At 56.2% G+C, this 55,957-nt stretch carries 57 protein-coding genes (2 of these 57 only partly in view); 16 read left to right on the top strand and 41 right to left on the bottom strand.

Annotated features, from left to right (window positions below):
• The 10 genes from alaS to hisS all read right to left on the bottom strand — a co-directional run.
• Positions 1-1,367: the 5' portion of an alanine--tRNA ligase gene (alaS, locus tag ACFP6B_RS08850; protein ID WP_377129325.1), read on the bottom strand. The gene continues 1,321 nt to the left of window position 1, outside the view; only the first 1,367 of its 2,688 coding nucleotides appear in the window; it begins with the start codon at positions 1,365-1,367; the stop codon falls past the left edge of the window.
• A gap of 46 nt (positions 1,368-1,413) precedes the next feature.
• On the bottom strand, positions 1,414-1,884 hold the full coding sequence (locus ACFP6B_RS08845) for a peptide chain release factor 4 (RefSeq protein WP_377129323.1): 471 nt from the start codon (positions 1,882-1,884) through the stop codon (positions 1,414-1,416).
• Positions 1,885-2,310, bottom strand: coding sequence for a DUF948 domain-containing protein (locus tag ACFP6B_RS08840; RefSeq protein WP_377129321.1), 426 nt, complete (start codon positions 2,308-2,310; stop codon positions 1,885-1,887). It abuts the gene before it with no gap.
• Between the two features lie 142 nt (positions 2,311-2,452).
• Positions 2,453-3,085 (bottom strand): 30S ribosomal protein S4, encoded by a 633-nt coding sequence (gene rpsD, locus ACFP6B_RS08835; RefSeq protein ID WP_377129319.1) that lies wholly within the window; start codon positions 3,083-3,085, stop codon positions 2,453-2,455.
• Between the two features lie 674 nt (positions 3,086-3,759).
• Positions 3,760-4,275, bottom strand: coding sequence for a hypothetical protein (locus ACFP6B_RS08830; RefSeq protein WP_377129317.1), 516 nt, complete (start codon positions 4,273-4,275; stop codon positions 3,760-3,762).
• 280 nt (positions 4,276-4,555) lie between these two features.
• Entirely contained in the window at positions 4,556-5,692 is a 1,137-nt protein-coding gene (locus tag ACFP6B_RS08825; RefSeq protein WP_377129315.1) for a hypothetical protein, read from the bottom strand.
• A 377-nt stretch (positions 5,693-6,069) separates the two neighbouring features.
• A complete protein-coding gene (locus ACFP6B_RS08820) occupies positions 6,070-7,488 on the bottom strand; it encodes a replication-associated recombination protein A (protein ID WP_377129313.1) in 1,419 nt (472 codons plus the stop codon).
• 430 nt (positions 7,489-7,918) lie between these two features.
• Entirely contained in the window at positions 7,919-8,380 is a 462-nt protein-coding gene (locus ACFP6B_RS08815) for a hypothetical protein (protein ID WP_237193854.1), read from the bottom strand.
• Between the two features lie 124 nt (positions 8,381-8,504).
• Positions 8,505-10,277 carry an aspartate--tRNA ligase gene (gene aspS, locus ACFP6B_RS08810; RefSeq protein ID WP_377129310.1) on the bottom strand — a complete coding sequence of 591 codons (1,773 nt, stop codon included), beginning with the start codon at positions 10,275-10,277 and terminating at the stop codon, positions 8,505-8,507.
• A gap of 108 nt (positions 10,278-10,385) precedes the next feature.
• Positions 10,386-11,738: a histidine--tRNA ligase gene (gene hisS, locus ACFP6B_RS08805; protein WP_377129308.1), complete on the bottom strand. Its 1,353-nt coding sequence runs from the start codon at positions 11,736-11,738 to the stop codon at positions 10,386-10,388.
• A gap of 302 nt (positions 11,739-12,040) precedes the next feature.
• On the opposite strand from hisS, the gene ACFP6B_RS08800 reads away from it, so the two are divergent.
• A complete protein-coding gene (locus ACFP6B_RS08800) occupies positions 12,041-13,330 on the top strand; it encodes a DUF349 domain-containing protein (RefSeq protein WP_377129306.1) in 1,290 nt (429 codons plus the stop codon).
• A gap of 160 nt (positions 13,331-13,490) precedes the next feature.
• Complete coding sequence (locus tag ACFP6B_RS08795) at positions 13,491-14,246, top strand: hypothetical protein (protein WP_377129304.1); 756 nt, start codon at positions 13,491-13,493, stop codon at positions 14,244-14,246.
• Here ACFP6B_RS08795 and ACFP6B_RS08790 read toward each other — a convergent pair.
• The 10 genes from ACFP6B_RS08790 to ACFP6B_RS08745 all read right to left on the bottom strand — a co-directional run bounded on the left by ACFP6B_RS08790 (position 14,243) and on the right by ACFP6B_RS08745 (position 25,562).
• Positions 14,243-16,621, bottom strand: coding sequence for a RelA/SpoT family protein (locus ACFP6B_RS08790; protein ID WP_377129302.1), 2,379 nt, complete (start codon positions 16,619-16,621; stop codon positions 14,243-14,245). The genes ACFP6B_RS08795 and ACFP6B_RS08790 overlap by 4 nt on opposite strands.
• 129 nt (positions 16,622-16,750) lie before the next feature.
• Positions 16,751-17,827 (bottom strand): protein translocase subunit SecF, encoded by a 1,077-nt coding sequence (gene secF, locus ACFP6B_RS08785; protein ID WP_377129300.1) that lies wholly within the window; start codon positions 17,825-17,827, stop codon positions 16,751-16,753.
• Positions 17,820-19,565, bottom strand: coding sequence for a protein translocase subunit SecD (gene secD, locus ACFP6B_RS08780; protein WP_377129298.1), 1,746 nt, complete (start codon positions 19,563-19,565; stop codon positions 17,820-17,822). Before secD ends, secF begins: the two co-directional genes overlap by 8 nt.
• An 86-nt stretch (positions 19,566-19,651) precedes the next feature.
• Positions 19,652-19,999: a preprotein translocase subunit YajC gene (locus ACFP6B_RS08775; protein ID WP_237206584.1), complete on the bottom strand. Its 348-nt coding sequence runs from the start codon at positions 19,997-19,999 to the stop codon at positions 19,652-19,654.
• Between the two features lie 108 nt (positions 20,000-20,107).
• Entirely contained in the window at positions 20,108-21,145 is a 1,038-nt protein-coding gene (gene ruvB, locus ACFP6B_RS08770; RefSeq protein ID WP_185174666.1) for a Holliday junction branch migration DNA helicase RuvB, read from the bottom strand.
• A 7-nt stretch (positions 21,146-21,152) separates the two neighbouring features.
• A complete protein-coding gene (gene ruvA, locus ACFP6B_RS08765) occupies positions 21,153-21,770 on the bottom strand; it encodes a Holliday junction branch migration protein RuvA (RefSeq protein WP_237193875.1) in 618 nt (205 codons plus the stop codon).
• A 191-nt stretch (positions 21,771-21,961) separates the two neighbouring features.
• Positions 21,962-22,633, bottom strand: a complete 672-nt coding sequence (ruvC, locus tag ACFP6B_RS08760) for a crossover junction endodeoxyribonuclease RuvC (protein WP_237242213.1) — start codon at positions 22,631-22,633, stop codon at positions 21,962-21,964.
• A 22-nt stretch (positions 22,634-22,655) separates the two neighbouring features.
• The gene (locus tag ACFP6B_RS08755) at positions 22,656-23,414 is read right to left on the bottom strand and encodes a YebC/PmpR family DNA-binding transcriptional regulator (RefSeq protein ID WP_237199417.1); all 759 of its coding nucleotides are present in this window, start codon (positions 23,412-23,414) and stop codon (positions 22,656-22,658) included.
• A gap of 61 nt (positions 23,415-23,475) precedes the next feature.
• Positions 23,476-24,255, bottom strand: coding sequence for a type 1 glutamine amidotransferase (locus ACFP6B_RS08750; RefSeq protein ID WP_272878463.1), 780 nt, complete (start codon positions 24,253-24,255; stop codon positions 23,476-23,478).
• A complete protein-coding gene (locus ACFP6B_RS08745; protein ID WP_377129487.1) occupies positions 24,255-25,562 on the bottom strand; it encodes a MurT ligase domain-containing protein in 1,308 nt (435 codons plus the stop codon). Before ACFP6B_RS08745 ends, ACFP6B_RS08750 begins: the two co-directional genes overlap by 1 nt.
• 44 nt (positions 25,563-25,606) lie before the next feature.
• Between ACFP6B_RS08745 and ACFP6B_RS08740 the strand changes: the two genes are divergently transcribed.
• Positions 25,607-26,584, top strand: coding sequence for a hypothetical protein (locus ACFP6B_RS08740; RefSeq protein ID WP_377129294.1), 978 nt, complete (start codon positions 25,607-25,609; stop codon positions 26,582-26,584).
• A 113-nt stretch (positions 26,585-26,697) separates the two neighbouring features.
• Here ACFP6B_RS08740 and ACFP6B_RS08735 read toward each other — a convergent pair whose 3' ends face one another.
• Both ACFP6B_RS08735 and ACFP6B_RS08730 read right to left on the bottom strand, forming a co-directional pair.
• Positions 26,698-27,246 (bottom strand): HIT family protein, encoded by a 549-nt coding sequence (locus ACFP6B_RS08735; RefSeq protein ID WP_377129293.1) that lies wholly within the window; start codon positions 27,244-27,246, stop codon positions 26,698-26,700.
• A gap of 38 nt (positions 27,247-27,284) precedes the next feature.
• The gene (locus ACFP6B_RS08730; RefSeq protein WP_377129291.1) at positions 27,285-28,370 is read right to left on the bottom strand and encodes an NADH:flavin oxidoreductase/NADH oxidase; all 1,086 of its coding nucleotides are present in this window, start codon (positions 28,368-28,370) and stop codon (positions 27,285-27,287) included.
• Between the two features lie 90 nt (positions 28,371-28,460).
• Here ACFP6B_RS08730 and ACFP6B_RS08725 point away from each other — a divergent pair, with 90 nt between their 5' ends.
• Both ACFP6B_RS08725 and ACFP6B_RS08720 read left to right on the top strand, forming a co-directional pair.
• Complete coding sequence (locus ACFP6B_RS08725; protein ID WP_377129289.1) at positions 28,461-28,955, top strand: FBP domain-containing protein; 495 nt, start codon at positions 28,461-28,463, stop codon at positions 28,953-28,955.
• Positions 28,952-29,449: a GNAT family N-acetyltransferase gene (locus ACFP6B_RS08720; RefSeq protein ID WP_377129287.1), complete on the top strand. Its 498-nt coding sequence runs from the start codon at positions 28,952-28,954 to the stop codon at positions 29,447-29,449. The genes ACFP6B_RS08725 and ACFP6B_RS08720 overlap by 4 nt, the downstream gene beginning before the upstream one ends.
• Positions 29,450-29,638: 189 nt before the next feature.
• On the opposite strand, the gene ACFP6B_RS08715 is transcribed toward ACFP6B_RS08720, so the two are convergent.
• Both ACFP6B_RS08715 and ACFP6B_RS08710 read right to left on the bottom strand, forming a co-directional pair.
• Positions 29,639-30,217, bottom strand: a complete 579-nt coding sequence (locus tag ACFP6B_RS08715; RefSeq protein ID WP_377129285.1) for a hypothetical protein — start codon at positions 30,215-30,217, stop codon at positions 29,639-29,641.
• A gap of 27 nt (positions 30,218-30,244) precedes the next feature.
• Complete coding sequence (locus ACFP6B_RS08710) at positions 30,245-30,739, bottom strand: hypothetical protein (RefSeq protein ID WP_377129283.1); 495 nt, start codon at positions 30,737-30,739, stop codon at positions 30,245-30,247.
• A gap of 269 nt (positions 30,740-31,008) precedes the next feature.
• Here ACFP6B_RS08710 and ACFP6B_RS08705 point away from each other — a divergent pair, with 269 nt between their 5' ends.
• Complete coding sequence (locus ACFP6B_RS08705; RefSeq protein WP_377129281.1) at positions 31,009-34,488, top strand: AAA domain-containing protein; 3,480 nt, start codon at positions 31,009-31,011, stop codon at positions 34,486-34,488.
• A gap of 832 nt (positions 34,489-35,320) precedes the next feature.
• Here the strand turns inward: ACFP6B_RS08705 and ACFP6B_RS08700 are convergent.
• The 5 genes from ACFP6B_RS08700 to ACFP6B_RS08680 all read right to left on the bottom strand — a co-directional run bounded on the left by ACFP6B_RS08700 (position 35,321) and on the right by ACFP6B_RS08680 (position 41,565).
• Entirely contained in the window at positions 35,321-36,703 is a 1,383-nt protein-coding gene (locus tag ACFP6B_RS08700) for a DUF4365 domain-containing protein (RefSeq protein ID WP_377129279.1), read from the bottom strand.
• Positions 36,704-36,807: 104 nt separating this feature from the next.
• Positions 36,808-38,808, bottom strand: a complete 2,001-nt coding sequence (gene thrS, locus ACFP6B_RS08695) for a threonine--tRNA ligase (protein WP_377129277.1) — start codon at positions 38,806-38,808, stop codon at positions 36,808-36,810.
• A 105-nt stretch (positions 38,809-38,913) separates the two neighbouring features.
• Positions 38,914-39,519 (bottom strand): DUF1648 domain-containing protein, encoded by a 606-nt coding sequence (locus tag ACFP6B_RS08690; protein ID WP_377129275.1) that lies wholly within the window; start codon positions 39,517-39,519, stop codon positions 38,914-38,916.
• A 43-nt stretch (positions 39,520-39,562) separates the two neighbouring features.
• Entirely contained in the window at positions 39,563-40,462 is a 900-nt protein-coding gene (locus tag ACFP6B_RS08685) for a DNA-methyltransferase (protein WP_377129485.1), read from the bottom strand.
• 278 nt (positions 40,463-40,740) lie between these two features.
• On the bottom strand, positions 40,741-41,565 hold the full coding sequence (locus ACFP6B_RS08680; protein ID WP_377129273.1) for a fumarylacetoacetate hydrolase family protein: 825 nt from the start codon (positions 41,563-41,565) through the stop codon (positions 40,741-40,743).
• Positions 41,566-41,748: 183 nt separating this feature from the next.
• On the opposite strand from ACFP6B_RS08680, the gene ACFP6B_RS08675 reads away from it, so the two are divergent.
• Entirely contained in the window at positions 41,749-42,255 is a 507-nt protein-coding gene (locus ACFP6B_RS08675) for a GNAT family N-acetyltransferase (protein WP_377129271.1), read from the top strand.
• A gap of 193 nt (positions 42,256-42,448) precedes the next feature.
• Here the strand turns inward: ACFP6B_RS08675 and ACFP6B_RS08670 are convergent, their stop codons facing one another.
• The 3 genes from ACFP6B_RS08670 to ACFP6B_RS08660 are packed head-to-tail and all read right to left on the bottom strand — an operon-like array spanning position 42,449 to position 44,951.
• Positions 42,449-43,432, bottom strand: a complete 984-nt coding sequence (locus ACFP6B_RS08670) for an SOS response-associated peptidase (protein ID WP_377129269.1) — start codon at positions 43,430-43,432, stop codon at positions 42,449-42,451.
• Positions 43,432-44,121, bottom strand: coding sequence for a lipoate--protein ligase family protein (locus ACFP6B_RS08665; RefSeq protein WP_377129267.1), 690 nt, complete (start codon positions 44,119-44,121; stop codon positions 43,432-43,434). The genes ACFP6B_RS08670 and ACFP6B_RS08665 overlap by 1 nt, the downstream gene beginning before the upstream one ends.
• On the bottom strand, positions 44,121-44,951 hold the full coding sequence (locus ACFP6B_RS08660; RefSeq protein ID WP_377129265.1) for a GNAT family N-acetyltransferase: 831 nt from the start codon (positions 44,949-44,951) through the stop codon (positions 44,121-44,123). The genes ACFP6B_RS08665 and ACFP6B_RS08660 overlap by 1 nt, the downstream gene beginning before the upstream one ends.
• Before the next feature lie 195 nt (positions 44,952-45,146).
• On the opposite strand from ACFP6B_RS08660, the gene ACFP6B_RS08655 reads away from it, so the two are divergent.
• Complete coding sequence (locus ACFP6B_RS08655) at positions 45,147-45,725, top strand: P-loop NTPase family protein (protein WP_377129263.1); 579 nt, start codon at positions 45,147-45,149, stop codon at positions 45,723-45,725.
• On the opposite strand, the gene ACFP6B_RS08650 is transcribed toward ACFP6B_RS08655, so the two are convergent.
• Positions 45,670-46,506, bottom strand: coding sequence for a hypothetical protein (locus ACFP6B_RS08650; protein ID WP_377129261.1), 837 nt, complete (start codon positions 46,504-46,506; stop codon positions 45,670-45,672). The two genes, ACFP6B_RS08655 and ACFP6B_RS08650, sit on opposite strands and share 56 nt — an antisense overlap.
• A gap of 163 nt (positions 46,507-46,669) precedes the next feature.
• Positions 46,670-47,917: a tyrosine-type recombinase/integrase gene (locus ACFP6B_RS08645; RefSeq protein ID WP_377129259.1), complete on the bottom strand. Its 1,248-nt coding sequence runs from the start codon at positions 47,915-47,917 to the stop codon at positions 46,670-46,672.
• A 541-nt stretch (positions 47,918-48,458) separates the two neighbouring features.
• Here ACFP6B_RS08645 and ACFP6B_RS08640 point away from each other — a divergent pair.
• Together ACFP6B_RS08640 and ACFP6B_RS08635 are read left to right on the top strand one after the other, a co-directional pair.
• Positions 48,459-48,788: a helix-turn-helix domain-containing protein gene (locus ACFP6B_RS08640; protein ID WP_377129257.1), complete on the top strand. Its 330-nt coding sequence runs from the start codon at positions 48,459-48,461 to the stop codon at positions 48,786-48,788.
• Entirely contained in the window at positions 48,788-49,285 is a 498-nt protein-coding gene (locus ACFP6B_RS08635) for a hypothetical protein (protein WP_377129255.1), read from the top strand. The genes ACFP6B_RS08640 and ACFP6B_RS08635 overlap by 1 nt, the downstream gene beginning before the upstream one ends.
• Before the next feature lie 392 nt (positions 49,286-49,677).
• Here ACFP6B_RS08635 and ACFP6B_RS08630 read toward each other — a convergent pair whose 3' ends face one another.
• The 4 genes from ACFP6B_RS08630 to ACFP6B_RS08615 all read right to left on the bottom strand — a co-directional run bounded on the left by ACFP6B_RS08630 (position 49,678) and on the right by ACFP6B_RS08615 (position 52,226).
• Positions 49,678-50,997 carry a DUF4041 domain-containing protein gene (locus ACFP6B_RS08630; RefSeq protein WP_377129254.1) on the bottom strand — a complete coding sequence of 440 codons (1,320 nt, stop codon included), beginning with the start codon at positions 50,995-50,997 and terminating at the stop codon, positions 49,678-49,680.
• Positions 50,994-51,290, bottom strand: a complete 297-nt coding sequence (locus ACFP6B_RS08625; protein WP_377129252.1) for a hypothetical protein — start codon at positions 51,288-51,290, stop codon at positions 50,994-50,996. Before ACFP6B_RS08625 ends, ACFP6B_RS08630 begins: the two co-directional genes overlap by 4 nt.
• Before the next feature lie 155 nt (positions 51,291-51,445).
• A complete protein-coding gene (locus ACFP6B_RS08620) occupies positions 51,446-51,859 on the bottom strand; it encodes an ImmA/IrrE family metallo-endopeptidase (protein WP_377129250.1) in 414 nt (137 codons plus the stop codon).
• Entirely contained in the window at positions 51,840-52,226 is a 387-nt protein-coding gene (locus ACFP6B_RS08615; RefSeq protein WP_377129248.1) for a helix-turn-helix domain-containing protein, read from the bottom strand. Before ACFP6B_RS08615 ends, ACFP6B_RS08620 begins: the two co-directional genes overlap by 20 nt.
• A 95-nt stretch (positions 52,227-52,321) precedes the next feature.
• Here ACFP6B_RS08615 and ACFP6B_RS08610 point away from each other — a divergent pair, with 95 nt between their 5' ends.
• On the top strand, positions 52,322-52,552 hold the full coding sequence (locus ACFP6B_RS08610) for a helix-turn-helix transcriptional regulator (RefSeq protein WP_377129246.1): 231 nt from the start codon (positions 52,322-52,324) through the stop codon (positions 52,550-52,552).
• Between the two features lie 150 nt (positions 52,553-52,702).
• On the opposite strand, the gene ACFP6B_RS08605 is transcribed toward ACFP6B_RS08610, so the two are convergent.
• Complete coding sequence (locus tag ACFP6B_RS08605; RefSeq protein WP_377129244.1) at positions 52,703-53,050, bottom strand: hypothetical protein; 348 nt, start codon at positions 53,048-53,050, stop codon at positions 52,703-52,705.
• Between the two features lie 118 nt (positions 53,051-53,168).
• Between ACFP6B_RS08605 and ACFP6B_RS08600 the strand changes: the two genes are divergently transcribed.
• Positions 53,169-53,333, top strand: coding sequence for a DUF4083 family protein (locus ACFP6B_RS08600; protein WP_377129242.1), 165 nt, complete (start codon positions 53,169-53,171; stop codon positions 53,331-53,333).
• On the opposite strand, the gene ACFP6B_RS08595 is transcribed toward ACFP6B_RS08600, so the two are convergent.
• The gene (locus tag ACFP6B_RS08595; RefSeq protein WP_377129240.1) at positions 53,330-53,716 is read right to left on the bottom strand and encodes a hypothetical protein; all 387 of its coding nucleotides are present in this window, start codon (positions 53,714-53,716) and stop codon (positions 53,330-53,332) included. The two genes, ACFP6B_RS08600 and ACFP6B_RS08595, sit on opposite strands and share 4 nt — an antisense overlap.
• Positions 53,717-54,301: 585 nt before the next feature.
• Here ACFP6B_RS08595 and ACFP6B_RS08590 point away from each other — a divergent pair.
• Positions 54,302-54,559, top strand: a complete 258-nt coding sequence (locus tag ACFP6B_RS08590) for a hypothetical protein (RefSeq protein WP_377129238.1) — start codon at positions 54,302-54,304, stop codon at positions 54,557-54,559.
• Positions 54,556-54,801 carry a hypothetical protein gene (locus tag ACFP6B_RS08585; protein WP_377129236.1) on the top strand — a complete coding sequence of 82 codons (246 nt, stop codon included), beginning with the start codon at positions 54,556-54,558 and terminating at the stop codon, positions 54,799-54,801. Before ACFP6B_RS08590 ends, ACFP6B_RS08585 begins: the two co-directional genes overlap by 4 nt.
• On the opposite strand, the gene ACFP6B_RS08580 is transcribed toward ACFP6B_RS08585, so the two are convergent.
• Positions 54,788-55,492: a hypothetical protein gene (locus ACFP6B_RS08580; RefSeq protein ID WP_377129234.1), complete on the bottom strand. Its 705-nt coding sequence runs from the start codon at positions 55,490-55,492 to the stop codon at positions 54,788-54,790. The two genes, ACFP6B_RS08585 and ACFP6B_RS08580, sit on opposite strands and share 14 nt — an antisense overlap.
• Positions 55,493-55,573: 81 nt before the next feature.
• Here ACFP6B_RS08580 and ACFP6B_RS08575 point away from each other — a divergent pair, with 81 nt between their 5' ends.
• On the top strand, positions 55,574-55,837 hold the full coding sequence (locus tag ACFP6B_RS08575) for a hypothetical protein (RefSeq protein ID WP_377129232.1): 264 nt from the start codon (positions 55,574-55,576) through the stop codon (positions 55,835-55,837).
• Positions 55,834-55,957, top strand: partial view of a hypothetical protein gene (locus tag ACFP6B_RS08570; protein ID WP_237242527.1) — the 5' portion only. The gene runs 53 nt beyond the window's last position; the window shows 124 of its 177 coding nt (coding positions 1-124); its start codon is at positions 55,834-55,836; its stop codon lies off the right edge, out of view. Before ACFP6B_RS08575 ends, ACFP6B_RS08570 begins: the two co-directional genes overlap by 4 nt.

Genomic DNA, 55,957 nt, shown 5'->3' with positions numbered 1-55,957 from the left:
TCAGCCATGCCGCCCTTCTTGGCCTTCGCATCGGCCTGGGCACGGTGGCGCTGTTCTTCCATAAGGGCACGGAACTGGTTCTCATCGACCTTGACGCCAGCTTCTTCGGCCATTTCCAGGGTCAGGTCGATGGGGAAACCGTAGGTGTCGTGCAGGGCGAAGGCGTCTGCACCTGAGACTTCTCCCTTACCGGCGGCCTTGGCGGAGGCAACGGCCTCTTCCAGGCGGGCGGTACCTGATTCGATGGTCTTGAGGAAGGCCTTTTCTTCGGCGTAGGCGATGCGGGAGATGCGCTCAAAGTCTTCAGCAACGTAGGGGTAGGCACCGGCCATAGCGTCCTTGGAGGCGGGGAAAAGGACGGGCAGGCAGGGCTCGGTCACGCCCAGCAGGCGCATAGCGCGGATGGCGCGGCGCATGAGACGGCGCAGGATGTAGCCGCGGCCCTCGTTGGAGGGGGTGACACCGTCTGCAATGAGCATGAGGGAGGAGCGGATGTGGTCGGCAACCACGCGCATGCGGACGTCGTCCTCGTAGCCCTCATCGTTAGCGTTTTCAGAGCCGTGGTACTTCTTGCCGGAGAGCTTGGCTGCGGCGTCGAGGACGGGGCGTACCTGGTCGGTCTCGTAGAAGTTCTCTACGCCCTGTAGCAGCATGGCCAGGCGCTCTACGCCCAGGCCGGTATCGATGTTCTTCTTGGGCAGGTCGCCTAGAATCTCGAAGCTGTCCTTGCCGGTACCTTCACCACGCTGGTACTGCATGAAGACCAGGTTCCAGATTTCGATGTAGCGGTCGTCGTCGGCTGCGGGGCCGCCTTCCTTACCGTATTCGGGACCGCGGTCGTAGAAGATTTCGGAGTCGGGGCCTGCGGGGCCGGGCTGGCCGGTGGACCAGTAGTTCTCGGCCATACCCATCTTCTGGATGCGCTCGGCGGGGAACTTCACGTCGTTGACCCAGATGTTGTAGGCTTCGTCGTCGCCCTCGTAGACGGTAACCCAGAGACGTTCGGGGTCGAGGCCGTAGCCGCCGTCTTCGATGGATGAGGTCAGCAGCTCGTAGGCCCAGGGAATGACTTCCTTCTTGAAGTAGTCGCCGAAGGAGAAGTTACCGGCCATCTGGAAGAAGGTGCCGTGGCGGGCGGTCTTGCCGACCTCGTCGATGTCGAGGGTGCGGATGCACTTCTGTACGCTCACCGCGCGGGAGAACTTGGGGGTTTCGCGGCCCAGGAAGTAGGGAATGAAGGGGACCATGCCCGCGATGGTGAACATGGCGCCGGGTTCGTGTGAAACCAGTGACGCTGAGGGTACTACGGTGTGCCCGCGCTTTTCGAAGAATTCGATCCAGCGCTTTGAGATTTCCTGTGAGAGCATCGAGGCTTTCTTCCTTCGGTTGGTAGTAAATCTTGGGGTAGTTCGCTTATGCGAAGAAGTCTTTGCCGAGTTCGGCATCGCGTTCTAGGCGGCGCCTGATGTCGGCTTCTCGTTCTGCCAGACTTCCGGCCGGGGGCAGGGCAACAGATTCGATGAGCTGGTCGCCCGCTAGGTGCTGGGGCTCGCTCCCCTGCTGCCAGGTGTCGAGGGAGCCGGGGCGGGCGTCCTTTGTCTGGGTGTCGAAGCGGTCTTTGAGTTCTGCTTCTTTTTCGTCCATGCCCGCTTTGACGGTCGCGGCGAAGCCGATGGCTTTGAGGGCTGCGCCCTTGAAGGGGGCGCCGTATTTTGAGTCAAAGAATTGAGCCATGGTGCTACCTTCTGCTGTGAAGCGCTGCAGGGGACGATTCGCTGAGACTTCAAGGTCGGTGGACGCCGGTGCTGCGCTAGTGGAGCGGGTGGCTAGATAGCCTAGGGCGACTCCCCCTGCTATGAGGGTTAGGTTTTTAAGCAGTCCCATTTAGTGGCCTTCGGGTGAGGTGCCGGTGTAGCTCTGGCTTTCGGTTCGGGGTGCTGCCTGGTGTGAATTAGCTGGCGCACCGCCGTCCCCCTTAACAGCCTTGCGGATGCCGTGGGAGAAGGCCGCAACCTTAATCAGGGGCTGGCCTACGGTGGAGGTAACTAGAGATGAGAGGGCAGATACGTTAGCTGAGGCGTCCGAAACGTTGCTGGTGATGCTATCGACTTTTTCAATCTGGGCGTTAGTGCTGGCCACAGTTTTGGTGACTTCGCCGATCAGCGGGGTGGTCTCGTTGTTGAGGGACCGAATGGTTGTGGTGAGCTCGTCGAAGACTTTGCCGAGTTTGATGATGGGTAGGGCTAGCAGGGCTACCAGGATGGCGAATACGCCTGCGGCTATGAGGCCTGCGATGTCTGCTCCGCTCATGGCTTTCCTGCTTTCTGCCGAGTTACCCGGCTGTTAAAGGACACGATTTGATAACAATCTTACTTTACACGGCATTAAGGAGCCAGCCCGCTCCCCTGCTCCGCGTGGGTGCAGGTGGGCGGGCTGGCTGAGCTAGGCGTGATTAGGCCAGGCGTGAGTAGTATTCAACCACGAGCTGCTCTTCGCAGGTCACGGGGATTTCTTCACGCTTGGGTGAGCGCTCAAGCTTTGCGTGGAGCTTCTCGATTTCTACGTTCAGGTAGGCAGGGGTGTCGGGCAGGACGTCCTGGTGTGCGCCGGTGGCTGCAACCTGGAAGGGCGCCATCTTCTCACTCTTGGGGTGAACGTGAATGAGCTGGCCGGGCTTGACACGGAAGGAGGGGCGGTCAACGCGAATGCCGTCTACCATGATGTGGCGGTGGACGACCAGCTGACGGGCCTGTGCGATGGTGCGAGCGAAACCGGAGCGCAGGACGAGGGCGTCCAGGCGAGTTTCTAGAATCTCGACCAGGTTCTTACCGGTCTGGCCTTCGATGCGCTTTGCTTCGAGGTAGGCGCGGCGCATCTGTGCTTCACGAATGTTGTACTGTGCGCGCAGACGCTGCTTTTCACGCAGCTGTACGGCGTAGTTTGAGTCAGCCTTCTTGCGGCTACGGCCGTGCTGGCCGGGGCCGTAAGGACGGCGCTCTAGGTACTTTTCTGCCTTGGGGGTCAGGGCGATACCCAGGGCACGGGACTGACGCACGGTACGGCGGGTACGGTTGTGGTTTGCCACAGTTCGTATTCCTTTTCTTTAGCGGTTGGCAGGACTCGTAACGCATATACGGTGGTGTGCTGAGTTTTCCACGGGTGTGGTCTGCCATTTGTTCTGGTGGTCTGGCCTCCGGGCTGCCGCCCGCTCTGTGGGCGGTGGAGAGTAGAGAGCAGCCGCACTCTTGACTACTACGAGCTACCCAGGATGCTTCTTGTCTTCCTCTTATCCCGCGTCAGTGGCGCGGGATAAGGGTAGAGCACCCTTGTGGGCAGTCTGCCAGCCATCACCCAAGCATACAGGTATAGCCAGCCTGGCTCAAGCGCAATTTAATCACCCCCCGGTGACTTTTCCTCCAGAGGAAGCCTTGGCGATGTTGGCCTCTGGTTGCCCGTGAGCAAGGAAAGAGCGGGGGGTATCGCCCTCTATTCGTGCACGAGTACCTCAGCAACTTAAAGACAGCATTGCACCTTTGGCTGCACGCCAGGGTAAAAGAAGGAATCTAAAATTATGCGTTTGGCGGTTGCAGAATACGTCAAAGCTCATGCCGCATAGGGATTTAACCCGGCTTCAAGCTTGGATTAAAACCCGCACGGCATCACTGCGGAAACTGATAGAAGACAAGAGGCTCACCCCTAGAAGAAAGGGGGTGAGCCTCCACCTGTACTTAGAATGTCAAGAATCCAAGAAGAAGCTTCCTAGATACCCTGACCATAGTTGTTGTAAACGCTAGTATTGTTGGCAGGGTTGCTATCTACAGCCGTGTCGGGAATGTAATCGGTGGTGACAACAATCTTATTGCGCTTGGAGTGGTTCAGGTAGTGACCATGAGCCCAGTCAAGGCGAATCTGCTCACCTGGCCCAAGCTCTCCACGCAGAGTAACCATGAAGGTGTAAGCATTTACTCGAGCGATTTTGACCTTGGTCGACATAGGGGTAGTCAGGGTTAGCGAAGTATTCTTAACAGGAGCACCGCTCATGTCTTCAACGGTCACATAGAAACGAGTACCGCTAGGTAGATTTCCTGAAGCTGAACCTGCGTTGCCCAGATAAAGCTGACCGATGGTAGCTAGACCGGGAACGGGTGCAAAAGAAGTTGCGTTAGTGTAGACATCTACAGAAGTCGGAGCTACAGCCGCATCAGCAGGTGCTACGACGGCACCAGTTAGAGCAACAGCGCCAAGGGCCACTACAGACAGGGACTTTTTCATCATGGGAGTGAATCCAATCTCTAAAAGTGTTAAGTGATACTCGAGGACGTAAAGAGGGTAGATGTTGTGAACGAATTAGCTTACCCCGTCTCGAGAACTACTCAAGTCTAGCAATTTTTACTGTATTTCGAGAGCCAGTAGCTAACCCCACTTCTGGGGAAAAATTCCATATTAATAGGGACAAGCAACCAAGTTATAGAAAACACAAAGCGGGGAGGAAGCTAAAGCTTCCTCCCCGCCTAGGCGGTTCAATCTACGAGTCTATATAGAAAATCGAAGATTTTTACCAGATGCCGTCAGCATACATAAGCTGGTAACCCAATGTGGTATCCTGGCCGGCAGTGAGTCCAACCAGCTGACGGCCAAAGAAATTAATGGCGTTAGTCTGGGTAGAATCAAAGCCGGTACCTGCAGCACCTCTGATGGTACTTCGTTGTAGAGCACCGATTTCATGCGAGTAAACGAAGCCCTCGCCGGAATACGGAACGGTCTTGAGGTCACCGCTAGTATCGTGAGCCCAACCGGTGAACCCAATAGAAGCACCCGCAAAACGCTCAGGGCTATTCATCCAGATGACTGCACGCTTAGTGTAGGCAGTTAGCAGGCAAGCCTCATCAACAGTTGGGCCAACAGCGGCGCGGACTTCATCGAAGCTAGGAGGTAGGTAACCTAGGGGACGCACACCAACAGAGGTGTAAATCGTCCCACCAGCAGCAATGGCGGTACCGTCACGCCAGTGAGAGTTGATAAGGTTTACAGCATTACCCTTAGTAGCATCGGTACTCGGCTTGATAGCGTAAATCCAGGTCAGGTGGTTACCCTGAGGAACACCAGTTTCTTCCCCAAATTCGCCCGCGCCCAAATCATTGTAACGGCCATCGGCAGAGTAGACATTAATGTAAGAAGATGCATGCGAAACGTCTCGCTGGTTAAGGGCGTTGGGGTCGTCAACGTTAACAGCAAGCGGGGTGGCATCTGCTACACCGGTGCGAGTGTTCCATTTACCATGCGGGGGCCATTCTACGGGCATCCGAGCGCTATTAAACGAACCGGTGGTACCGCCAGAGAAAAGCTTATTGACAGCGACCGAAGTAGCAACGTTACGCTGAGCGAACTCAAAACCGAAGGGCAGACCAGCGGCATCGATTGCGCTACCGTTAGTTATCTCCACACGCAGGTTAGAAGTGTGCACTGCACCGTTACTACCTGCGTTGTTGGTAAACCAGTAGCGAATAGAGGTATTGGAGAGGTTGGGCAGGGCGGCCAGGCGAACCTGGAAAACCGCGTCAACCTGCGCGTCAATATCTGAGGGGCAGTTAGGTGACGCTGCATATGCAGGCACAGCTGCGGTTGCTACCACAGCAGGAGCTGCCCAAGCGGCACCCTTAGCCAGGGTACGGCGAGAAACATTGTGAGTCATGTATGTTTTCCTCATATAAGGGGTAAAAAGACGTGTTCCCAGCGCGGCAGCCTAGTGCAAACCACCTTTGAATGCTATGGAAACCAATACTCAAGTATAGCCAAGATGGCCAGCCAGCAAAAACTCAAAACCTGCCCCCGCACAAGAAAAAGACCTGGTCGCCCTAGAAAACATATATGGTTTCACCCCACTGCTCTCCCTACTGGACTCACATCACAGGAATAATTGCATGTCAAAGCCAAATTTAGAACCATAGTTCAACTAGCAGACATAAACCCGCAACCCCCTCTTTGGCCCACAAGCCCCACATTGCATGAGCTAAATCACTAAAAGACACGGCAGGTCATCAAAGAAAACCCTCACCGTCCCAAGCCCCGCTAGCCATTTTCAGCGGGCCTCCGTAAAAACTCCACCCGCTTGAGCCTCTCCCCTAACTCCCTCTCAGCCCCAAAAACAGTAGGCCGATAATAGACCCTGCCCACCAGCCCATCAGGAGCATACTGCTGACGAGCCACCCCGCTCTTCTCATCATGGGGATACAAATACCCCCTCCCATGCCCCAAGGCAGCCGCCCCAGGGTAATGACTATCGCGCACATGCAGCGGAACCGGCCCAGCCAAGCCAGCACGGACGTCCGCAAGCGCCCCATCAATAGCCCGATACACAGCATTAGACTTCGGAGCAGAAGCAAGATGAATAGTCGCCTGAGCCAAATTCAACCTAGCCTCAGGCAAACCCACCAGCTGAACAGCCTGAGCCGCACTCACAGCAACCGTCAAAGCAGTAGGATCAGCCATACCAATATCCTCACTAGCATGCACAATCAACCTACGGGCAATAAACCGAGGGTCCTCCCCAGCCTCAAGCATGCGGGCCAAATAATGCAAGGCAGCATCAACATCAGAACCCCGAATAGACTTAATAAAGGCGCTAATCACGTCATAATGCTGATCCCCCTGCTTGTCATAACGCACCGCAGACCGATTCACCGCCAAACTCACATGGTCAACCCGCACCGGCAGAGGGTCTTCACCCGAGTAGCCACGCCCTGCCTGCTCAGCCTCACCAAAAGCCACAGCAGCGGCGGCCTCCAGCGAAGTCAAGGCTTTCCGAGCATCACCATTGGCCATCTTGACCAGGTGCTCAACCGCCTCCCTTTGCAGATCAATCACACCGGCAAACCCCCGAGCGTCCGTTACCGCCCCTTGCAGTAACTCAGCAATATCCAGATCGGTCAGCCCCTGCAAAGTCAGCAGAAGAGAACGTGACAACAGCGGCGAAATCACCGAAAAAGAAGGGTTCTCGGTAGTTGCCGCCACCAAAACCACCCAACGATTCTCCACCCCCGGTAGCAGAGCGTCCTGCTGGGCCTTCGTAAAACGGTGAATCTCATCCAGAAAAAGCACGGTGGTGAGCCCACGAAAATCGCGGTCCTCAAGGGCCTGCTCCATGACGGCGCGTACGTCCTTCACCCCGGCAGTAATAGCAGAGAGCTCTACAAACTTGCGCCCGGCTCCCCCGGCAATCACATTCGCCAGGGTGGTCTTACCCGTGCCAGGCGGGCCCCACAGAATCACTGAGCTAGGCCCTGCCGGCCCGCCACCCTCACCCGCCAGCACCCGCAGGGGTGAACCCGGGCCAAGCAAATGCTTCTGCCCCACCACCTGATCCAGGGTACGAGGGCGCATACGCACCGCCAAAGGAGCCCGCTCCCGCCTGCGCGTTACCTGCTGGCTATCGGTATCACTAGCAGTAGGGGGCTGAGAATCATCAAAGAAGAAGAGAGAGGGTTCCACGGTGAGCTTGCCTTAGTAGGGAGTCGATGTCGAGTATGAGGTAGATACTAACAACTGCCTGTAGCAAGCCTACCAAGCGCTTACCTACCTCCGCCTGCTAGACCCCAGCCAGAAAAGACCATTTAAAGCAGAAATACCCACCTAGTTTCGTGGGTATTTCTGCTTTAACTGGTGCCTACCGGGAAGGGGCCGCGGGCACGGCCAGCAGGCTACTTAGCCTCTTCCTTCCGGCGAAGATTCTTAAAATGGGAACGAGGTTTTGCCAGATTAGCCTCAATCTCTGCAATAATTTTCAGTTGTTCTGCCACTTCTTGCTGTCGGCGGCTTTGAGACACATGTTGGACCTTACGGCCAACCCTATCAGTCGACTTTGGTGAATGGGTAACTACTATCGAAGTCATCAGGTGTACCCCTTTCTCAGTTAACTCAATTATCGTCGGTTGCGGCTGAATCTCCAAGACTTTCTAGATGATTCTTGTCTGGTTTCCTGTTCGAGCTCTTCCTTATAGGTCTTAACTATAGACTGAGCCAGCCTACTATCAGCAGGGTCCAGTTCAGGATCACGGGAAAGCTCTTCAAGCAGCTTTAGGGCGTAGACCTGCTCTACATGGCTTGTGCTCGAAAGGTGCTCAACTGTCCACTGCATCCTATCTTTGAAGTTTGACCTATTTGCTTCCTTGCGCCGATTCTCATTAGTCCTATAAGCAATCCATGCCGCAGTACCTGCAACAAAGACCGCGGCTACTCCACCCAAGTTCCGTAGTGAATCCCCTAAAACCGAGAACTCATACTCAGAAATAGAGAAATCCGGAACCAGACTCCATGCTAGAAACCAGCACACCATCCCACATACACACAATGCGCAGATTATTGCAACCACTTTTCTGCTCATACTTCCATGGTAAGAGGAAGGTAAGCATTTTTCACTCCCGGCTAGAAAAGACCAGAAAAACCAGAAATACCCACCTAGTTCGTGGGTATTTCTGGTTTAGATGGTACCTACCGGGAAAGAGCGCTTACTTCTCGCCGTCTTTCTTGGGCTTGAAGTCCACGCCGGCTTCCTTACGCTGCTGCGCGGTAATCGGCGCAGGGGCTGCGGTCAGCGGGTCATAGCCGCCACCGGTCTTGGGGAAGGCGATGACGTCGCGGATGGAATCGGTGCCGCCAATTAGCTGCAGCACGCGGTCCCAGCCGAATGCGATACCGCCCATGGGGGGCGCACCGAAGCTGAAGGCCTCCAGCAGGAAGCCGAACTTCTCGGCGGCCTCTTCCTCAGTAATGCCCATGACCTTGAAAACACGTTCCTGCACGTCGCGCTGGTGGATACGGATTGAACCGCCACCGATTTCGTTACCGTTGCAGACGATGTCGTAGGCGTAGGCCAGGGCCTCACCGGGGTTCTCGTCGAAGGAATCCAGGTACTCGGGCTTGGGTGAGGTGAAGGCGTGGTGCACTGCGGTCCAGGCTGAGTGGCCCAGGGCGACGTCGCCGGACGCGGTTGCATCAGCTGCTGACTCGAACATGGGGGCATCCACCACCCAGACGAAGGACCAGTCGCCGTCCTTAATCAGACCGGTGCGGTGACCAATCTCAACGCGGGCTGCACCCAGCAGGGCACGAGAGGCCTTGGCCTCACCGGCTGCGAAGAAGATGCAGTCGCCGGGCTTAGCGCCAGTAGCCTCAGCCAGGCCCTCGCGCTCAGCGTCGGTGATGTTCTTAGCAACGGGGCCGGTCAGCTCGCCGTCCTCCTGGATCAGCACGTAGGCAAGACCCTTAGCACCGCGCTGCTTGGCCCATTCCTGCCAGGCGTCCAGGGTGCGGCGGGCCTGGGAGGCGCCACCGGGCATCACTACGGCACCGACGTAGGGTGCCTTGAAGACGCGGAAGGTGGTGTCCTTGAAGTAGTCGGTCAGCTCGGTGAGTTCCAGGCCGAAGCGAAGGTCGGGCTTGTCAGAGCCGTACTTCTCCATGGCGTCCTTGTAGGTAATACGCTCGATGGGGCGGGGCACCTTGACGTCAATCAGGTTCCAGACGGCCTCAACGATACGCTCGCCCAGGTCGATGATGTCTTCCTGGTCAACGAAGGAAGCCTCGATATCCAGCTGGGTGAATTCGGGCTGACGGTCGGCGCGGAAGTCCTCGTCGCGGTAGCAGCGGGCAATCTGGTAGTACTTCTCGATACCGCCCACCTGCAGCAGCTGCTTGAAGAGCTGGGGTGACTGGGGCAGGGCATACCAGGAGCCGGGTGCCAGGCGTGCGGGCACCAGGAAGTCGCGGGCACCTTCGGGGGTGGAGCGGGTCAGGGTGGGGGTCTCAACCTCGGTGAAGTTCTGGCCGTGCAGCACCTCGCGGGCGGCGCGGTTTGCTTCTGAGCGCAGGCGCATCAGGCGGGCAGGCTCGGGGCGGCGCAGGTCGAGGTAGCGGTACTTGAGGCGGGCTTCTTCGCCCACTTCAACGTGCTCATCAATCTGGAAGGGCAGGGGCGCTGAGGTGTTGAGCACCTCGGTCTCCTTGACCATAACCTCGATGTCACCGGTGGTGAGGTTGGGGTTTTCGTTGCCCTCGGGGCGGCGGGTTACTTCGCCCACGACCTTGAGGACGTACTCGTTGCGCAGGTGCTCGAAGTCGGCTTCGTTGTGGAAGACGACCTGGGTGACGCCTTCGCGGTCACGCAGGTCAACGAAGGCCACGCCACCGTGGTCGCGACGGCGGGCTACCCAGCCAGAGAGGGTAACGGTTTCTCCGATGTTCTCGGCGGTTAGCTCGCCGAGGGTGTGAGTGCGTAGCACTGAGTTCCTTTCGATGGGGCACGGTACCGGGTGGCACTGTCTAAAGTTCAGTTTGCTCCCGATTTTACCGTGTTGTGGTGCGCCTGGCACCGGTTGGACGGGTGTGAATTAGGCGGTAGGGAGCACGCGCACGTGCAGGTCTTCGGCTGGCGGGGCCCAGGTGCCGGGGTCAGCAGCTACCTGCTCGCCAGTGCGGATGTCTTTTACCTCGTGGGTGAGTTCGCCATTCTCCCCCGCTGAGGTGAACCAGACGAAGGGGATGCCGCGCTTTTCGGCGTACTTGATCTGCTTACCGAACTTGGCGGCGGTGGCTGAGACCTCGCAGGCGATACCGCGGGCGCGCAGGGCGTCGGCGACGTCCTGGGCACCTGACCACATATCGTCGTTGGTGAGGGCAATCAGGACGGCGGTGGGCACCTTGCGGGTAGCTTCGGCAAACCCCTGAGACAGGATACGGGCAACCAGACGGGTTACACCGATCGAAAGGCCCACACCGGGGTAGGTCTTCTTGCCGTTGGAGGCCAGAGACTCGTAGCGGCCGCCGGAGCAGATAGAACCCAGCTGTTCGTGACCTACCAGCACGGTTTCGTAGACGGTGCCGGTGTAGTAGTCCAGACCGCGGGCGATGGAAAGGTCAGCTACTACCTTGCCAGGGGCGCGCTTAGCTGCCTCACCGATAACCTCGGTCAGTTCAGCTAGGCCCTCTTCGAGCAGGTCGTGGGTGACCCCCAGGGCGCGAACCTGGTCAGCAAAAGATGTATCTTCAGCGCGGATGCTAGCAAGCTTGAGGGCGGCAGCGGCCTGCTCATCGCTAGCGCCGACCTCTTCTTTCAGAAGCTGGGCGACGGCATCCGCGCCAATTTTTTCAAGCTTATCGATGTTGCGCAGCACCCCGGCGGTGTCGGTCAGGCCCAGGCCCAGGTAGAAGCCCTCAGAGAGCTTGCGGTTGTTCACCCGCAGCTTGAAGTCGGGAATGGGGAGCTTGGAGAGCGCATCAACGATGACCAGAGCCAGCTCGACATCGTAGCGGAAGGGCAGGGCACCATCGCCTACAACGTCCACGTCGGCCTGGGTAAACTCGCGGGCGCGGCCCTCCTGGGGGCGTTCACCGCGCCAGACCTTCTGAATCTGGTAGCGCATAAAGGGGAAGGAAAGGTAGCCGGCGTTCTCTACCACGTAACGGGCAAAGGGAACGGTTAGGTCAAAGTGCAGGGCCAGCTTTTCCTTCTTGCCGCCCCGGGCCTCGTCCGCATCATCCAGCAGACGGGAGACCGCGTAGACCTCTTTATCGATATCACCCTTACGCAACAGCTGCTCGATGGTTTCTACAGACCGGGTTTCAATCGACGAGAAGCCGTGAAGCTCAAAGGTCTCTCGCAGGGTATCGAGAACAAAATTCTCTACCAGGCGTTCCTCGGGCAGGTGCTCCGGAAAACCAGAAAGCGATTGTTTGCGAGCCATGTGCTCCCCTTTTATCGGTTGAAAACGGTTGAAGTAGGTAACGTGCCCTCGGGAAACAAGCGTTCTCACAGCAGAGCACAGTCCCTTTAATACTAGACCGTTGGCGCACCTGCCGGGTAATTGCCCCCGTGAAGCCCTTAAACACGCTATGCTGGTTACTGCGCCACCTGCGCCCGATAGATTATTGCCACCTCACACCCAGGACGGCAACCAGCCCTATCGATATGGCCCGGTCTGGTGCGCTTTTCATTACTTAAACGGGGGTTAGCTCCCCCACTACTGATGCGAAAAGAGTTATAGCGGTGACTACCCAATCCGACGACACCACCCTCAATGTAGATCTCGATAAGGCCCGCCAGTTTGGCCGCGTGGACGAGGACGGCCACGTTTTCGTTATCGTTGACGGTGAAGAATACGCCGTAGGCCAGGTACCCGGCGCATCTGCCGACGAAGCCCTCGCCTACTTCGCCCGTAAGTTTGAGAACTTTGAAGCCCAGGTTGCCCTGCTCGAAGAGCGCGTAGAGCGCAAGGCCAAGGCCGCTGACCTGCAGAAGGCAGCTGCCCATCTGGGCCAGCAGGTTGCTGTGCGCAACATGGTGGGCGACTACGCCGCCCTGCAGGAACGCCTGGTTGCCCTGGTTGGCAAAATCAATGAGCGTGAGGAAGCAGAGAAGACCGAGAGCGCCGAAGCTCGCCAGGCAGCCCTTGAAGCCCGTGAAGCTATCGTTTCTGAGGCTGAGGCTATCGTGGCTAAGGACGACTCCGCTATTCACTGGAAGAACTCCCACGCCCGCATGAACGAGCTCTTCGAAGAGTGGAAGAAGACCCAGAAGGAACACCACCTGGCCAAGAGCATCGAGGACGAGCTGTGGAAGCGTTTCCGCGCTGCCCGCACCAGCTTTGACCGCCGCCGCCGTGCTCACTTCTCCCAGCTCGATGAGGCTAACGCCAAGGCTAAGCGCGTCAAGGAAGCCCTGATTGCTGAGGCTGAGGCTCTGCAGAACTCCACCGACTGGGCTGCTACCGCAGCTAAGTACCGCGATCTGATGGATCAGTGGAAGGCAGCCCCCCGTGGAACCCGCAAGGAAGATGACGCCCTCTGGGCCCGCTTCCGCGCAGCCCAGGACGTCTTCTTCGATGCCCGCACCGCGGTGAACGCTGAGCTGGATAAGGAGTTCGAGGCCAACCTTCAGGCTAAGGAAGCCCTGCTGGAAGAGGCCCGCGGCATCCTGCCCGTTACCGATATCGCTGCGGCTAAGAAGGCTCTCGAGGGTATTCTGGACCGCTGGGAGGCCATCGGACGCGTGCCCCGCAACTCGGTGCGCCGCGTTGAGCAGGAACTGCGTAAGGTTCAGGACGAAATCCACCGCGCCGAAAACGCTAAGTGGCAGAAGACTGACCCCGCTAAGCAGGCTCGCGCTAACTCCATGCTGACCCAGCTGGAGGACGCCATCGCCGGTCTTGAAGCCGACCTGGCTAAGGCCGAGGCCAGCGGCAACGCCCAGAAGATCAAGAAGGCCCAGGAAGCCCTAGACGCCCGCAAGCAGTGGCTAGAGACCCTCAAGGCTTCTTCTGCTGAGTTTGGCGCCTAAGCCCCAGCCTTATCTGTGACGTCTTTGTGACGCGAAAATCCCCCGTCTACCGGCCGGTAGACGGGGGATTTTTGTGGATAAGTAATTTTAGGCGGGAAAGTTATCCACAGCCTGGCAACTTTTTATCGTGCACCCTGCGTTGATGTGCTAAAACGTAGGCATGGAACATCTCAACTCACTCGGTGCTCTCTCAGAGCTTCCCTTCCCCCTAGCCCCGGGAAGGCCCAGCCCCCACAACTCTCTGCAGGTGATCGCCCACGACAGCAGTTCTTTTCAGCCTGCCCGGGCAGAGCACAAACAGGCCGATTCGCGGGAATTACCGGCGCTCGTCCGCCTGTATAGCCAGCAGACCACGGGGCTCCCCGCAGCTCAGTGGCGGGCCTTCCTCAAGGAGCGCGGGCTAGTGCACTTTCATCACGGCATCTACCGGGAACCGGAGGACGAGCCCACCCCACTTATGCGGGCAGCCAGCCTGGGTTTACTTACCCCGGCAGGCTACCACCACCGGATTCGCTACTGCCGAACCACCGCAGCCTGGGTTCTGGGCTACCTGCCCGAGCTACCGGAGGGGCGCCTGCACGTTGATTACGATCGGGATAACCGCTTCAACTTGCCCCGCCCCTGCCGGGCGAACTTTGCAAGCCATCAGGCCCAGCTTCGCCCCTATGACACCATGACTATCGGGCCGATTCGTCTGACCACGCCGCTGAAAACCGCGCTGGACATCATTACCCACTCGGTCGATGAGAGCGACCTGGCTATCGTCAAAGACATCCTGCGCGATAGCCAGAACAGCGTTACTCCTGAGCTTCTGCTCCAGAGTGCCCGGGAGCAGATGAGCCTTAAAGCTACAGCCCTGCTCAGAGCCCAGCACTTGGCTCACCAGCTTGAGGCGGCAGAAATAGCCGGGGTCTAGTCCTGCTGGTTCATGAGCGGACGCGAGCCGGTCAGGCGGTAGGCATTATAGATACCGGGGACGTTGCGAATCTGGTTCAGCAGGTGCTCCATCATGAAGCGGTCAGAGAGCTCTACGGTGTAGCGGTTGACCACAAAACGTTCGTCGCTGGTGTGAACCTTGGCGTCCACGATATTGCAACCGGCCTCAGAAATAACCCGGATGGTGTCTGAGAGCAGGGCCTTACGGTCGATGCCCTCCACCTGGATCGAAACCCGGTAGACGGAGTTACCGTGCGATGCCCACTCCACCGCGGTCTGGCGGGGGTCGTCAGCCTGGCTCAGTACGTTGGGGCAGTCGGTACGGTGCACCGAGATACCCTGCAAGCGGGTGACGATGCCGACAATGTCGTCGGGCGGTACGGGGGTGCAGCAGCGGGCAATCTTAGTCAGAATACCCTCAGCGCCGGGTACCACCACACCGTTGTCATCGCCCACCGAGCGGCGGTTAGATACCAGGGAGGCGTCGAAGCTATCGAGTTCAACGGTCTGGTCGACGTCGTCCTCACCGTAGTAGAGGTTGACCAGGGAGGTAATGACGGCCTGGGTCTCCACCTCGTTCTCGCCCACAGCGTGGTAGAGGGTGGCCACATCGTGCTTGTGCAGGTCCTGGGCTACCTGCAGCATGAGCTCGGGGGTCATCATCTTGGTCAGGGGAAGCTCGTGCTGACGCATAGCCTTAACCACGCGCTCCTTGCCCCGGTTCATGGCCTCGATACGGCGGCCCTTGGCGTAGTGCTGGCGAATCTTGGTGCGCGCCTTGCTGGTGCGCACGAACTTGAGCCAGTCCTCACTCGGGGCGTGGTTCTCGTCCTTGGTTGTCTGAATCTCAACCGTTGAGGCGGTTTCGAGCTCGGTGTGCAGGGGCACCAGCTTGCCGTTGACCTTAGCGCCGATAGTGCGGTCCCCCACCTCAGTGTGGATAGCGTAGGCAAAGTCAACCGGGGTTGAGCCCACCGGTAGGCTAATGGGCTTACCCTGCGGAGTCAGCACCACAATCTCATCGGTCTCAAGCCGCTCAGACAGCTGCTGGTAGAACTGCTCAGACTCGGGGTTGGAGTTCGAAATCTCAGAAATCGACTGTAAAATACCGATGTTGAAGGCAGCGGTCTGGGTGCTAGGTTCCTTGGGTGAAAGGTCTACCTTTTCACCGCGGGAGGCAGCCTTGTACCGCCAGTGGGCAGCCACACCGTACTCAGCCTCTTCGTGCATCTTGTAGGTGCGGATCTGGATTTCCAGGGGCAGGCCGCCGGGCCCGTGCACCGTCATGTGCAGTGACTGGTAGTGGTTGTGCTTGGGCTGCTTGATGTAGTCCTTGAAGCGCCCAGGAACCGCCATCCACAGGGACATCACATGCCCCAGGGCGGTGTAGCAATCGTTCTCGTCCTCGACCATAATGCGCACGGCCAGAATATCGTTGATGTCGTCGAAGCTCTTACCCTTGGTCTTCATCTTCTGATGAATGGAGTAGTAGTGCTTGGGGCGGCCCGTTACAGTGGCCTCAATACCTACCTGGGCCAGGCGATCCTCAATCGTCACGCGGGCCTCGGCCAGGTACTTTTCGAGCTTAGGGGTAAGCTCGCCCACCATCCGCACAATCTCGGCGTAGATATCGGGGCTCATAGCGGCAAAGGAGAGGTCTTCCAGCTCCCACTTGATGGTGTTCAAACCCAGGCGGTGAGCCAGCGGGGCATAAATCTGCAGGGTCTCTTCGGCCTTACGTGCCGCAGAGGCACCGGAGACGAACCGCCAGGTACGGGCATTGTGTAGGCGGTCAGCCAGCTTGATGAGCAGCACGCGCACATCTTGCGACATCGAGATAACCAGCTTGCGAATTGTCTCGATGGGGGCGTTATCGCCGTAGCTGACCTTATCAAGCTTGGTGACGCCATCAACCAGGTAGGCCACCTCAGAGCCGAAATCAGCAGTGAGCTGCTCCTGGGTGTACTCGGTATCTTCGACCGTATCGTGCAGCAGACCAGCGACCAGCACGGGGCCGGTAGCACCTATCTCAGCCAGAATGGTCGTCACGGCTACCGGGTGGGTGATGTAGGGGTCCCCGCTCTTGCGCTTCTGCCCCCGGTGGTAGTGGTTCGCGACCTGGAAGGCCCGCTGCAGCACCTCAAGGTCTTCGTCGGGGTGGTACTTCTTGACGGTGCGAATCACCGGTGCCAGCACCGGAGAAAAACGGGGGGCAGGGCCCTCCTGCTGCTCCCGCCCAAATACCAGACGGGTCGGCACACGCCCCGAAGCAGACATGACCCGGTGCGACCCGCGAACCGGCCGCTTACCCTCTGCGCGAGAATCCTTCTGGCTGCTCTCTTCTGACCGGCTCATGCCCAATTCCCCCTCAAACTGAAATACTCGTGTGGGACTATCTTAGATTAATTCCACACTGCGCGTAATAAAAACGGGAGCGGACTGTATTCCGCTCCCGTTTCTAGGGTAAAAGGCCTAGCTCTTGGCCTACTTGCTATCGAGGTTAACCGAATGCACGGTGACCATCACCGGGGCATCCGGCTGCGCGACGGCGTCCTCGCGCTCTTCGGCCTCTTCTACCTGCCCCTGGCGGGCACGGCGGACGAGCTCGGTATGCTCACGCACGCCCCTCTCGCCCAGGCGCAGGGCAGCGTAGGCAGGAGCCGCCACAAAGAGAGTGCCCAGGGTACCGATGATGATACCGACGAAGAGGGCCAGGGAGAGGTCCTTGAGGGTACCTGCCCCCAGGAGCAGGGCGCCGATAAAGAGAATCGAGCCCACCGGCAAAATACCCACAATCGAGGTGTTGATAGAACGAACCAGGGTCTGGTTGACCGCTAAATTCACCTGCTCAGCGAAAGTGGTGTCGCGGCGCTTCTCTAGCCCCTCAGTGTTCTCACGAATCTTATCGAAGACCACCACGGTGTCATAAAGCGAGTAACTCAAGATGGTCAGGAAGCCAATGATGGCGCTGGGAGTAATCTCAAAGCCAATCAGGGCATAGAGGCCCACCGTGGTCACGATGGTGAACATCAGGCCAGCAATTGCTGAAACCGACATCTTCCAGGTACGGAAATAAAGGGCCATGCCAATCATGACTAGCAAGATAAACCAGGCCAGACCCACCAGAGCCTGCTGGGTAACCCCAGCACCCCAGGTGGGGCCCACGAAGGACGAGGTCACCTGGTCAGCGCTCACGCCGTAGGCCGACTGCAGGGCCTGACCCACAGCCAGAGTCTCATCGTCCGTCAGCTCACTCATCTGGGCCCGCACGGTACCCGCAGCGATATTAGTGACGCGCACGTCGGTAGCCTCGGGGGCGGCGTCCGCAATCGCCTGCTGGCCGATAGAAATATCCGTATCGGCCACCTGCGACACGGTGAACTCAGAACCACCGCGGAACTCAATACCCAGGTTGAAGCCACCGCGCACCACCGGCACCAGGGCCGCCAGCACAACCAGGGCCAGGGCAATCGTCAGCCACAAACGACGCTTAGGCACAAACCCAAACGACCGCTGACCAGAATGCAGTTCATTACCGAACTGAGCGAGTTTATTAGCCACGGCGGGCCTCCTCGGTAGTGGTGGAATCTGCGGCAGGCAGGGGCTCCGCATCAGCACTCCCCTGCGCCGCTTCGGCTTCAGCCGCCTCAGCGGCAAGGCGCTCGCGGCGCTTACGCTCAGCCAGGGAGAGGGATCCTTCGGCTTCCTCAGGGGTGCGGACGCGCCCCGCACCCCGGTAGAGCGGGGTGGAGCCGAGGGCTACCGGGTCCATGCCCGAGAAGCGGCCGCCGTTACGGAAGTAGTCCTTGCGGCCCAGCAGAACCATGAGCGGGTGAATGAAGAGGAAGGTAATAATCAGGTCTGAAACGGCGGTGAGACCCAGGGTGAAGGCAAAGCCGCGCACGTTACCAACCGAGGCGAAATAGAGCACTACAGCGGCCAGCAGGTTCACAGCCTTGGAGGCCATGATGGTGCGCTTGGCCCGCAGCCAACCGTGGTCAATAGCGGCAGGGATGGTGCGGCCGGCACGAATCTCATCGCGAATACGTTCAAAGTAAACGATAAAGGAGTCTGCCATCAGACCGATTGACACAATCAGACCGGCTACACCCGCCAGCGACAGGCGGTAGTTCATCAGGTGACCCAACAGCACAATCACCCCGTAGGAGAGCAGGCCAGCCACAATAATCGAGGTGATATTGACCAGGCCCACCAGGCGGTACTGGAAGAGGGAGTAGATAAACACCAGCAGCAGACCAATCAGACCGGCAATCAGACCCATCTTTAGCTGGTCAGCACCCAGGGTTGCAGAAATCTGCTGCTCTGACTGGATAGTGAAGCTAATGGGCAGGGCACCGTACTTGAGCTGCTCGGCCAGGTTGGCTGCCTCTTCTTCGGTAAAGTTACCGGTAATCTGAGGCTGGCCGTTGGTAATCACTGCCTGGGTAACGGGGGAAGAGAGCACCTGGCCGTCCAGCATAATGGCGAACCGGGCGCGGGGGTCGGACGCGTTGGTGCCGCGAATAGCGTTCAGGCGGGTGGTGACGTCCTTAAAGGTCTGGGTAGCAGCCTCGTTGAAGACGATGTTCACGCCCCACTGGCCGGTCGCGTAACCGGTTGAGCTAGCCACCTGGGAGTAGGAGGCTGTGTCGATATCGGTACCCTCAATTTCGATGGGGCCCAGGATGTACTTTTCACTTCCGTCTGAGGCACAGGCGACAATGGCGGAGTTGGGGTCCTGGTTAGAGGTATCCACGTTAGCGGGGACAGTGCAGTCCAGCTGCTCGTACTGGCGCCAGAGGTCGCCGGTAACCCAGTTGTAGTCCGACCCGTCGGTGGGTTCAGCGGTCGGTGAGGGCAGGGCGTCCTCGGCTGCTGCCGCGTCCGCTGCAACCGCTTGGGGGGCACCGGCGTTAATGACGGCGCGGAAGCTCATCTGCGCCGAGGTCTGAATCAGGTTACGGGTTTCGGAGCTCAAAGTGCCGGGTACAGAAACCACGACGTTCTGGCCCGACTGGGTGGTTACTTCTGCTTCCGCTACACCCGCGCCGTCAACGCGCTGACGGATAATTTCAACAGCCTGGTCGAGCTGCTCAGCGGTAATGGCCTCGCCCGAGGAGTCGTTGACCTCGGGTGACAGGATGAGCTGGGTACCTCCAGAGAGGTCTAGAGCCAGCTTGGGCAGCCAGCTGCCCCCGGAAAAGGTGGTGCCGAAGATTCCTCCGGCGAGTAAGAGCAGCACCAGGGCCATCGAGGCAAGTGCCCCTCTGGCTTTGGTGACGTTGGATGGTTGAGCCATCGGTGCCCCTTCAGGTGAGTGGGTTCGTGAAACGTGAAAAAGCGCGCCACCTCTGAATCTAGAGGTAGCGCACCCTAAGCTGTGGTTTAGTTTTTGGGATCGTCGGCGACTTCACCCTGGATGACAGGACGCTCGGCGTCGGCTACCGGTGCGGTAGCGGTGTCTTCCTCGATGCTGGTGACAGTCATAAGGTGAACCTTAGCCACGGTGCCCGGAGCGATTTCCAGGTGGGCGGTGTTGGCTTCCTTGTCGATAGAGACAACAGAGCCGTAGAGACCAAAGTTAGTCATGACCTGGGTGCCGGGCACCATGGCGTCCTGACGTTCCTTAATCTGCTGCTGGGCTTTCTTGGCGCGGCGGGCCGGTAGCACGATGAGCACCAGCATCATGATGCCCAGAAGTAGGAGCATAAACAGGGGTGAGCCTGACTGCACGAGAATCCCTCTTAACGTAGTTGGTGGGGGTGAACAAACTAAGTCCCCATTCTATGCCAAGTTCCTTGCAGTTGGCTGGTTACCCTCTGATATTACAGGGGCGGACGGCTAGGGCAGCTCGGGTGCCTCTAGCCCCAGGTGCTCCCAGGCAGCGGGTAGGGCAACTCGCCCACGGGGGGTTCGCCCGATCAGGCCCTCGCGTACCAGGTAGGGCTCGGCGACGGTCTCAACGGTTTCGGTCTCTTCGCCCACCGCAATAGCCAGGGTGGAGAGGCCCACCGGTCCCCCGCCGAACTTGGTAATCAGAGCTTCAAGCACCGCACGGTCTAGGCGGTCCAGGCCGCGCTCATCGACCTCGTACATGTTGAGGGCTGTTGCTGCCGCTGAGGCCTCGATACGGTCGATGCCGTTGACCAGAGCCCAGTCGCGCACGCGACGCAGCAGGCGGTTGGCGATTCGGGGTGTACCCCGGGACCGACCCGCAATCTCTGCAAAGCCCTCGGGGCTAATGTTGAGTTCCATCAGGCCAGCAGACCGGCGGATTACACTCTCTAGCTCGGTAACCGAGTAGAACTCCAGGTGGCCGGTAAAGCCGAAGCGGTCACGCAGGGGCCCGGGCAGCAGACCCGCGCGGGTGGTTGCCCCCACCAGGGTGAAGGGCGGCAGCTCCAGGGGAATAGAGGTTGCCCCGGCACCCTTGCCCACCACGATATCCACACGGAAGTCTTCCATGGCCATATAGAGCATCTCTTCAGCCGGGCGGCTCATACGGTGAATTTCATCAAGAAAGAGCACTTCGCCGGGGGTGAGCGACGAAAGAATCGCAGCCAGGTCACCCGAGTGCTGAATAGCCGGGCCGGAGGTGATACGCAGGGGGGCGTCCATTTCGGCAGCAATAATCATCGCCAGGGTAGTCTTACCCAGACCGGGAGGACCCGACAGGAGCACATGGTCGGCCGAGCGTCCGCGCATCTTCGATGCCTCAAGCACCAGCGACAGCTGCTGACGCACGCGCTGCTGCCCCACAAAGTCATCAAGAGACTTGGGGCGCAGGGCCGCCTCAATCATTTTTTCTTCTGGCTCTTCATCCATCGAAACCAGGCGCTGGCCGGGAATCTGGCCATCGGCGTGAGGGAACTGACTCATACTCTACCTATCGCCCCACCGTATTCTGGTTGCCCAGCGAAGCCAGCACCGCCCGTAGCGCTTCGGCAACGCCCATGGTTTCAGCCTTCGGGTTGTGCTCAATGAAGGACTCAATAGCGCTCACGGCGTCCCGCTCGTTCCAGCCCAGGCTGGTCAGGGCGTCCTGCACCTGGGGCTTCCAGCTCACACCCTGGTCGATAGGCAGCTGGTCGGTAGCGCCGTCCGCCAAAATCAGCTTGCCAGCAAGCTCAAGGACGATACGGCGCGCCCCCTTAGGGCCAATACCGGGAACCTTGGTGAAAGCCTTGTCATCACCGGTTGCCACAGCACGCTCAACCTCAGCCGGGGTATGCACACCCAACACTGCCAGGGCAATACGCGGGCCAATACCCGACACCGACAGCATCATGTCAAAGACCTCACGCTCGGCAGGCTCAGCAAAGCCGTAGAGGGTCATGGAGTCCTCACGCACAATCATGGTGGTCAGAACCGTAGCCTTCTCCCCCAGGCGCAGCTGCGAAGCTGTACGGGCATTGAGATGCACCAGCATGCCAAAACCGTTAACGTCGATAACAGCGGTCTCCAACCCCAGATGGGTCACGGTACCGGTCAGTGAGCTAATCATGAAACCAATTCTATTCGAATATATGTACTAATACAAGAGGTGGGTGGGGAGCTACTTCTGCCTGTCACATATGAGAAGCGGACTCACAGCGAAGCTGCTGGCTCGGGGCTGGCGTGAATCGCTTGTGAGCGCCAGCGAACCAGCGAGAGGGTCGGCAGCGAGCGTGAGTCCGCTGATCATTAGACCGCGATCTACCTTCTTGCCCTTGCCTCCGCCTCCATCCAGGCGCGCTGGGCGGGGGTGAGCTGCGCGTTGCGGCGCGCTGCCGCCGGGTTGGAGCCCTGGTGGGTCTGGGTGGTGGCTGCCATGTTGATGCCGGAGCCAATGCCACCGCCGCGCCAGCCGTGGCAGATAGCTAGGGCGAGGGCGTCCGCTGCGTCCGCCGGTTTGGGCATGGCGTCAAGCCTCAAAATGCGGGTGACCATGCGCCCCACCGATGCCTTGTCAGCGCGTCCTGAACCTGTCACAGCTGCCTTCACCTCTGAGGGCGTGTGGAAGTGTACCGGCACACCGCGCGCAGCGGCAGCCGCAATCACCACGCCGGAGGCATGGGCAGTACCAATCACGGTATTGACCTGCTCCTGGGCAAAAACTCGCTCAATCGCCAGGGCGTCGGGCTGGTAGGTGTCGAGCCATGCCTCGGCCGCGCGCAGAATCTTAAGGATACGGGCATCCAGACTCTCCGAAGCGGCGGTACCCGCTACTCCCACGTTGACGAAGTGGGCCTTGCGGTTGGCCGTCATATCGACCAAACCGAAACCGCACCTGGTGAGGCCCGGGTCGACCCCCAGAATGCGGGCAGCGCCCGGAACTCGCGGGGCGGGTTCCGGGCGCTGGTGTGAGGTGCCGTGAGCCGGGGCCACGCGCTCCTCCTTTCCCTGCTGATTATTCAGCTTCGAGCTCAGCCATAACGGCTTCGCTGATGTCTGCGTTGGAGTATACGTTCTGCACGTCGTCCAGTTCTTCGATGGCGTCGGCAAGCTTGAGGAACTTCTTAGCACCCTCAGCGTCCAGGTCTACCTGCATGGTGGGGCGGAAGACCGGGTCGTCGTTGTTGTACTCGAGTTCAGCCTCTTCCAGAGCCTTGCGGATGGCGGGCAGGTCGGTTGCCTCGGAGACAACGGTGAAAATCTCGCCATCGTCGATGACTTCTTCAGCACCGGCGTCGAGCACGGCCATGAGGACGTCGTCCTCGGTCAGCCCCTCGGTCTTAGCAACTTCGGCAACGCCCTTGCGCTCGAAGAGGAAGGCTACTGAACCGGAGTCTGCCATGGTGCCGCCATTGCGGGTAACGGCGGTACGAACCTCAGCGGCTGCACGGTTGCGGTTGTCGGTCAGACACTCGATGTAGAGGGCGGTACCCTGGGGGCCGCGAGCCTCGTACATGATTTCGGTGTAGTCAATGGCTTCACCGGTCAGACCAGCGCCGCGCTTGATAGCGCGCTCAACGTTGTCGTTGGGAACAGAGTTCTTCTTGGCCTTTGATACTGCGAGGTCGAGGGCGGGGTTACCTGCCGGGTCGGGGCCACCCATGCGAGCTGCAACTTCAATTGCCTTGATGTACTTTGCGAAGGCCTTGGCGCGCTTGGCGTCAATTGCTGCCTTCTTGTGCTTGGTTGTGGCCCATTTGGAGTGACCTGACATGATTCTCCTTATTCGTCTGGTGCGCCTGCACGCGGGCAGGCGCGATGTACCTCGTACTATTCTAGCGCGGACGGGCGGACGCTGAGGCCCGTGCCTTTTCCACAAGGGTGTCGTCGATGACGACGGGGGTGAACTCACCGTACTTCTTGATAGCAGCCTGCTTGATGAGGAAGTCCGAGATGGCCGGGTTCTTGGGCAGCAGGGAGCCGTGCAGGTAGGTTCCAATGACGTTGTGGACGCGGGCGCCCTCGCCGGAATCTTCCTTGTTGTTGCCCTCGCCCTTGGTGACGGTGGCCAGGGGCTTGGTATCTCCGGAGAGATAGGTGAGCCCCGAGTGGTTTTCGAACCCGATGATGGTGCCGAACTCTTCAGATTCCTCAACGATGTTGCCGATTAGGCGTTCTTCGCCGCCTACGGTTTTAGCGTCAAAAACGCGAATACCGTTGAGGGTGACGCCGCCTACGGTTTTGAACTCTCTACCGAAGAGCTGGTACAGACCGCAGATGACCAGCATGGGGGTGCCGTCTTCTGCCAGCATGCGCAGGGTTTCAGCGTTGGCGAGCAGGTCGTCCTGAATCACGGACTGGCCTGAATCCTGGCCGCCGCCGCCCACAAAGATATCGCCATCAAGCGGGAATTCATCACCGGGGTTGTAGTCAACGATTTCGGTGGTGAAACCGTGGGCCTGGGCCCGGCGGGAGAGCGACAGAGTGTTGCCCCAGTCCCCGTAGATGTTCATGTCTTTGGGGTAGAGCTGCACAATTTTGAGGCTCTTGTTGTTGCCGGTCTGGGTGATAATCTGCTCGCCCGCTTCGACCGGTGCGTTCTCAAAATCGCTCATTAGATTTCCTCCACATCGGTGATTTTGGCTAGTTCCTTACGGATGGCCAGCATGGCGGTGTAGGTGCAGAAGATGCGCATGGGGCGCCCCTCTGACTTGGCAATAAAGGTGGCGAGGGCTTCTTCGAGGTCCTCGTTGATGTTTTCTACATAAACATCGTCGTGCTGCAGGCGCAGGGCCATGTCGTAGGCGCGCACACCCGACACCATGGTGACGCCGCCCTGGGTCAGGGAGTGGAAGTCGACGTCCCAGAGCCAGGAAACGTCGCGGCCGTCGGCGTAGGCGTCGTTGATGGTGATCATGGTGGCGTAGTCCTTAGCGTCGGCGGATGCCAGCGCCAGACGGAACCCGCTGGGGTTCTTCACCAGAAGTAGCTGCAGGGTCTGGCCGTTAACGTTGAGGGTTTCACCGCGGCCAAAAGCCGGGGCGATATGCTCAAGTTCAGCCAGAAGTTTAGTCTCATTGAGGGCATCCCCCATGACTTCGCGCGTCAGGGCCATTGCCGCAGCGGCGTTAAAGATGTTGTAGACCCCGTAGAGGTTAATAGTGCCCGCTAATTCCTTACCGGCAACGTCGAAGGTGGCGGCGGTTCCCTTGAAGTCCTTGAGCAGGACGGACGCCGCCGGCAGCTCCGGTGCCAGAAGGCCGGCGTCCGCGCGCTCGGTACCCTCGGGGCTGGTGCGCAGATCGTCATCGGAGGGGAACAGGGCACGCAACTTCTCAGACAGGCCAAAGTAGCTCACCCGAGTGCCGGGCTGAATATTCTCAGCCAGAGAACGAATACGCGGGTCCTCGCGGTTGAGCACCACGGTGCCCGTCGTGGCACCGGCAACCGTAGCCAGCATACGGCGGGTCGTATCAATCTCACCGAAGCGATCTAGCTGATCACGCAGAACATTGAGCAGCAGCGCGTAGTTGGGCTTGACCTTGCGTACAAAGTGCACAGCGTGAGCCTCGTCCAGCTCAAGTACCGCGATGTCAGCGTCCAACTTACCCGCCAGGTTCATCTCACCCAGCAGAGCAGCAGCTACGCCCCGCACGAAGTTCGACCCGGTGCGGTTGGTAAAGACCTTCAGGCCCTGGGCTTCTAGCAGCTGCACCACCATCTTGGTGGTGGTCGTCTTACCGTTCGTACCCGAAACAACGACGACACCGCGCGGCAGCTTAGCCAGCTCCTCCGCCACAAAATTAGGGTGCAACTTCTCCATGACCAAGCCCGGGAAGGCAGAGCCGCCCCCGCGCAACTTGGTCGCATAACGAATGCCTTGGCCAACAAGGCGAACAACAGGTCGTGACATGGTGACTATCTTACCGGGTTTGTGTATGCTTCGAACCTGTAATGACTACTTCCATGAACCAGCTTGTACCCTTCCCCGAATTTATCTGGCGTGACATCACCTGGCGCGACAGGGCCCCCTACCTTAAAGTTGAGCCTCTTCTTGACAGTCAACCTAGCGGTGAGATTGAAACTATAGCCATCACCCCGGGCAGCTTCCTCGGTCTTAGCGCCCTCCCGGCGGACGTCCGCGGCGCCGGCACCTACTGCAGCGGTTACTCACGGGCCAACGTCGGTAGCGTTGGCTTTCACCTGGAGCCCTGCCCCACCCACACCATCATCACCAAGGGCAAGCAGTGCGACTCCTGTTTCGCCCGCGACGAATTCGCGCCTATTCACCGCATCCACCTGGGTTCTCGAATGAACGAGGCAGCCCTAGCCTACGTCAATCTCGAACACTACCTCTACATCGCAACCTTCCCCGACGGTACTTCCAAGGTCGGCACCGCTTCCCTGCACTCCAACCCCCGCCGTCTCGACGACCAGGCCGTCGCCGCAGCTACTTTCGTTGCCCGGGCAGACACCGGCATCATCGTGCGCCAGCTCGAAGACCTGGTCTCGCAAGAAGCCAACCTCACCCAGTTCAAACGGGCCTCCACCAAATACAAGGCCTGGGTCGACCCCGCCAGCACCGAGCGCCTCAAATCTGAACACTACATGGCCGTAGAAAACGCCACCTGGGCGCTCGAAGACGCCCACGACACCATCGACGGTTTCGATATCACCGCAGACCGCTGGGTGCCGTCCGTCGCGATGAGCCGAGCCTACGCGTCCTTACGGGCAGAAAACCCCGAGCCGCTCACCGCCTACCCCACCCTCACCGAAGGCACCCACGGCTTCTACATCACCGGTGGAACCGGGAAGTTCCTCACCGCCCACTTCGGCGACCCCGACCAGACCTTCCTCATCAACACCGCAGAACTCTCCAACAGAACCTGCCGCCAGCACGGGGAACTCACTCCCCCGGCGTCCGTGCAGGAATTGCTGTTCTAGGAGGTCAGTAGGTAAGCCAATAAGCCCGCTGGCTCGGGGCTGGCGTGAATGATATCGAGCGCCCCAGCGCGAGATATCAGAGGGTCGGCGGGCGGTTGGCTTACCTACTGCCCTCAACTATCCCAGGCAGCACTGAGCAGGTCCCGAATCTCGTCCAGGGTCTGCGTGACCGTCTTGGTGCCGGCGACGATGGGCAGGAAGTTGGTGTCGCCGCTCCAGCGGGGCACGATGTGCTGGTGTAGGTGGGCGGCAACCCCTGCCCCGCCGACCTTGCCCTGGTTCATGCCGATGTTGAAGCCGGCTGCTCGGCTGACCTCCCGCAGAATTCCCATGGCTTTCTGGGTGAGGGCAGCAATTTCGGCGGTTTCTTCGAGCGTCGCGTCGTCGTAGTTGGGGATGTGCCGGTAGGGGCAGACCAGCAGGTGCCCGGGATTGTAGGGGTAGAGGTTGAGAATGACGTAGGCGTGCTCGCCACGGTGCACGATGAGCGACTCGGCATCATCATGGGTGGGGGCACCGCAGAAGGGGCAGGTGTTTTCGGTGTAGTCCTTTTGCCCGCCCTTCACGTAGGCGCGGCGGTGGGGCGTCCAGAGCCGCTGGAAAGCGTCCGGAACCCCCGGCAGCTCAAAATCGTCGGTGGTGTAGTGGGGAATTTCTACCATACCCCTCAGTTTATCCCGAGGGGCAGGTAGGACGCCGCCTAGCGCCGGGTGCGCCAGGCCCGCTGGTACTGGGCAGGCACATAGTCGATATCGACCTTGAGTTCGTCAGCCCAGTGCAGGGCGAAGGCGGGGTTACGCAGAGCCTCCCGGCCCACCAGCACCACATCAGCCTGCCCCGACCCCACAATGAACTCAGCCAGACGCGGTGAGTTGATCATGCCAACAGCCCCTACCGGCAGACCGCTCTCGCGCTTGACCTGAGCGGCCATAGGAACCTGGTAGCCCGCATAAACATTAATCTTTGCCGGGTAGTTGCCGCTGGTGGAGATATCGGCAAAGTCTACGCCATCCTCGGCGAGCCAGCGCACCACCTGTGAGGTTTCCTCAACAGTAATGCCACCGTCAACAAACTCAGTGGCCGACAGGCGCACAATCAGGGGCATCTCGGCGGGCATAACATCGCGCATAGCTCGGGCAACCCTGCGCGCGAAACGGGCCCGGTTTTCCAGGGAACCACCGTAGGAATCTTCACGCTGGTTAGAGAGAGGCGAGAGGAACTGGGTCATCAGGTAGCCGTGGGCCCCGTGAATCTCAATGAAGTCAAAGCCAGCAGCCACCGCACGGGTGGCAGCCGCGGCGAAAGCCTGCACCAGACCGTCAATTTTCTCTTCGGTCAGTTCCTCGGGTTCTTTCAAGCCGGGGTAGGCAAGCGCGGACGGGGCCAGCGTGACCCAGCCACCCTCGTCCTCCCCCAGGGATCGACCATCGTGCGGCACAAGCTCACCGGGGGTCGATGCCTTCCGCCCGGCGTGAGCAATCTGAATTCCTGCCTTAGCTCCCCCGGCGTGAATGGCATCGACGACCGGCTTGAAGGCTTCGGTATGGTCATCGCTCCACAGGCCCAGGCAGTAGGGGCTAATGCGGGCGGCAGGTTCAACGCCGGTCATTTCGACAATGACAGCACCGGCTCCGCCCCGGGCTAGAGCCCCGTAGTGGGAAATGTGGTAGGCGGTTGGCTTACCGTCCTGCTGGTCAACCGAGTACTGGCACATGGGCGGAACCCAGAGACGGTTACGGGTGGTCATGGAGCGCAGGGTAAAGGGTTCAAAGAGGGGTGATGCCATATTATCTCGGCCTTTCAGATGGTGTTGTGTATCTGCTTCAACCGGGTGCGGGGCCGGGATATTCCCGCATTAAAGGGTAAACTTGCAGGTATGCAAGAACTGACCGAAGCTGCCGTCCGCTCGTCTTTTATTAACTGCTCTAAGGGCGAGGCTAAACGCCTCAACCTGCCCAGCCTCAAGGAGCAGAATTGGGACAACCTGATTTTCCTCTCCTGGCTCGACCCGAAAAGCCCGTTCAAGGGTTGCCTGGTTGTGGAACACGAGGGGCAGGTGCATGGCGTGCTGCTGCAAAAGTCTAAGGCCCAGAGTAAGGCCGCTCAGATGTGCCAGTTCTGCTTGACTCTGCACCCTGGGTCCGGGATTTCGCTGTATACGGCGGCCCGGCCGGGCGAGTCGGGGCGACGCGGCAACACCATCGGCACCTACCTGTGCTCCAACCTGGCCTGCACCGACTATGTGCGGGGCAAGAAAAAGCCAGCGGGTATTCGCCAGATGGACGAGACCCTGTCCCTCGAAGAGCGCATAGCTCGCACCCGCGATAATGCGGTCAGGTTTATTGAACGACTGGTGGAGGGGGCCGCATGATTCAGGTTGAGACGCTCGCGCCCACCCAAGCTGATTTGGTCCAGGAGCTCTATAACCAGAACCCTGATTACTTCCTACGGATTTCTGGCCGCCCCGCCGAGCCCGGCTCTGCGCTGGAAAACCTGACGGTCTTCCCACCCGGTTTATCCCACTCCCCTGTGCTGTTGGGAGCCTTTGAGGGCGGACGCCTGGTTGGGGTTTTGATTGCTGTGTTGGGTTTCCCCAGTGAGCAGTTTGCTCATGTGGCTCTGGCCTTGGTTGATGGTCAGGCGCGAGGACGCGGGGTGGGCCGGGCCTTGCACGACGCCTACTTGGGTGCGGTTCGGCAGCACCCAAATATCAGCACCTTACGTTTGGGAATTGTGGCAACTAACGCCGAGGTCGCCGAACCTTTCTGGCGGGCCCTAGGCTACACCCCTAGTGCTGAGGTTAAGGACTTTTCCCAGGGTGATGTGGTTTCAACGGTGGAAGTTTTTACTCGGCCGGCCAACTAGCTTGGCCTCATAAAAAGCTGGTCGGAGTACTGCTACCCAAGCCATCGCTGCACCGCAGGGTTTTTCGTGGGTGGAACCTTCCGAATCTCACTAACAAGATTGGTGTCTAGTACATACAACAGAACTCAACAGGACGAGGCTGGAAGTTGATGCTGAGCGGAGGCGGCCAGAATGGTAGTTTTCCCAAACTTAGCACTCAGTATCAGCCTCTTGGTTTTCAGGCCCTTCTACTGTGGGTTGGTTCAAAGCTCTATCGCGGTAGCCTCTCATGACTGATGCCAGGTCTTCTATGTTCATCCCCTCAGGTAGCTTCATGGCCATCGTTGAGATAGTGATGGTTGAGTTTGCTGCACCTTCGTGGGTCACTCGGGTCAGAGCACGGATACCGGTTAAGGTCCAGTTATAGGCGTGGGTATCGGCGATGACAGCCCTGATTTCTTTGCCCTGTCTATCGGCGGTGATATCTCCGATGACGCTCCACAGAATCAGGTGGTTGCCGTGGTCAAGAACCGTTGAGTGGTTGTAGAAACCCTCGGGCGTGAGAATCAGGGCGTACCTGCGGCGGTAGTAGTAGATAAAGGTGAAGATGCCGGCGACAATGCACCCCACGCCGGATGCCAGGACGCGGTGGTACCTCCAGTCCGGTGGGTTATGGATAAACCACAGACCCACAGCTATCCAGCCCGTGCCAATCAGGAAGCTCATGCCGAGCTTCTTGGGGATGCGGAAGATTTCTTCCGTGTTCAGTATATCGATATTTTTGGACATGTTCGGTTTAGAGGTTCTATTGCAGACCTATCGGCTGGTATTTATGGCTGCAACTTTGGCTTCACCATGCACGAAATCTCGATAGTCCTCAATAGCTTCTATGAGATCGCGCTTTTTCATTCCAGAAGGTAGCGTGAGGTGCTGGGTCATAATGGCCTGGTTCCGCGGGTTTATGTGACATTCTGCGTCTGCATGGGAGCTGGGGTGAATCTTGATTCCGCCTAGCTCGTTGGAGACTCCACCAACAGCTTCCCAGGGAATGAGAGCCGATGATCTTGCTGAGATAGTCGTTCTGTTCAGGATTCCTTCTGCTGTGATGGCGAGGGCCTTACGCCCCATGGCTAGATAGATTGCTAGTCCAATCGCAGCGGTGGCAAAGAAGAGAGCGCCTACCCATAGCAGCACTCCAAAGAACCCCGAGTGCTCCATCGCAGATGAAGCAGAAAGAAGCGCAATGACTAGGCAGAGCACCGCATTCAGACCAACCTTGGCTGGACTTTTCTTGGCGTAAATGTCCTTCATGGTACCTCCTCATTGAGAGCTACTTGCACCCATTATTTTACCAAGTAGACTTACTTATTTCAAAGTGAGCAGGACTACTTACCGAATCAAGCTCTTTCTGCGAAGGCCCGAGAGATCTCTTCATCGCTGGCCTGCACACCTTGGGCCACCTGAGCAACCAGGTGACACGGTTGGTTCTGTGTTCAATTATTGGTCTGCCCTTTGAGCCTATTGGATGCTTCTCAACTAAACTTGGCAGTAATTACCATCACAGCTAAGAGGGAGTTCCCATGAATCAGGTAACTCAACAACTGACCGGGTATTTTAGGGACGTTCAAAAGCGTTCAAACCTTGTAGATCAGGCATTCGGTCAACAGAACAAATACAAGGTCATTCCTTTCCTCGATGTCAGATTAGGCAAGCTTTCTGAAGAGGACACCCAGGAACTCTTTGACTGGGATGCCGATGCCCAAGGGCGTTTCAAAAAACCACGCACTCAGTCTGGCTCGCAGAAAGCTAAGCCAATCGACGTCATTATCTCGGTGGTGACCCTTACCGACACTGAGAGTGACACTAAAAACGGTCTAGCTCTAATCGCCGCAAAGCTAACCGACAAGGGTGAGCTCCAGGCTGATATCACCTCGATAGCTCCGTGGATTCCGAGTTCTCGCCTACAGTCTCCCAGCGTCATTGACCACGAGTTTATGGTAGGAACTCTCGCTAACTATTGGCGATGGAGCAATACGAAGGGTAGCGAGCTAGCGTCAAAGATTGAGACTTGGGCGGACGTTGTCGATTACAGTACCAGCATGTATGAGGGCGTGTTTGAACCCGCTTTGCAGGTAGGAGTTGACCCTCGGTGGGTCATTGACGTTGATAACTGTTACGTCACCCCGGGTACGGTAATTAACGCTAACGCCCACGTCCTGAGTCTCTATCAATTCCTTCACACGACGGACCGGAGCACTCCCCTGTACGAGGGTCTCTTATCGACCGGAAAACCACAAAATTTTCAGTCCGATGCTATTGACACAAACGCTGATACTCTTCTGGAATCTGCCCTGCGTGCTTGTGGAAGTATGAGCGATCAGTTCCCGCTGACGGCGTCCCAGCGTCGAGCGGTACACGCTTTTATGCACGATGGTTACGGAGATATCACGGCGGTTAGCGGCCCTCCGGGTACCGGCAAAACTACAATGCTCCAATCTGTAGTTGCGAGCATGCTGGTTTCTCATGCGTTGGAGTCCAAGCCGGCACCTCTGATTGTGGGCATGTCGACTAATAACCAGGCTGTTACTAATATTATTGACTCCTTCGGTTCAGTCACGAAGGATGATCCGGGTGTGCTTGAACATCGCTGGCTACTGAAGGCTGAGGACGGGGCAGCGTCTTCAGATTTCCTAGGTGGCCTGGCAACCTACTGCCCCTCCCAGGCTAAAGCAAAGGAAACACGTTCTAAGGGTTACCTATTGGAAGACACTGCCAAGAAAGGTGTCTACAGCGAGTATTCCTCAGAGGCTTATCTACAGGAAAGTACACAATATTTCCTAGAGCAGATCAGCGATTACTACGCTGCCTTCTCGCTCCCAGCCGTCAACAGTCTTGAGCAAGCACAACGAGGATTGGCAGCTTTCCTTAAATCCTGTGAAGAGCAGAAACGTGCCCTGCTGCGTGCCCGTCGGGAAGCAGACCGACGCGTCCACTCAACGAGTGCCCAGCTCACAGAAGATCTGGCTAGACTTTCGCAAGAGCAAAGTATCGTTCAAAGCAGGCTGGACGCATGGAGCGCTCAGTCAGCCTCTCCCCTGCCAGCTGAAGTAATCATCAGCGCCACCTATGACCCTCAAGAGCCAGCGGATGAATTTTCTACTGTCGAAGCCTTTGTTGATTTTTACCGGGGTCGCCTAGATGAAATCGGTCTTGCACTTTCGAATATTGACAACCGAATCGCTGCAGCTGTAACTGAGGAAGAACTTGCTTTACACCAGTTCAGACAGCAAGCTGAACCGATTATCAGCCAGGTTCGCTACCTTGCGCTACTTAGTGACGCTCAGGTAGCTCGGCTGATGAATGCAAGGTCCCTTCTAGAACTTGACCAGGCACTTGATATCACCCTACGCTATGTCGAGTTTTGGCTAGCTGTACACTACTACGAGGCTGAGTGGCTACTTGCTGCTACTGATGAAGAGCAGCTCATTGCTGATAAGGAACGATTCAAGAACACTCCCGAGTTAATGGTGAGGTACTGGGAGCAGGTTACCTCCTTGACGCCCTGTTTTGTGATGACCGCCTACCAGGTGCCGAGATACTTTAAGCTCTATGCCCCGCAGGGTGAGCCCGATAACTTCGATATAGAGCGTATTGACCTGTTGATTGTTGATGAGGCTGGACAGGTCGATACCTCTGTGGGTGCTGGCGCTTTTGCTCTTGCAAAGCGTGCCCTCGTCGTTGGCGATGTTCAGCAGCTAGCTCCGGTGTGGAGCCTTGACCCAGAAACCGATCAGGGTATCGCCGAGGCGCATGAGCTGGGTTGGCGCTGGGATTCCATGAAGGAATTCGGGCTGACTTCCTCTCATTCATCGTCCCTGATGTTAGCAGCTGCCCAGTCTTCAAATTGGGTGTATAGCGCCAAGAACTATCCTGGCTTGTTCCTGTCTGAGCATTTTAGGTGCCATACAGACATTATCGAGTACTGCAATGATTTGCTCTATGACGGCTTGCTTGTTCCTTCGCGCCCCCTCAAGGGCTACAAGCTTGAGGGCAAAACCCCGGGGGCTTTCCTTTTCCAAGTAGTCGAGAATTCCCAGGATCGTCGAAACGGTTCTAGCCGGGTCAATAGCCAGGAAGCTGAGGCTATTGCAGACTGGATTATCGGTAATTTTGAGTACTTCCGTGCCGTCTACAACCCCGATGCTGATGCTGCAAAAGATAAGTCTCTGTTTGCTGTGGTGACCCCGTTTGCGGCTCAGGCACGGGAAGTCCGGAAGACCTTGCGGATGAAGAGTGAGGATCTAGCCAACAAGGTAACCGTCGGCACCGCCCACACTTTGCAGGGTGCTGAGCGTCAGGTTGTGCTCTTCTCGCCTGTTTACGGTGATAATTCTGATAAGGCTTCTTTCGTGGACGGCACTCTTGAGCTGATGAATGTTGCTGTTTCCCGTGCCAAGGATTTGTTTATTGTCTTCGGTGGCCAGCGGCGCTGGGAGGACACCGGCCCTGTCTTTGGACTAGTACGCCAGCGTGCGGTTATTGGCCCGCACTGGTTTGGCTACAGTGAATCACAAGGTTTGACATTTGAAGCACCTGCCAGCTTTGAAGAGGAGTGGACGCCGCAGCCCGCTCCCCCTGCACCTGCACCAGCAGCTGCGCCCACCCCGGTGCAGCAAGCACCGTGGGCCCGGCAGGATGAACCCCCAATGAGCGTTCCGCAGCCAACGCCTGCACCTCCTATGGCACCAGAACCAAAAACGGTTGACCGGCATGAGCCTGGTTATCTGATTGCTACTGAGCTTATTGAGATGTGGAAGGAAAGCGGTGTTTTGCCGGAGGGCTCTAAAGTGAAAGCCCAGCAGTTCAACGCTGCAATGGATGCGGCTGGTCTGCTCACCAAAGTTGACGGCACCTGGCACCCAACTGCTGAGGGTGTTTCCATCGGTATTGCCCAATATCAGGGCGGGTCAGGAGACCGTACATATGTCAGCCCTATTTACTCACCCCAAGCCCTAGAAGCGGTGGAGCTCATGGTGGTATCAGGCCGACTAAATTTCTAATAAAGCCAACACAGTGGAGGCTGTGAAAGGTTTTCCCACAGCCGTCGAATGAGGTGGCTATAAGAAAAAGAGTGCCCTTCATGTGTGCAGGGCGCCCTTTTCTATTTACCAAGATCATCTGTGATAGCGAATTTACCTTTACGACCGCTGGCAAGAATTCTTCCGCATCCCTATTCGCTTCAAACGGATTAGCATTGAGCTTAGGTTCACATATAACTAAATAGCATTTGATTCTCTCTGGTATCTTTCTTAATGAATATATTGTTTGCGGCAGATATGTTGTGTCTAAGTTCTTCAAAAAGGAACTCATCATACTGTTTCCCACATGAATCCACACAAGCACAAACACTGACAGCCGCGACTATAAATACTATCGGAATAAAAAATACACTGTTTACACAGGGCAACCATATGGTTTATTCATTCATCTAACCCCGCATAATAAAAATCAAGAAACCTTCAAGCCAGATTCTTTAGACACCGAGAAAATCAGTTTCATAAACAGATACCCCTTATTCACGCATAAAACAGAGTCGTAGAATAATCAGAACATTGCTTTCAGTGGATGGTTACAGATGCTTTCCGATATACCAAAAAGAAATTTTCTATCGATTTATTTAGCAAACAGGACCTACAAAAAGACAATAGTATTAAAATATTATGAACAGCTATGCCACTCGATTCTATAATTAATATTTACTAAATCCCAAGTTAAATATTTGATAGTCAACTGACTTCAAGAACCAAATAACAGCGCCTGATAGCATAAATTTAAACTGCAAGCAAAAAAGCACAGAATGATGTTTCAAATTAGTATATTAAACAAGTATGTTTACTCAGATTTCAATAGAGGCACTTGGTGGTTGAAGTTAGTTAACGAATCATAATTTCCCCTATTCAATGCATCGCAAAGCAAGTTTTCAATGCCTTCATCCACCGTGTAACAATAAGATTCTACAGGTTTTACGCAGAGTAGATACCTCATTAACAACATACTTTTAATCAACCTAAATTGATAACTATCTCTCCAAATTAAATCATCCTCCAAATCTTCAAAATCTATACTATTACGTAATATGATAGCAGCTTTTTCTACAAACTCATCGTCCAAAAATGGGAGAGAGAATCCACAAAAAAAGTCTAGAAGATTATATCCAAAATTTTTGTTACATTTTGCTTTAAGATTTTTTGATACAAATGACATAATTGAATAATCTAACGAGTCGCCATCATTAAATTTTATATACGCGCCATTTTCTATATTGTAACAGAATTCCTCTGATGCATACTCAGTGTATTCCAAAGTAAATACTTTTTCTATAAAATTATCTGCACTAGCTAATTCATGAAATCCTTTTTCACTTAATTTGTTATATTCTGCTTTAAGTAAATCATAGTTAATCCCCTCGTAATTTACACACTTTTTATACTGCTTATAAATCACTGCACTCGAAGCCAAGGCAACTAAGCTGATATCCATTTCAAGAATATCCTCCCTTAACGCAAATAATATTAGATCATCTACATCTTCAGGGTGTTCAGTAACCATGGTCTCCATATAAGGGAGAAGTCTCTCGAATGCACCTCGGTTTGGCGTTATGCAAAACTTCATTTTTTCGACTAAAAATTTATCATTAATGGAATCATAATGCGCCCAGGTAATAAGATCATCAAGATTCTGGTCATCTAAAATATCATCTTTACGAAATATAAATTGTTTAGTCTTTTGCGGTAGAACAGACCTTTGATTCGGATTATCCTGCCCTCCAGGAAAATACGTTAATTCTTTTACTACTTTATCAAGTGACTCATTATCAAATACTTTGTATCTAATTTCACCAGTGGTCCCTACTGCAAAAATAGCTATACGAAACGAAGACTCGTTCCAATAATATAAATTTTTATATTCAATTGTTACTCTCCACTCTTCATCCCCTTTAAAGCTGTTACTAGCTTTAACCTGTACTCCAAACATTCTTCCGCTGGGTGATGAATATGTTACATTGTTTAGTTTACTATCGGCGTCTTTAAAATCGCTGTACTCGATACAGTACTGAAAGCAATAATCAACAAGTAAATCAAAACCTAAATCATTTTCTCGAGGGACTTCAATTACAGTAAAATTGTTCTCTTCCAATAAAAGGCGAGCAAAATTGACACCTCGCCTTTCTATTGCGTAGTTTCTATTCTGTCTTACTCTTTGATGACTTACCATTCCCTTATCCAATCTTAATATAGAAAATCACAAAATTTGAAATTTTCTATTTCAAATTTTGTGATAATCATTTTTGAGTATTTTCTTACAATAACTTTCGTATGTTAGGCTATCGGTTCTTCGTTGACTCGCTCTTCAATATGCTTCACGATCCGCTCCACGGCCTCGTCCACGGGCACGCCGTTTTCCTGGGAGCCGTCACGGAAACGGAAGGACACAGCGCCGTTCTCGGCGTCCTCGCCACCGGCAATCAGGATGAAGGGTACCTTCTCCTTAGACGCGGTACGGATCTTCTTGGGGAAGCGGTCGGTTCCGTAATCCACCTCGACGCGCACGCCGCGGGCCTTGAGCTTGGCAGCAACCTCACCCATGTAATCATTGAAAGCCTCAGCAACAGGCACACCAATCACCTGAACCGGGGCCAGCCAGGCTGGGAAAGCACCGGCGTAGTGCTCAATGAGCACGCCCATGAATCGCTCAAAGGAACCGAACTTGGCTGAGTGAATCATGACCGGCTCCTGGCGGGTGCCGTCAGATGCCTGGTATTCCAGACCGAAACGGGCAGGCTGGTTGAAGTCGTACTGCACGGTAGACATCTGCCAGGTGCGGCCAATCGCGTCCTTAGCCTGAACAGAAATCTTGGGGCCGTAGAAGGCAGCGCCACCCGGGTCAGCCACCAGTTCCAGACCGGTTTCAGCAGCAACCTTTTCCAGCACAGCGGTTGCTTCTTCCCACTGCTCGTCCGTACCGATGAACTTATCCTTCTTGTCGCCCTCGGTGTCGCGGGTTGAAAGTTCCAGGTAGAAGTCGGTCATGCCGAAGTCCTCTAGCAGGGACAGCATGAACTTGAGCAGGTGGGCAACCTCAGCAGGTGCCTGCTCCTTGGTGACGTAGGAGTGGGAGTCGTCCTGGGTAATCATACGAACGCGGGTCAGGCCAGAAAGCACGCCGGACTTCTCATCGCGGTAGACCGAACCGAACTCGAACAGACGCAGGGGCAGCTCACGGTAGGAGCGGCCACGAGAACGGAAAATCTCGTTGTGCATAGGGCAGTTCATGGCCTTGAGGCGGTAGGCCTGGCCCTCGTCCTCCATAGCCGGGAACATGCCGTCCGCGTAGTAGGGCAGGTGGCCGGAGGTGTAGAAGAGATCTTCCTTAGAGATATGGGGGGTCTTAACGTATTCGAAGCCCTCTTCAATGTGGCGGGCACGCACGTAGTCTTCCATGGCGCGCAGAATGACGCCACCCTTGGGGTGAATCACGGGCAGGCCGGGGCCAACGGTCTTGGGGAAGGAAAAGAGGTCAAGCTCTTCACCCAGACGGCGGTGGTCGCGGCGCTCAGCCTCAGCAATGCGGTCCTTGTAAGCAACCAGCTCTTCCTTAGAAGGCCAGGCGGTGCCGTAAATGCGCTGCAGCATGGGGTTCTTCTCAGAACCTCGCCAGTAGGCGCCACCGGAACGCATCAGCGCGTAGCCGTTAGCGATCAGCTTGGTGTCGGGCAGGTGAGGGCCGCGGCAGAGGTCCTTCCAGACGGTCTCGCCCTTCTTGTTCACGTTGTCGTAGATGGTGATTTCGCCTTCGCCCACCTCAACGGAGGCGCCGTCGGCAGCGTCCGCACCGGAACCGGGGCCCTGGGAGAGCGCCAGCAGTTCCAGCTTGTAGGGCTCGTTCGCCATCTCGGCCTCGGCCTCAGCCTGGGTGACGACGCGGCGGCGGAAGGTCTGCCCGCTCTTGATAATCTTCACCATGTTCTTCTCAATCTTCTTGAGATCCTCGGGGGTGAAGGGCTCCTCGACATCGAAGTCGAAGTAGAAACCGTCGGTGATGTAGGGGCCGATGCCGAGCTTGGCGTCCTTGCGGTATTCCTGCACAGCCTGGGCCATCACGTGGGCAGCTGAGTGGCGCAGCACGTTCAGGCCGTCTTCCTCGTGGATAGAAACGGGCTCAACGGTATCGCCATCGGTCAGTTCGGTAGAGAGGTCAACCAGCTTGCCGTTGATACGGGCAACGACGATTTCACGGTCCTCAGCGAACAGGTCGGCTGCGGTGGCGCCGGCCTCAACCTGCTGGGCGGCACCTGCGACGGTAATGGAAAGAGCGGACAAATCTGTCTCCTAGGTTTGTGCCCACCCCTACAACGGGTGGGCTGTCTTTACATCTGCACGGTACGAGGGCGCAGAACAAACCCTATTTTACCGCTGGTTAGGCTACTATGCACCCTTTGCTAGGGCGCGGGTATCGAAGTTTTTACCAGCGAGGTAGGAGCGAGCGGTCAGCAAGAGGCAGTAGCCCACCACCAGCACAGGGGCGATAAGGACGGACGCCTCCCCCAGCACCCCGGTCATGGCCAGGTTAATGGCTTTGACGTCTAGCACCAGGGCAAGGGCCAGACCAGAAAAGGAGGGCACCACAGCCTGCGTCTGAGCGTAGAGACGGCGGGCAGAGTAAACTCGGGCGTCCAGGCCCAGGGCCTGCGCAGCGGCCAACTGACGCTGCCCCTGCTTACCCGCGTGAGGTGAAAACGCGTCGTGGGACTGGGCTGAAGCGTCCTTGCTTGCCATGCGCCCCATAGCTGCCCCACTCCACCAAATAAGGGCAAGAAGAGGAAGCAATATACCTGTCAGCCCGAACACCGACCAGACACTCTTGTCTGCCCAGCCGTCCGCCCGGCCCCACAGGTTGTAATGCACCGGGATCTGCTGCGGCAGCGACGGGTAAAGCAGAGCCAGGTATATCACCTCAGCTACTACCAGCCCCAGGGCCACAAGGAACCAGGTGCGATTGGGTTGAATCGGCGGAAAATCTTGCGTGGACATGTAAGCTCCTTTGCCTTGTCACCCGCACATTGATTGTCTAGACCTATTTGTTCTTCTTGATTGAAGCCGTCTTTGGCGTGACCTTTGCCCCCGCCAATGAAGCCTTCGCGCGGGACTTCTTGAAGGTCACTTCGAGCCCGTCCACGGCCTTTAGGCGCTTGCGCATGACCTTGATAGCCTCGGGGTTTTGGTCAATCATCAGGAAGTTGCGGTCAAGCTGGGCGCAGGCGTGGCCGGTGGTGCCGGAACCGCCGAAGAAGTCCAGCACCCAGTCACCGGGTGCGCTAGAAGCCTGCACAATGCGGCGCAGAATACCCAGGGGCTTCTGGGTGGCATAGCCAGTTTTCTCCCTACCACTAGGCGAAACGATGGTGTGCCACCAGACGTCCGTCGGCAGCTTACCTATCTCAGCTTTCTCGGGGGTGACAAGGCCGGGCGCCATGTAGGGCTCGCGGTCAACCGCCTCAGAATTGAAGTAATAGTTCTCGGGGTCTTTCACGTAGACCAGGATGTTATCGTGCTTAGCAGGCCACTTCTTCTTGGACTTAGCCCCGTAGTCATAAGCCCAAATAATCTCATTCAAGAAGGACTCGCGGCCAAAGAGGGCATCGAGCACGACCTTGGCGTAGTGGACCTCGCGGTAGTCCAGGTGCAGGTAGAGGGTGCCGGTGGGCTTGAGCAGACGCCAGGCCTGCATGAGACGGGGTTCTAGGAACTCCCAGTAATTCTCAAAAGAGTCCGAATACCCGTAGATATCGCCCTTGATAGTCTCGTAGGTGTGGCCCTTGTAACCGACCCGGCTACCGCCCTCGGTACGTACCGTCTTGATGCTCTGACGCTTCTGCACCTTGCCCGTATTGAACGGCGGGTCAATATAAATGAGCTGGAAACTCTCTGCGGGCAGGTTTTTGAGCACGGCAAGATTATCGCCGTGAATCACCATGCTGGTGCTATCTGCTGACCACAAAGAACGTTTTGACACAAGGTACAGAATACCCTAAGGTCACCGCCTACTGCCCGCGCGGCGGGTGAGGGTTAAGCCACGCAAGGACGCTGGTGGGTGGCGCGCAGGCATGCGTGGAGCCGACTGGCTGGGGCTAGCATGAATCGCGTGCGAGCTCTGCGAGCCTGCGAGAAGGTTAGTCGGCAAACGCATGCCTGCGCGAAACCAAGCATATGGTCGGGACGCGGAGGGTAATCACCACTCCCGTTTCGCCACACTCACACCTGCTCGCATCTGTTGGTCAGCGTTCCGATACCCTCGATTGAGGTCACCACAGTCTGGCCGTCGCTCAGCCACTTGCGGGGGCGTAGCGAAAGCCCAACCCCGGCGGGAGTTCCCAGGGCGATGAGGTCGCCGGGTTCCAGCGTCATAAAGGTAGAGATGTAGCTGACCACTTGGGCCGGGGTGAAGACCATGTTGGCGGTGGTGCCCTGCTGGCGAACTTCGCCGTCGACGGTGCAGGTCATGGCTAGACCGCCTTCGATATTGAGTTCATCGGGGCTGACGATGACCGGGCCAAACGGCGTCGAGCGGTCCCAGTTTTTGCCCTGGAACCATTCGGATGTGCGCCCCTGCCAGTCGCGCACCGATACGTCGTTGAGCACGGTGTAGCCCAGTAGGTAGTCGTCCACCTGTTCTTCAGCAATGTGGCGGCCGCGGCGTCCTACCACCGCGCAGAGCTCGACTTCCCAGTCAATTTTGCTGCTTTCAGCGGGCAGCTCGATAGCTTCACCGGGCCCGATCAGGGCGTTACCGAACTTGGTAAAGATGGTGGGATAGGTGGGTAGCTCGGCGCCGACTTCTGCTGCGTGGTCCGTAAAGTTCAGGCCCACGCACAGCACTCGCTGGACCTTGTTCAGCGGGGCTATGAACTCCTCTGGGCTCACCTCCACCGGCTTGGCGCCCAGTTCAGCGGGGCTGACCGACCCTAAATCGCTGGACCCCACGAACTTGTGCAAGGGCCTATTCAGCTCGTACCAGCGTCCGCCACTTTCAACCACCGCACGAGCCTTACCAGCTCGCCTGACCTGCGCAAACTTCACCCCGGTCGTCCTTTCTGTTAAGCCATCTAGTTTCACCCCGCTGGGCTGGTCAACTAGACTTTCTATGACGCAATATTCCGTTGACAAGGTGAATAATCGGTAAAACCGTAGGCATTCATCAGCCAACAGAGTATTCTATACATCACAGTGTAATTCAATTCCCGACAACCAAGGAGGCCAACCATGAGCGGCTTGATTACTCTGATTTCACAGACTTCAAAGGCACGAAAGCCTGTTACCGTCAACTCCCGCCCTGCCCAGCTGGACGACGCCGAGGCGCTGGCCCGGCTCTACTTTGCCTCCTACGACGGTGAGCGCTTCGCCTCACAGGCAGATGCTACCGCCGAGATGGAACGCATCCTCAAGGGAGAGCACGGCGAGTTCTACCCTGAGGCCTCCCCCGTGGTGGTTGATGAGCACGACCGCATCATCGCAGCATCCCTGTGCCTGAAGCACCGCGTGGTCACCGAGCCCAAGGGCATCCCCACCATCTACGAACTCTTCACCGCAGCCTCCCGCCGCCGCGAGGGCCTCGCTGAACAGCTGATTCGACGCAGCATCGACCAGATGTTTGAGGACGGCTACGAGCAGGTATCAGTGCGCATCAGCGAGAACAACGCTGCCGCCCTCGCCCTCTATCTAACCCTTGACTTCAACCGCTGGTTCCCCGAAGACGACGACATTCTCTAGACAAGCGGTACACTAGAAAACAGTTGAGCCTTCCCCCTCACCAGCAGCGGGGGTGGGGCTCAGCTGTTTGATTGTAAAAGCTTAAGATGATGCAGGCTCACGCTCGCTGCCGACCCTCTCGCCGGTTCGCTTCGCTCACTAGCGATTCACGCCAGCCCCGAGCCTGCATCACCTATCTCCCGCATCAAGCTTTCTATAGACCACTCAGCAAATCTTCGACCGGCTCCAGCAGGTAGGGGGCGTTGTTGCGTACGTTGCCGACGTCTTTACTGACCTCACGTAGGGCCCAGCCTGCAGTCTCGGCGAAAGCCTGCTCGCGAATGAGCTGTAAGGACGCCTGCGCTTGGGCACGGTAAGCCCTTTTCTGCTCGGCAGTGGGCTTGGGGGCACCAGCTGGACGGCCTGACCGCAACCAGGCCGTCAGGCTATCACGTTCGTTAATGTCGGTATCAACTGCCACGTGAAGGGGTATCGGCAGACGATTGTGCAGCTGACCTAGTTGCCGCTCAATCTCGTTTGCATAGGCGGGAGCACCGCCCAGGTCAGCCATAATTCCGGGGTCGAATTCACCGTTGCCGGGTGAATCCATGGTCACGATGGAGCAAGAGAGCAGCCACTCCCCTTCCTTACCCGCAAATACCCCACCTGGTTCTGCGAATTCTGCGGGGATTTTCCACCACTCATACAGACCGGCGAAGTAGATAGGTCGCCCGTCGGTGCGATGCACAAAGTAGGGGGTCTTCACCTGCTTACCCGCTGCGGTGGTTTCAGTTTTCCACTCGTAGTAACCGCTCACGGGTACGGCGCAGTGCCCCGAAACAGCTGCCTCCCGGAAGGTCGGCTTTTCAAAAACCGTCTCGCTCCGGGCGTTGAAGGCACGCGATGAGAAGGCGGGGTCCTTAGCCCAGCCCGGCAGCAACCCCCAGCGGGCCGAATGCAGTTCTCGGGTGAAGACCGGGGCGCTTCCCTGCCCACCGGTCGGGTGGGCGGACGCACCTGCCCGCGCGGACGCGTCCGCACCTGTGACCTGCTCGGCAGGGCTCACGAGCCGGTCCACCAGAATGGGAACTGTGCTGGTGGGGGCGACATTGTAGTTGGTGATGGGGTCGGTGATCTCAACCCCTGCCATGTATTGGGGGTGGTCCTGGGCCAGTTCAAGGGCGTAGCGTCCGCACACTAGAACCCCTCGCTTTCGTAGGCTTCGATGACGGCATCTTCAATATCATCGACGGTGATGAGGGGCTCTATGTCGGAGGCAGCACCCACTGTCGCGGGGTCAAGGGGCAGGTCAAGGCCCCGGTAGACATCTGCTGTCACCTGGCGCAAGCTATCCGCACCCGTCACCACGATGCCAGAAGAAAACCACCAAGCACCGGCAACTACCCGCTGGGCAGTACCAATGAGTTTGACGCGCTGCCCACCGGGTAGCTGCCCCCACACCGAATACTCGCCCGGGCAGTACTCCCCGGGCAGCTCCCCTACCCCGGCTGGGATACCCAGGCCTTTGAGGGCCTCTGCGAACATATCCCCGAAAATACCGTAACGTTCATGATTGCCGCTGACCGCGTCCGAAGCTTTTTGAAAGTGGTCCACCACCAGGCAGCCCGAGTGGTAGGCGGCAGCGTGCCCACCCACGGTGCGAACCAGGGGCTCAAAACCGTGATTCATAGCAGCTGATCGGGCCTGGGCAAAGCGGGGGTTGAGCTCGTCCCTGCGCCCAAAAGCCACCGTTGGTTTGGGGCGATAAAGCCGTAAGGTACTGGGGGCCTCTCCCCTGCCGACGGCGCGGACGGTTGCCATAGCTGAATCAACCATCTGAGCCATTGTGCCGCTGTCTTCTGGGTCAAGGCGGTCAAGGTGCAGCATTAATCCACCGAAATTTCGTTCAAGCTGGTAGAAACGAACTCCCACCAGGCCGGGCGCAGGCCCGCATTCAGAGCCGCCTGCTGACTGATGATGTGCGAGGGGCTGGTTCCATAAAAGGGCACGAAGCCCTCGGCAAGAATAGCCTGCGACAGCTCCCTAACCAGGTAGGAGGCAAGCCCCCTGCCCCTGTGACCGGCCAGTACGTCAATGCCAATCTGACGGCACCAATCGGAGTCTTCGCTAGCTCCCGCCAAAGCTACCAGCTCCCCCTCGACGTAGGCACCCAGCACCTGCACATCGGGGCGGAGCTCCTTGAACCCCAGTGCGTTCTCAAAATCTGGGTTGCCGCGATACTGCTCTAGTTCGGTTGATTCTAACCACCGCACCGTATAGCCCTCGGGCAGCAAGCTGGGGCGGGCGTCCGCACCAGGGGTAAAGAAATCCCTGCCGGGGGTGAAAAAGAGGGAGGTGCCGCTCATTTGCAGGGCGTAGGGGGTCAGGTAGTCGTTGAGTTTGCGCAGCTCAGAGTAGTCCCCCACCCAGTTGCCGTTATCCCCGGCCAGCAGGTTATCGGCGGCCTCGCGCACGCGCGGGTGCTGGGCACAGATGACCGTGAGCCCCCGATAGTTAATCAGCCGCAGCTCCCAGTGGTCGCGGTAGCGGCGGCGGGCCGGGTGCATCTCATCGAGGGGAATTCGACGGGCTGAAAGGTGGGTTGAGCCGTGCTGCTGGGCGATGTCAATGGCCTGCTCCGGAAGGCACAGGTCAATGGACAGCTGGGCTGCCAGAATCTTCTCAGCCTGCTGATAGCTGGTGATAGGCGCGGGCATAGCTCACTTTCTGCTCGATGGGGTCAGTATCTAGGGTACTCGCTTTGGCCGGGGCGCGGACGCCGGCGGCTGCTTTGCCTTTCGGGGCAGGTTGGTGGGGTGCGCGGGTTTCACCCCGCATTTATTCTGTTTTACCCGCAACTAGTTGCGGCTTTTTCAGAATAAATGCGGGGTGCCGGTGTTTATGCTGGAGGTATGAAGATTCGTGTTCTGGGTTTGAGTGGAGCCGGTAAGTCCACCTGGGCGCGACGGTTAGCTGCCGGGTACGGGGTACCGCTGCTGCACCTTGATACCGTTCACTGGTTGCCGGGGTGGGTCGAGCGGGACCTAGCGGACGAACGCGCTCTGGTGGGCCAGTTTCTGGATGAGAATGAAGCCTGGGTGATTGAGGGCGGCTATTCCGATGTGCATTTTGAACGGCGACTGGCTGAGGCTGACCGCATCTATGTGCTGTTAGCGCCCCGCCTGGTGCGTCTGTGGAGGGCAGGACGCCGCTGGCTCACCTACCGCGGGACCAACCGGCCTGATATGACCGAGGGCTGCCCCGAGAAGTTCGACCTTGAATTTGTGAAGTGGATTCTGTGGGACGGCCCCAGCCGCGCCCGCATGAAGGCCCTGGCGGACGTCCGCCGCGCCTACCCCGAGAAAACGGTGTGGAAAGTTTTGACTATTGACGACACAAAGCAAAATAAAATCTATCGAGCCACAAAATTGTCTTTCACCCAATCTGAACCCCGTAGTAATTGCCAATCATCAAACATCCTTGCATCATAAACCCACTATTCGAACTTGTGATATTTTTTGTAAAATCTAAATCAAGTTTTGGGAATTTAAATTTAATATCAGCCACTAGCAAAGGAAGTGTTTCATCTCCGACCCCATCCACAACCTCTTTTAAATTATCAAGCAAACCATACATATTTTCATCAAAGTCAATAGCCTCCCCAGGTGTCTTAATCTCTTTGAAAGCAATTGAAACCATTGACCCATCATAAAATTTAACTCCAAGCTCTTTCCCAGAGGCTTTGCAATCTATGTCTAAGACATTAGTATTAAATATCCAATCATTATTCCGCATAATCGGGTGCACCCATAATTTCTGACCGCGAACCTCGATAAAGTTAATGTTTAAACAGAGGTTTCCAGCATCATCTCTTTCAAACCATACAACATCCACATCGCAGATTCGCAGCTCAACCTGATTCTTGAAAAAATAGTTTCCACCAATACGAGCTAGAACCTCATCTCTAAGCCACTCAAATCTGCCTTTGACAATTTCATTTTGAGCATTGTTTTTAAATTCACGCATTTGCTCAACAGTAAACGCATCTGCCTTTGCATGATGCGTTGCACACAAAGCAATCATCCCCTCAGGCCTATGATGATTTTCAACATGCCAAGGAGGATCAAAGTGATGATATTCTAAATATGGGACTCCACAACCATTTATTGGACAACCAAATTCAACTTCTTTTCTAAGCTCTTTTTTTACAGCGACAGGAATATTTCTTGAAACCAAAGCATCTCCTATGAAAGTTTTTACCAGAAAAGCCATTTCAATAAATCGTTAATTATTTATTGAAATAGCTTCTCTAATTCATATATTATTTTCAAATATAAACTAAAAGTCCCAGTCCTCATATATGGCAGGGTGAATAGCGCTCTGACCAGTCAAATCACTTTACACAAGCAACATCTGAACCCCATTTCGAACCCCTTTATCCAAAAAGGGCTGTTGAGACCTTCTCAGCTGCATCAGTCCGCATATCGTCGAGCACATGCTGGTATCGCCTGAGCATCTCAGGAGATGACCAACCAAGAATATCCATGGTGACTTGAGGCGCTACGCCCATGGCTAGCAGTAGAGTCGCAGCAGTATGCCTAGCATCATGCACACGCATACCCTCAAGCCCATGCTTTGAGGTGAAAGCCCGCCATGCCCTCCAATCATCGTTCGGGCGTATCAGCCTGCCACACCGGTCGGTAAAGACTAAATCCCAGCTCTTACCCTCAGCGTCAACAGCGCCGACCCATTCGTGCCCTGCCTCAAGCTGACGCCTACGCTGCCTAACCTTATGCTCTTTGAACATCTGAATGAGGGGCTCAGGCAAAATGTTCTCGCGAACACCTGCCCGGTTCTTCGGTGGGCCCATCACGAAACCACCTCCCCATCGCTGGGGGCAATATGAGCCCTGCTTACGGCCGCACCGAGGACTCTCACCTTCGGGAACGCAGCCATGCTTCCATGGTCGCAATATGATGCCATGGCGGATGCGCAGCTTGCCGTTGACTAGATCGATGTCATCCCAGCAAAGGGCTAGGCGCTCGCCTTGGCGTGGGCCCAGAGCTAAGGCGACGGTGAAGGCTAGGCCGTTTTCTTCGTCGTTGCATAGTTCCTTGACCATGGTTTGAGCCTGGGCTGGAGTGGCGATTTTTGGCTCATAGACGTCGAATTGGGGAAGGGGAACTCTGTCCATGGGTGATTTGGCCAGCAGATCCCGGTCCACCGCTGCTTTAAAGCAGATGGAGAGGACTTTGTGCATGTGGTTGACGGTGTTTTCTGAGAGGTCGTGCTCGCGCATGCGCTGGTAGATGGCTTCGATGTGCAGGGGCTTGATTTTGGTGAGGGGCATGTTCGCTGTGTTGGTTGGGTATGCCCACCTTTCCATGTAGCCGCGGTAGCTTTTGAGGGTTTGTTCTCGCACTCGTTTGGCTGCGATGGTTTTTAGCCAGTGTTCTGACCATTCGTGCAGGGTAGTTCGGGTGGTGTCTGCTTTGACGCCTGAATCTAGGGTGCGGATGTATTCTTTTGCTTTTGCGACCGCTTCGGCTCTGGTTTTTCCGTAGATCGTTTTGCGGTGGGGTTCACCGGTGGTGGTTTGGGTGGTTCGGATTTTGATCTGCCAGCGGCCGTCCGGTCGTTTGTAGGGTGCGGAGCCTTCGCCGTTAGAGCGTCTGGTTGCCATGGTGCCTCCTGGTTGGTTAGAACATGTGTTCGGTGGTTAAAGGATTGCTGAAGGGGCTGACATTTTAAAGCGGGATTTGTGCTGCCCGGCCCTACGGGGGCTTCGCCCCAATCGGCTGGTCGTGCGCTGCGCGGGAAGCTTCTTGATTCCCATCCCCCAAAGAGTCCCGAGGTTTTGACGCAAGATGGCCTCTTCTTGATACGAGAAATAGACCCCCTGTCTCCTCGGCGTGCGAGGTTCAGGGCAGTCTGGTCGTATGCATCAAACACTGGTAGCTATCCTGTGTTTGATTCCTTTGTGGGCCAATGCCGGTAATGGCTCTATCTCAGTTGCCCAGCTCCATCGGGCTATCCGGCCGGTTGCTTGTGTTCACCCTCGGGTTGCAGAGCCGGGAGTCGGGATTCAAGAACCGTAAGGTAAGAATGACTTCCCGAGAAACGTCATAAAACAAACGTTTCTAACTGCAAGCATACACTATAACGATTGAAAACAGGCTTATATGGGTTGAGAATAGCTCGAAAACAAACGAAAGGCTAGAATTATGGCTATGAGCACCCCCACCTGGACCTTTCAAGATCGCCTACGCAAAGCCCGCGAACATGCGGGGCTAACTCAAGGTGCACTCGCAGAAATTCTTGGAGTAGCAGCTGGAACCATTCAGCGATGGGAAAAGGGAGCGCTCAACCCTCGCCCCAAAGCACTGGAAGCGCTCGCTGAGACTACCGGTGTCCCTCTCGAATGGTTCCATCAGGACGACGCCACTCAGCCCTCCGCAAGCATCCCTAACCTACTTCCGCCCGGCTCCACCGTCACTTGGACTCCCAACGGGTTACGCATTACCCCCGAAAGTTCAGAAGTGGAAGACATCTGATGCGTAGGACAATTGAAACAGCGATATTTCTTCTGTTATCACTATTAGCCGGTGCGCTAGTTCTTGCCGTATGCACCCTCCTGATAATGGCCTTATTTGCCCCGGAGAGACTAGCTGTTTTCAGTAGCGCTCTTCTAGACCCAGGAACCTGGATAGGCGAAGACTTCAGCGGCTCCAAACTGATTGAAGCCTTGAGTAAGCTAACAGGAATCTTCACTCTAATTGGCGCCTCGATAGCGGCAGTTATTGCGTGGATTGTCAGCAACCATCGGAGAAAAGAAGCAGAGGGGGTACAGTTCCGGGAGTATATGAAATGGTCTGTCGAAAGATTCTCTCAGCCAGAAAAAACAGATGAGCAGTATCTCGAGCAAGTTTTTGCCTACATGCTCATCAGACGCTATGCAGAAGAAGCTCCCAACCTGCTCGAACCCGCGGACAGGAAGCTGGCAAAACAGATACTGGAGCTAATCGATGAAGTTACCACCAGTGATACTTGATTGCCTCAATAACCTGAATTTATCAAAATATTCTTGACTAGACGCTGCTAGAACAGAATAATCAGGGGTAAGGCTACTAAGGAACAAATAATTCCTATAGCCCTACACGAAAGGAAAGAGGTGGCTATTATGGCTACCAAGATACGCCAGACGCCCCACATAAATAACACCCCAGTTGTTCGTAGCATTGACCCGCAGAAGCTACAAAAGGCACATGATCGCGAGCTAAAAAAGCTACGTGAACTTGCCCGAGTCCAGCGTGAGGAGCTACAGACACCCCCTCGCAATAAGATGTTGCGATACTTTGGTTTCGTTTAAACAAGAAACTCTGATTGGGTATATCTAAAAGACCCCCGGTTTGCAACTGCAAACCGGGGGTCTTTCCCGTACTATTAAGCGTTTGCTTCAGCTTCGGCAATCTGGAGGCTGGCGTAATACTGCTCAGCTTCGGCGTCCTCATTGAATTCGAGGACGTCACCGGCAATGCTGTCCAGTGCCGCATGAACTTCGGCCGGGGTGGCGTAGAAGAACTCACGGCGCAGGTTCACGCGGTTTACGCGCTGCTGGGCGAATGCCTCGTGGAGCTGCCGCTCCACATCGAGGGCGTCTTCGGTAAAGAAGAGGGCATGCACATCGAAGCCGAAGGGAACTGAGGCGTCCCCTAGTTCTCGCACGCGGTCCATCGGGTCCAGGCGGCGGGTCATGCCAATCTTGACCATGCGCTGACCGAATGAGCCAATGTTGGAGATGACGTAGACATAACCGGCACGAGTGTTGGCCTTGCGGTAGTCGACGTCCGCGATGCCGGCGTCAATCTGGTCAAGCTCAGCCTGAATCTCGGCGATACGCTCAGAATCACCGGTAGCCTGAATGCGGGCTAGAACATTCTCGAAGTGCTTGCGCTCCTTGAGCAGGGCTTTCTTCTTTGCTTCCATCTCAGCTTCAGCCTGGGCTTGCTCGCGCATAGCTTCGCGGGCCGCTCGTTGCTCTTCCTTCTCAATCTCCCTGGCTTGTTCAATCTGGCCAGCAATCTCCAGTTCTTGCCCCTTGAGGCGCTGGTACTCGTAGCTGATTGAGATATCCAGGGGTTTGGTTAGGCGTGATATGGCGTCGGCTGCCTTGCCGATTTTGTCAGCGCTTGTCTGTACATTTTTCGCGGTTACTGACTTGATGATATTTTCAGCCTCAGCGTTGAAGCAGCGCAGGGCCAGGCGGGCGATGTTCTTCTTGAGCTGTTTTGCCTTGCCCGCTGCTGAGGGTAGGGGCTCATTTTCATCAGCAGAAACCGCATCACCGCTGGAAGCAAGAGATTTCATCTCATCTCGAAGCTGTCGCAGATCAGTCTTGAGCTCAGTGTAAGACGTTGCGGGGTGCGCGAAATCTTCTAGGGATAGAGCCAGGCGGACGTACCGGTTCTCAACTTCGGGAGTCTCGTCAATCAGGCTCTGATGGTAGGCCTTGAGCTTGTCGACACTCTGCTGGGTCTGTTCTACAGCCTTATCAAGCTCCCAGACCTCGGCACCGCCATGGGAATCAAGAAAATGCTGTAAGTGCTGGTTGTGCCCCCGGAGCCGGTCCAGCTCCTGATTGAGAGCTACAATTTCCTCAGCCATTTTGAGAATAACGTCATTTTTCTTGCGGGTGAGGCTGGTGAAATGCTCAGCAACCATGGCCGGCGATACGGAATCTGAAGGGTAAGGCTGTTGTGTCATGAAGTGCTCCGAGGTGAGTAAGGAATCAAATCTTTTGCTTTTTTATAAGAGGCATGGCGGCTGTAGTAGTGCCACAGCAAAATCGCAGCAAAGGGGGCGCAGATTAGAACACCACCCGTAGGTATAGTCACTACCGAACAGAAAACCAAGAAGTAGCCCCAAATAAGCCAGCCTTTCCCAGGCAGATGGGCATTTCTCATCTCGACTTTTGGCGCATAGGAAAGATAAACATCCGGCGTAATAGGTGGCCTCTCACCAGGCTTAAGCTGGAATCTTTCTGGCTCGTATTTCATACAGTCCTCGCGTAGGTGTAATGATGAATCACCCCCAGGCATCGGGGCAACGTGATTAAACTTTACGATTAACCGCGCTCGCTTGTGGCACATTACGCGCAAAAGAAGCCCGCCACCTTTCCCAGTGACGGGTTCCTATCGTTCTCTCCACTTCCCTAGGCCACTTCATCTAGTTCGATAAGTTCGACTCCGTGCGCTCGTACCCAGGCGTTGAGGAGCCGGTTGGTAATGCCTAGATCGCGGGCGACTTTGGCGCCGTCGTCGGGGTACATGGTGGCTGCTTGGCGGAAGGCTGCCGGGTCGATGAGCAGTTCAGCTGCTTGCAGGTCTCGCTTTGCTTCGATGGACGGTGAGCTGAGCACGTGTAGGTAGGGTTCGTCTCCTGCTATGACGTGCATGAGGTCGTGGGTGATTGCGCAGCGCTCTTGTGTTTGGGATAGGCGGGTGTCGACGATGATTTTCGCCCCGTCCCAGTAGGCGTGGAGCCCGCCAGCGAGTTTGCGGTAGACGATGGGCACGCCGAGTTCTTCGGCCAGGGCGTAGGGGTCTTTAGTCGTCGATGTAATCAACACCCTTCTCCTCGTCTGATTCATAGGCGGCTAGAGTGTAGCCGTCGCGGGTGGCGGGGACCCATTCGCCGGCGGAGTTGTAGCGACCGGACGGACGCTGGGGTTCGGCTTGTTCTTGCTGGGCCAGGACGGCACGCACAGCATCATCAACCACTTGTGCCGGAGAAACTTCAAGCACCTGGCAAATAACGTCCAGCTCGTCAGTATCCATGGACTGCTCAGCAGTTCCTAGAATTCGACTTATTTTCGACTTGGAAATTCCTGCACTCTCAGCCAGTTGCTTCTGATTGAGTCCGCGCCGTCCCATCCAGCTGCGGATTTCTGCATTGACTGCCCTACTGAAGTCGGTTGGAAAGTTTTGATTCATACTGAAATAGTAAACCAAGAATTAAACAAAGTCCCGCATTACTTGACTCATTCCCATATATGGGATTACAGTAGAGGCAACGAAAGGAGATTGCCATGCTGGTAACCGAAACCACTGCCTCAAACGTAAGAGCAGAACTAGCTCGCAAGGATATGACCCAGAGCCAGGCTGCCCTAAAGCTGGGCATCTCTAAGCAAGCCATGTCTAGCAAGCTCAACAACAAGACTGCTTTTACCCTCCTGGAGCTTGGACAGCTCGCCCAAATCCTCGATGTTGACATCAGAGACTTCTTCCAGGTGAAACAAGCCGTTGCTGACGCAGCCTAATTTTTTACCCATAAATCCCATATTTGGGATTATCTCGCGCTCGCTGGCCCTGGTGTCGGCGTCCACCCCACCCGAAAGGAAAAGCTCATGCCCTGGCTCGCAACACAGAAAAGCCCGGCCGCTGGCACCAGCAACCGGGCCCACCCCCAACTAAGACAGCAAACGGCCTTGATCATCAAAGAAAAGGCAAAGCCCATTGTTGAGCGTATCAGTCAGCTTCTCACTGATTCTCAAATTCTCCGGAGCATCAGCCGCCACAGCCGAAACCTCCTGATGCACAACGCTAAAGGCAGTGGCTACTGGCAGAACATGATCCACCATGCGACCAACACTGATCTTCAAAAACTGACCCGGGTTCTTCATCGCATACATGGGCAAAAGAACAGCGATCTGACTAGCCACAAGGTAACTGGTCTTGATGCTCACCAAGCCGCCAGGGACATAGAAATCAATACGGCTCGTAGACGAACCTTGAAAATCACTTGATAACTCGGTCATTGACCTAAACCTCTTCCATACATACAGCTACAGCCCTTGTAGCCCACACCCAGTATCCCGTTAACCCGCCCGGCACGGAAAGACCCACCGCCGGCGTCCGCCCCGAAAGGAGAAGCCCATGCACTGGACCGCAACACAGAAAAGCCCGGCCACCGAAACCAGCAACCAGGCCATCGAGCAGAAACTCGACCGCATCATTGAGCTGCTTGAAGAAATCGCCTCACCTCATCAGCGAGTAGTCGAACAACTTCGGAACAGCCACAAGCGTCCCAAACGAAGTTAATCATCTCCTGAGGAAGCATCCTCTGCCCATTCTTTAGCGGCCTTCAAAACATCTTCAGATGGCTCGATAAAGTTACCAGTCTCATCAAGATTGATCTGGGAGTTGTAGAAAACTGTCACCTTCAAGAGCTCGAAGTATGAGTCAATAGTCCTTTTATCAAGGCCCTCTTCCCCAACTCTCTCACTCACAAAGGGTGTATCTAACCTCAGCATCATGCGCTTATCGGGAAAGACCAACTGAACGGCCTTCGAAGCCGAAAGAAACGAAGCGCTGTTTGCAGAAAGGACAAGCTCTTCATATGCCCTCACGAAGTTAATGTCGGTTTCGAACTCGAATGGTTCGCTCGGAAGAAAAAACTTCATTTTGGCTGTCTTAGTAGCCATAAAACCTCCTAGTTTCACGAGCTACAGCCCTTGTAGCTCATACCCAGTATCTCGTTAAACCGCCCGGCGCGGTAGCCCCGAACGCCACCGTCCGCCCCGAAAGGAGAACACACAATGAAAGACAGCGAACAGATTTTCAAGCTAGGAATGCTCGGCTCAAATCTCATGGAGCTGTGGCAAAAACACTCAGAGCTAAGCACTCCACCATTCACTCAAACCACCATCGAAACAGTAGAACGAGACCTACTTACTGAGATGAAGAAGACCGCTGCTGACGTTTTAGATTCTCTCGAACACGCCCCTCAAGAACCTCACCACGCTGATCACGCAACCCCTGAGCCAACGACTCCATCGCGCTCGCTAGATACCGCTCGCTCTCAGTCTTCGCATTCACCTTAGCCTGAATGGCCTGTCCCAAGGCGTTATTGAAATTTCGATAAACCTTATCCTGCACAAAAAGGCTATGCACTAGCCAACTCCTAACTATTTGAAGACTCCGTACCAGAATCGCTTAATTATCCAATCAAACCCACCAGCTGCGGAAGCCCTAGGCCGTGGTGCATCCGTATCGGAAAGGAGAACCCGATGAGCAACCCACTCTGGGAACTCGAAGATCTCAACCCAGCTGAGCAAACCCGCAAAGCAGTCAAGCTCATCGAGCAGCGACTAGCCGAAGCCGAAGAGCTCTACGCGAAGCTACCTGCCAGCATTGAGCAACTGAAAGCCGAACTCGCCAGATGGCAAGCCCTCCACCAAGCTCTTGATGAAGCCTATATCGAATTCGGTTTCACCCCCTCTCAGCCACCGACAGATAACCAGTGCCAAACAGAAGGAAAACCGTGACCCGATACCCCAAAAAATCACAGCTCATCAATCAGATGAGCACCATCGAACTCGCCGCTTTCAGAGAGCTCTTAGAGTCTCCTATCGCTGGACATATCTACCAGGCAAACGACTCAACAACCTTCAGAACCCCTGTCAAAAAGCTCATCACCATCGTTCTCAGCACCACAGCATCACGACTACTCGTCGAAGCCGGTCAAGAGCTGAGAGAACGAGCAGCCAGGGCGGCTAAGACCCCATAATCTGCCCCGCTGCCCCTCCAGCAGTCAGGGCTAGCGTCCAGACACTACCGCCGGCAGCACCCAAAAAACCAGAAATGAAATGACTAGCAGCCTTCTCAGCCCATTCTTTCCAGCCACTAGCTTTCTCCGAGTTCTGAGCCTGGAAAGCAGCAAGCCCCAAAGCCATAGCAAGCTCACTCAAAGCCCGCTCCTGCTCAAAGACAGAAGCCCCAGAATCAACAGAAAGTACCTTATAAGCATGATGAAGAATCGTTTTCACATACCGCTTCACATCATCATTCAAGCCGGGGTCGGTATCTACTTCCTCAATCAAGCGAGGAAGCTCATCCAACAAAGCCTGCAAGGAACTAGCAACAGGCTTTCCAACCTGGTTTACCGGGTGATACCGGAAGTCGTATAAGAGACCGATATCAGTCTTGCTTACATAGCTTGAGTTTGTAGCTCCATTCCAATCACCTGGTGCAAAAATCCAACTCCAATATTTAGGAATGGCCTCACGCAACGGGTGATCCGTAGGGAAAGAATCTGAGAACTCAATAAAGTTCTCAATCTCAGTGAGGTACAAAGTCGCCTGCTGAGTCTCCCGAAACTTATTTTCCCTGATTTGAGTCCTGCTGCTGTTCGGGTAATTTCCGCTCTCCCACCAGCTCATAAACAACTCATACAAGAGCTCAGCAGAATTCTTCGTCAAGACAACCTCCATCAATACTTCAACAGTTAACCAGTATCTCGTTAACCCGCCCAGCAAGCCAGACAATGAGAGGAAACCGCAATGGCACATCCACTCCCCCAGCTCGAGAACCGCGACGACGTCGTCCTGGTCGACCGTCTCTACAAGCTCGAAGACGCAGCCGAGCTCCTCGGCTACGACTCCGCCAACTACTTACGCGCCAAAATCGCCGCCGGCGACATCGCCTACGTCGATCTAAACCCCGGAGGTACCCGCCCCGTCTACCGGCTCCGCGCAAGCCAAATCAACCATCTCGTCGAATCCTTAACCTTCGACCCAACCCCCAAGCTCAGGAGCGTCGCGTGAAGCGCAAGTACATCACCGAGTACGCCTGCCAGCTCTGCGACTGGCATATCTCGCGGGTCTCCACCAGCGAACTAGGGCTCATGGCAGACGAAGAAGAGCTCGAGTTACTAGCCAATGAGC

Source organism: Rothia nasimurium, from assembly GCF_042660305.1.
GTDB lineage: Bacteria > Actinomycetota > Actinomycetes > Actinomycetales > Micrococcaceae > Rothia > Rothia nasimurium.
The sequence above is the reverse complement of the archived record's forward strand: the minus strand, read 5'-3'. Positions and strand labels throughout refer to the sequence as shown.

Bases quoted from the DNA above. Each gene is read 5' to 3' on its own strand.
- ACFP6B_RS08795 (WP_377129304.1), top strand. From the start codon at position 13,491: ATGGAACATCTCAACTCACTCGGTGCTCTCTCAGAGCTTCCCTTCCCC.
- ACFP6B_RS08610 (WP_377129246.1), top strand. From the start codon at position 52,322: ATGCTGGTAACCGAAACCACTGCCTCAAACGTAAGAGCAGAACTAGCT.
- ACFP6B_RS08660 (WP_377129265.1), bottom strand. From the start codon at position 44,951: ATGCCCGCGCCTATCACCAGCTATCAGCAGGCTGAGAAGATTCTGGCA.
- ACFP6B_RS08690 (WP_377129275.1), bottom strand. From the start codon at position 39,519: ATGTCCACGCAAGATTTTCCGCCGATTCAACCCAATCGCACCTGGTTC.
- ruvB (WP_185174666.1), bottom strand. From the start codon at position 21,145: ATGAGTCAGTTCCCTCACGCCGATGGCCAGATTCCCGGCCAGCGCCTG.
- secD (WP_377129298.1), bottom strand. From the start codon at position 19,565: ATGGCTCAACCATCCAACGTCACCAAAGCCAGAGGGGCACTTGCCTCG.
- ACFP6B_RS08750 (WP_272878463.1), bottom strand. From the start codon at position 24,255: ATGAGCGATTTTGAGAACGCACCGGTCGAAGCGGGCGAGCAGATTATC.
- ACFP6B_RS08705 (WP_377129281.1), top strand. From the start codon at position 31,009: ATGAATCAGGTAACTCAACAACTGACCGGGTATTTTAGGGACGTTCAA.
- ACFP6B_RS08735 (WP_377129293.1), bottom strand. From the start codon at position 27,246: ATGGTAGAAATTCCCCACTACACCACCGACGATTTTGAGCTGCCGGGG.
- ACFP6B_RS08710 (WP_377129283.1), bottom strand. From the start codon at position 30,739: ATGAAGGACATTTACGCCAAGAAAAGTCCAGCCAAGGTTGGTCTGAAT.
- ruvA (WP_237193875.1), bottom strand. From the start codon at position 21,770: ATGATTAGCTCACTGACCGGTACCGTGACCCATCTGGGGTTGGAGACC.
- ACFP6B_RS08600 (WP_377129242.1), top strand. From the start codon at position 53,169: ATGCACTGGACCGCAACACAGAAAAGCCCGGCCACCGAAACCAGCAAC.
- ACFP6B_RS08845 (WP_377129323.1), bottom strand. From the start codon at position 1,884: ATGGGACTGCTTAAAAACCTAACCCTCATAGCAGGGGGAGTCGCCCTA.
- ACFP6B_RS08815 (WP_237193854.1), bottom strand. From the start codon at position 8,380: ATGAGCAGAAAAGTGGTTGCAATAATCTGCGCATTGTGTGTATGTGGG.
- ACFP6B_RS08830 (WP_377129317.1), bottom strand. From the start codon at position 4,275: ATGATGAAAAAGTCCCTGTCTGTAGTGGCCCTTGGCGCTGTTGCTCTA.
- ACFP6B_RS08685 (WP_377129485.1), bottom strand. From the start codon at position 40,462: ATGGTGATTCACGGCGATAATCTTGCCGTGCTCAAAAACCTGCCCGCA.
- ACFP6B_RS08615 (WP_377129248.1), bottom strand. From the start codon at position 52,226: ATGAATCAAAACTTTCCAACCGACTTCAGTAGGGCAGTCAATGCAGAA.
- ACFP6B_RS08655 (WP_377129263.1), top strand. From the start codon at position 45,147: ATGAAGATTCGTGTTCTGGGTTTGAGTGGAGCCGGTAAGTCCACCTGG.
- ACFP6B_RS08575 (WP_377129232.1), top strand. From the start codon at position 55,574: ATGGCACATCCACTCCCCCAGCTCGAGAACCGCGACGACGTCGTCCTG.
- ACFP6B_RS08650 (WP_377129261.1), bottom strand. From the start codon at position 46,506: ATGGCTTTTCTGGTAAAAACTTTCATAGGAGATGCTTTGGTTTCAAGA.
- ACFP6B_RS08790 (WP_377129302.1), bottom strand. From the start codon at position 16,621: ATGAGCCGGTCAGAAGAGAGCAGCCAGAAGGATTCTCGCGCAGAGGGT.
- ACFP6B_RS08740 (WP_377129294.1), top strand. From the start codon at position 25,607: ATGAACCAGCTTGTACCCTTCCCCGAATTTATCTGGCGTGACATCACC.
- ACFP6B_RS08640 (WP_377129257.1), top strand. From the start codon at position 48,459: ATGGCTATGAGCACCCCCACCTGGACCTTTCAAGATCGCCTACGCAAA.
- ACFP6B_RS08725 (WP_377129289.1), top strand. From the start codon at position 28,461: ATGCAAGAACTGACCGAAGCTGCCGTCCGCTCGTCTTTTATTAACTGC.
- ACFP6B_RS08595 (WP_377129240.1), bottom strand. From the start codon at position 53,716: ATGGCTACTAAGACAGCCAAAATGAAGTTTTTTCTTCCGAGCGAACCA.
- ACFP6B_RS08630 (WP_377129254.1), bottom strand. From the start codon at position 50,997: ATGACACAACAGCCTTACCCTTCAGATTCCGTATCGCCGGCCATGGTT.
- ACFP6B_RS08590 (WP_377129238.1), top strand. From the start codon at position 54,302: ATGAGCAACCCACTCTGGGAACTCGAAGATCTCAACCCAGCTGAGCAA.
- ACFP6B_RS08700 (WP_377129279.1), bottom strand. From the start codon at position 36,703: ATGGTAAGTCATCAAAGAGTAAGACAGAATAGAAACTACGCAATAGAA.
- ACFP6B_RS08635 (WP_377129255.1), top strand. From the start codon at position 48,788: ATGCGTAGGACAATTGAAACAGCGATATTTCTTCTGTTATCACTATTA.
- hisS (WP_377129308.1), bottom strand. From the start codon at position 11,738: ATGGCTCGCAAACAATCGCTTTCTGGTTTTCCGGAGCACCTGCCCGAG.
- ACFP6B_RS08825 (WP_377129315.1), bottom strand. From the start codon at position 5,692: ATGACTCACAATGTTTCTCGCCGTACCCTGGCTAAGGGTGCCGCTTGG.
- ACFP6B_RS08840 (WP_377129321.1), bottom strand. From the start codon at position 2,310: ATGAGCGGAGCAGACATCGCAGGCCTCATAGCCGCAGGCGTATTCGCC.
- ACFP6B_RS08625 (WP_377129252.1), bottom strand. From the start codon at position 51,290: ATGAAATACGAGCCAGAAAGATTCCAGCTTAAGCCTGGTGAGAGGCCA.
- ACFP6B_RS08730 (WP_377129291.1), bottom strand. From the start codon at position 28,370: ATGGCATCACCCCTCTTTGAACCCTTTACCCTGCGCTCCATGACCACC.
- ACFP6B_RS08665 (WP_377129267.1), bottom strand. From the start codon at position 44,121: ATGCTGCACCTTGACCGCCTTGACCCAGAAGACAGCGGCACAATGGCT.
- ACFP6B_RS08715 (WP_377129285.1), bottom strand. From the start codon at position 30,217: ATGTCCAAAAATATCGATATACTGAACACGGAAGAAATCTTCCGCATC.
- ACFP6B_RS08605 (WP_377129244.1), bottom strand. From the start codon at position 53,050: ATGACCGAGTTATCAAGTGATTTTCAAGGTTCGTCTACGAGCCGTATT.
- ACFP6B_RS08720 (WP_377129287.1), top strand. From the start codon at position 28,952: ATGATTCAGGTTGAGACGCTCGCGCCCACCCAAGCTGATTTGGTCCAG.
- ACFP6B_RS08645 (WP_377129259.1), bottom strand. From the start codon at position 47,917: ATGGCAACCAGACGCTCTAACGGCGAAGGCTCCGCACCCTACAAACGA.
- ACFP6B_RS08675 (WP_377129271.1), top strand. From the start codon at position 41,749: ATGAGCGGCTTGATTACTCTGATTTCACAGACTTCAAAGGCACGAAAG.
- ACFP6B_RS08755 (WP_237199417.1), bottom strand. From the start codon at position 23,414: ATGTCAGGTCACTCCAAATGGGCCACAACCAAGCACAAGAAGGCAGCA.